Source organism: Novosphingobium ginsenosidimutans (genome assembly GCF_007954425.1).
Taxonomy (GTDB): Bacteria; Pseudomonadota; Alphaproteobacteria; order Sphingomonadales; family Sphingomonadaceae; genus Novosphingobium; species Novosphingobium ginsenosidimutans.
The window spans coordinates 111,884-168,078 of sequence record NZ_CP042345.1 but is presented as its reverse complement, the minus strand read 5'-3'; the positions used below and the strand labels follow the sequence as shown (position 1 = coordinate 168,078).

Sequence of the window (56,195 nt, the reverse complement as noted above, 5' to 3'; positions counted from 1 at the left end):
CCTGATCGTCCTGCGCCTCGCGGATCGAGCGGATCTGGTCGGTTCGCACCGTCATCGTTGGGCCGCCATCGAAGATATCGATGTAGTTTTCCCAGGCAAAGCCTTCTTCTTCCAGCATCCGCATGGCAGCCCGGCCCGATGGGTGGGGCACGCCGATCACAGCCTTCGCCGCTTCGGACAACATGGCGATGTAGACGGGGTGCTTGGGCATCAGATCGGCAATGAACTGATTGCCGAACTTGGCATTGAACTCATCCGCGTCCTGGAAATTCATTCCGAAGAACCGCCCCGCGACCCCGTCCCAGAATGGCGAACCGCCGGCCTCGTCGATGACCCCGCGCAGTTCGGCAATGCAGCGGTCAGCAAAGCGGGCGCGGTGGTTGCGGATGAACAGATAGCGGCTGCGGGCGATCAGCATGCCCAGGCCCCCGGCGCGCTCACCCGGGTGCAGGAACAAGCCGCCTACCTCACTCGCGCCTTCAAGATCAGTCGACAAGTTTAGGATATCGGCTCGAAAAGTGCGACCCAGCTCTTCGCTGTGCTGGGTCAGTGCACCGATCCGGTAGGAATAGAACGGCCACTTAAGCCCGACCGCCGAGAAGATCTGGCAGGTGCCGCGCACTTCGCCGGTAGCGGTGTTCTCCAGCACAAAGACAAACAGGTCGTCGCCCAACTCGTCGTCGGTCCGGGCAAAGGCAGCAGCCCCGCGCTCCAGCTTGGCGATCAGCGCCTTGCGATCGGGCGGCAGATTGGTGAAGCCGCCGCCGGTCCGCTTGGCCATCTCGTAAAGGTGCTGAAGGTCGTCGGCATTGGCCGAGCGGATCACGAAGGTCACAAGGTTACTCCGGTAGCAAGACGGTGCAGGACGAGGGCGGACAATTGCGCGCGCTCGGCCAGGCTGGGGACGATCAGGAATTCGTCGGGTGAGTGGATCGAACCGCCGCGAACGCCCATGGTATCAACCACGGGCACCCCGCAAGCGGCAATATTGTTGCCATCGCAGACCCCGCCCGAGCTCTGCCAACGGATCGCTTGGCCCAGCGCCGCACCGCAATCTCGCACCAGCTCGAACAGCCGTTCGGCCGGCGGGTCGAGCGGCTTGGGAGGACGGCTAATCCCGCCGTGGCGATGGATTGATACATCATGCTCGGCGGAAACTGTGGTGATCAATTCCTTGATCTGCAGCTCGAACCAATCTGCAAGCCCGGTTTCCATGGGGCGGATATTGAAGCGCAGCACGGCGTGATCAGGCACGACATTGTTGGCGCTGCCGCCATCGATTCTGGCTGGATTGATGCTCAGGCCCGGCCGCTCGAGTGCCTTGAGGCCCAAGGCCAGCGCGGCGGCGGCGACGATAGCGTTGCGACCATCCTGTGGATTGCGGCCCGCATGGGCCGACCTGCCGGTGATGATCAGGCTGTAGTTCCCGCTGCCGCCGCGGGCCCCGGCCAGGGTGCCATCGGGCAGGGCAGAAGGTTCATAGGTCAGCGCCGCAACCTTGCCCGCTGCCAGTTGGGCAATCAGCGGGGCGGAAGACAAGCTGCCGGTTTCCTCGTCCGAATTCAGCAGCACGTCATAGCCCACGCCCGAGGCCGCAGCGCTCGCCTCGAAAGCCTTGAGCGCGGCAAGGATTACCGCGATGCCGCCCTTCATGTCCGCCACGCCGGGGCCATTGAGCGTCTCGTCGTCAAGCCACCGGGTCGTCTGGAACGCATGGTCGGCGGGGAAGACCGTATCCATGTGCCCGGTCAGCAGGAAACGGCGGTTGGCACCGGGCCGGACCCGCAGCACCAGATGCTTGCCGTAAGCCGCCTCGACTTCTCGCCCGTCGGCGGCGACCACGCCGACCCTGGCCGGATCGACCAGCGCAATCTCCCCGGGAAGCGCAGCAAACTCGCCCGCCAACAGGGCGACATAGTTCGCCAGTCCGGTCAGGTTGCCCGTGCCGGTGTTGACCGCACTCCAGGCCAGGACCTGATCCAGCATCGGCGCTGCATCGACGCTGGCGATCAGCGCGGCTTCAGTGGGCGTAAGTTGTTGCATGTGTTACCACCTCTAGCCGAGGCGGAAGGGGGTTCCAACCCCCGGCACAAAAGTCCCCCTCCCGCTTGCGGGAGGGATTAGGGGGGGCAGGTTAAAGTGAGATGCGGGCCCCACCCCCAACCCCTCCCGCAAGCGGGAGGGGAGACAGTTGCCATCCCTTCGCAACTGCGGCATAGGCGCGTGACTTCCTCCCCGGGATCGTTGATGAACCAGTCGGCAGCACGTCATCGTGCTGCGCGATTCCATGCGTGCGAGGTACAATGAGCGATCGGGTTGAGAAGTCGGGCCTGCAAGTCGATGCGGCGCTCGCCGCCTTTATCGAAAATGAGGTTGTCAGCCCGCTGGGCCAGGAGTTGAACAAGTTCTGGGCCGGTTTCGCCGTCCTAGTGGAGCGCTTCGTTCCCGTGAACCGTGCACTCCTTGCCAAGCGTGAGGACCTGCAGGCGCAGATCGATGCCTGGCATGTGGCCCGCGCCGGACAACCGATCGACGGCGGTGAATACCAGGCTTTCCTGCGCGAGATTGGCTACCTGGTCCCGGAACCGGCACCGTTTCAGGTCGGTACGCAGAACGTCGATCCCGAAATTGCGACCATGGCCGGGCCGCAGCTGGTCGTGCCGGTCCTCAACGCCCGCTTCCTGCTGAACGCAGCCAATGCCCGTTGGGGCAGCCTTTATGATGCCTATTATGGCACCGACGCACTCGACGCTGCGCCGGCCCGTCCGGGTGGCTATGACGAAGTGCGCGGCGCCGCAGTGATCGCGGCAGTTCGCAAGTTCCTGAACAGCGCGATCCCCGGCTGGGAAGCAGCGCTGAGCGGCGGCGCCTGCGAATACTTGGTCGCGGCCAAGCCTGGCGGTTACCTGTTCCGCCACAATGGGCTGCACATCGAAGTGGTGGTCGATCCGGCGCACCCGGTCGGCAAGACCGATCCGCTCGGCATTGCGGATGTCCTGCTCGAATCGGCGCTCACCACGATCTGCGACCTTGAGGATTCGATCGCGGCCGTCGATGCCGAGGATAAGCTCAATGCCTATCGCAATTGGCTGGGCGTGATCCGCGGTGACCTTGCCGAAACCTTCGACAAGGGTGGGCGGCAGATGACCCGCACGCTCAATGGTGACCGCACCTGGGGCGATCTGACTCTTTCGGGCCGCAGCTTGCTGTTTGTCCGCAATGTCGGCCACCTGATGACCAACCCGGCAATCCTGCTGGCCGATGGCAGCGAGATTCCGGAAGGGATCATGGACGCCGTCGTAACCAGCGCGATCGGCGCGCATGACCGGGCCGGGCTGTGCAAGTACGGCAACGGCCGCCACGGCAGCATCTACATCGTCAAGCCCAAGCAGCACGGGCCGGAAGAGTGCGCCTTTACCAACGACCTGTTCGATGCGGTCGAAGACCTGCTCGGCCTGCCGCGCCACACCGTGAAGGTGGGCGTGATGGATGAGGAACGCCGCACCTCGGCCAACCTTGCCGCCTGCATCCATGCGGTGAAAGACCGGATCGTGTTCATCAACACCGGCTTCCTCGACCGGACCGGGGATGAGATCCACACCTCGATGAAGGCCGGCGCGATGATCCGCAAGGCTGACATGAAGGCCTCTTCTTGGATCGCGGCTTACGAGGCGCGCAATGTCCAGATCGGCCTGTCCTGCGGTCTCTCGGGCAAGGCGCAGATCGGCAAGGGCATGTGGGCTGCGCCTGACCTGATGGGCGAAATGATGGTCCAGAAGATCGGCCATCCGAAGTCTGGCGCCAATACCGCCTGGGTGCCGTCACCCACTGCCGCGACGCTCCACGCGATGCATTACCACGCGGTCGATGTTTTCGCGGTGCAGCAGGAATTGGCTGGCAAGCCCACCCCGGGCCTCGACCCGCTGCTGACCGTGCCGCTGGCGCAAGGCACCAATTGGTCGGACGAGGAAGTACGGGCCGAACTCGACAACAACGCCCAAGGGTTGCTCGGCTATGTCGTACGCTGGATCGACCAGGGTGTCGGCTGCTCCAAGGTGCCAGACATCAATGACATCGGCCTGATGGAAGACCGCGCGACGCTGCGCATTTCTTCGCAGCACATGGCCAACTGGCTGCTCCACGGCGTTTGCACGAAGGAGCAGGTTATGGACAGCCTGCGCCGCATGGCCGCCAAGGTCGACGCCCAGAACGCCGGCGATCCGCTCTACGAACCGCTGGTCGGCAATGAGGAGGCCCCGGCCTTCCGCGCGGCGCTGGACCTGGTGTTCAAGGGCGTGGAACAGCCCAGCGGTTACACCGAGCCGCTGCTGCATCAGTGGCGGCGCGTGAAGAAGGGCTAACCTGAAAATCCTCCCTGTTTTTGGCGTAGCCTCAAATGGGGAGGTGGCATTTGCGAAGCAAATGACGGAGGGGTGATGGACGCTGCGTCATTACCCCTCCGTCTCGCCTGCGGCGATCCACCTCCCCATTTGCACTGCGTGCAAACGGGGAGGATTAGGCAGTGAGCGCCCGGGCGAGGCTGACGAACTCCGCCACGCTTAGCGTCTCGGCGCGGCGGGCGGGGTCAATGCCGAGGCTCTCCAGCGCTTCCAGCGCACCAGGCAGGCCCTTCAGGCTCTGGCGCAGCATCTTGCGGCGCTGGCCGAAGGCGGCTTCGGTAACGCGCTCGAGCATTCGGGCGGAAACGCCGTCCGGCATTGCGGCCGGGGTGACGTGGACCACGGCGCTCATGACCTTGGGCGGCGGCGTGAAGGCGCTGCGGTGGACCTTCATCGCGATCTTCGCGTTGGAGCGCCATTGGGCCAGCACGGCCAGGCGGCCATAGGCATCGCTGCCCGCCTCGGCGATAATCCGCTGCGCAACTTCAAGCTGGAACATCAGCGTCAGCGAAGCCCATTGCGGCGGCCAGCCTTCGCCGCTGAGCCAGCCAACGAACAGCGCTGTGCCGACATTGTAGGGCAGGTTGGCGACAACGTGGTACGGGCCTTCAAGGCCGTGATCGACCTTGGTCGCATCGCCCTCGATTACCCGGAGCTGGCCGGGAAAAGCCTCGGCCAGTTCGGCCAGTGCGGGCAGGCAGCGCCGGTCCATCTCGATTGCAGTGACCTGCGCTCCGGCCCGCAAAAGCGCACGCGTCAAGCCGCCGGGGCCAGGGCCAACTTCGAGGACCTGCTCGCCCTTGAGCTTGCCCGGGATCGCGGCGATCCGGTCAAGCAATTGCTCATCGAACAGGAAGTTCTGGCCGAGCGCCTTGGAGGCGAACAGGCCGTGGCGGTTGATGACATCGCGTAGCGGCGGCAGGTCAGCCAAGATCCACTCCGGCGCGGCGGGCGGCAATCTCACCGGCCATGCGGATCGCGGCGATGGTTGCGCCGGGATCGGCAACGTTCTGGCCGGCGATGCCGAAGGCGGTGCCGTGGTCGGGGCTGGTGCGGACGATTGGCAGGCCCAGCGTGACGTTGACGCCTTCGTCAAAGTCCAGCGCTTTCAGCGGGACCAGCGCCTGGTCATGGTACATGCACAGCGCCGCATCGTAGGTCGCCCGGGCGCGGGGTGTGAAGAGGGCGTCGGCGGGGTGCGGGCCGGTCGCATTGATGCCTTCTGCCTGGAGCGCGGCAATCGCTGGGGCAACCACGGCGGCGTCCTCATGCCCCATCCGGCCGTCTTCCCCGGCATGCGGATTGAGCGCGGCAATGGCGAGGCGCGGGCGTTCGATGCCGAAGTCTCGTGCCAGGGCTTGTGCCACGATCCGGCCCTTGCGGACAATCAGGTCGGTCGTGACCAGTCCTGGAACAGCGGCGAGCGCGACGTGGACCGTCAGCGGCACGGTCCGCAGCGTCGGCCCGGCCAGCATCATCACGGCGTCTTCGGCCGCAATGCCGCAGGCCGCGGCGACAAATTCGGTCTGGCCGGGATGGGCGAACCCAACTTCGGCCAGTAGCGACTTGGCGATTGGCGCGGTGACCAGTCCCCAGCAATCGCCATTGCGGGTCAGCTCGGTCGCTTCGGTAAGCGAGGCGAGGGCGAGTTCCGCCCCGGCGCGGCTGGGCGCCCCCGGCGTATAGTCGCCATCGGCACCGGCCAACGCAGGCAGGACAAACTCAAAGCACTCCAGCGCCTCGGCCGGATGGAACACCTCGCGGATCGGCACCGACAGGCCGCGCGATTGGGCGGCTGCGGCCAGGACCTCGGCCCCGCCAGCCACGACGAATGGCGGCAGCATTGCGGCCTCGCGCGCGGCCCAGGCAGCCGCAATCAGTTCGGGTCCGACACCCGCCGGATCGCCCAGCGATACGACGAGTGCCCCCTCGCTCACTTCGCGATCAGTCGTAGTCGATCACGGCGTCGCGCCGCAGGTCGCGCAGATAGGCCTGGGCCCGCTTGTTGACGCGCTCGTCTTCGATCTGGCCCTGGATCTGCTCAAAATTCGGTGCGGTTGCGTCCTTGGGATCGTCGCGGCCGCATAGCATCAGCACACGCACGCCATCCTGGATCGAACCGAAGGGCGGGGTCACTTCGCCCAGCGTCATGCCCAGGACCAGATTTTGCAGCGGCCCGGGCAGGTCACGCGCCTTGATCTGGTCATTGGTAACCACTTCGGCGCCCTGCTGCTGGGCAATCGCATCTACCGTGCCGCAACCGCGCGCGGCGCGGACCGCATCAGCGAAAGCGCGGGCCTTGGCCGTAGCCTGGGCCTCGGTCGTGCCGGGCGGGAAGCTGATCGAAAGCTGCTTGAGGCTGAGCACTGCGTCGCGCGGATCGGCGGTCAGGACCTGGCGCTTGTCAATCAGCGCAACGATCGAAAAACCGCCGCGAATCTCGATCGGGCCGGCCAGCTGGCCGGTCTGCAGGCTTTGCAGCGCGGTGCCGAGTTCAGCCGGCAATTGGCCCAGGCGGACCCAGCCGAGGTCACCTCCGACCGAGGCGGTCGAGGCTTCGGAGAACTGGCGGGCATAGCCGACAAAGCTGCCGCCCTGGCGGAGCTGTTCGACGATGCGGGTCGCGTTGGCCAGCACGGCTTCGCGATTTTCGGCCGTGGCGGAGAGGAAGATTTCGCCAACGCGGTATTCTTCGGTGCCCTTGGAATCCTGCATCCGCTTCAGCACTTCGCGCACTTCATCATCGGACACGTTAACGAAGGGCTGGACGTTGCGGCGCAGCAGCCGCTGCCACGAAAGCTCGCCACGGATCTGGCGCTTGAGCGAGGCGGGCGACGAGCCGATTTTGGTAAGGTAGGCTTCCATGGCCTTCGGATCCTGGCCAAAGTTCTGGCCGGCGATCCGGGTGTAGGTCTGCTCAATCTCTTCGGGTTCGACCTCGATCTTCTGGGCGGCTGCTTCCTGGATCTGGAGCGTTTCATCCATCAGGTTGCGCAGCACCTGCAGCTTGAGCCGCTTAAGTTCCTCATCATCGATCTTGCCGCCGCTGGCAGCAACCAGCAGCGCGACGCGCTGATCGATATCGGTGCCGGTGATGATCTCACCGTTCACCACCACCGTTGCCTTGCGGTAGTTCGGATCGTTCTTGACGAAGAAGTTCGGGTTCTCGGGCAGGGAAAAGCCGCCGCCTGTGGTGGGGGCATTCTGCGCCACAGCGCCCCCGGCCAGCACCAGCGCGGCAATGGCCAGCGTATAGCGGAGCGGGCGGCGCGAAATGGAAATAGGAGTCACCGTCAGTTCAATCCCCAAAGCGGCGCGGAACAGGATTTCCGGCCGGACTTGCCAGAGCCATTGACTCCGGCTGGCTTAACCCAAGCTGATCAGGCCACCACCATTGCCGGGCCGGATAGCGCGTTTGTGCCGCCCTCGCAAATGTCCCGATCACCGGAAACCCCAACTATCGGAAGCCCAGGTTGCGCACGGCTATGCTCACCTGGAAGGTGTTGCCGCGGCGGGCATCGCCCGTGGCCACGAAATCGCGCCGCCAGGTGAGCGCGAGTTGCAGGCAGTCGTCATCGTATGCGACACCGAGCCGCGTGCGCAGCGCCTGGAACCCGTCGGTGGTCAGCGTCGGGTCTTCATTCTTGCCGGTCAGGTTGAACACGCCAGAACCAAAGACCGACCAGTACCGGGCAAAGGCAACCCGGCCCGCCACACGCAGTTCTTCACGGTCCTTAAGGTCCTCGGCAATGGCGGCGATATTGCGATTGAGCCGCAGGTAACCGATTTCGGCATAGGTCCGCTCGTTGCCGATCGCGGCATCGATTTCGTTGCGGCGGACGGCGAAGTTGTCCTTGTCAAGCCGGAAGCGGTGGGTGAGGCGGACAAAGTCCTTGAAGCGGATTTCGGTCCGCCCAACAATGTCGGAACTGCGGCTGGACAGGCCCGTCCCATCCGGCAAGAGCGTGGGCTTGCTGGTCAGGCGATAGGATTGGCCGATTGTCGTCGAAACGCGCCAGCCGGGCCGTTCCCACTGCCAATCGAACCCATAGGTAAAGCGGACCCCGTCCTCGATCCGGTCATAGCCGGGGAAGCGATTGAGCGCGAAGAGGTTAGAATCTTCGAGATCTATCGCGCGGGCATCTTCGTTCGGGATCGCCAGGTTGCGCAGGTTCGGGCTGGCGACCACCTGGAAGCGCGGGGTCAGGACCTGGGTGCCGCCCAGGAACTCGCCCAGCAGCGGCCACTTCACGTCCATCGCCGCCGTGGCGAGGCCGCGGGTCTGCCAGCCGGGGTTGCCGCGATAGACCGCAGTCGCAGTCAGGTTGTTCTCGTCCGAATTGTAGACATCGCCGCGCGCCAGGGCGGTAAAGGTCACTTCCTGGCCCAGCCCGGTGATCCGCCGCATGTCCCAGCGCGCCTGGGCAAAGGCGCGCTGCGTGTCCTGGCCGGTGGTGCGGGTGATCGCCATCGAATTGGCCTGGAGCTCGATCTTTCCACCCAGCACCGCATCGGGCAGGCGGCGGCGATAGTCGATCACCGGCAGGGCAACCGGCACCTGGCCCTGGGCATCCCCCACCCGCAGCGTCTGGGTCGCCCAGCCGGCGATCGACAGGTAGGAATTGGGATCGATCCGCTCCGCCTCGATCACCGAGCGGAGGCGATCGTCGCGGCTGATGTCATAGCGGCGCAGGAAGGTGCGGTCGGATGCGACCCGGCCCGAAGCCATGATCGACCAGTTGGGTGAAAGCTGGAACCGGCCATTGCCGGCCAGATAACCGCGGAAATCGCGCTGGCTGCCAGCCGCCGCTCCGCCAATCGGAATGCGCGAAGAGCGGGTGGCATAGCCGGTGATCTGGTAGGCGCCCATGCTGGTCAGCTGGCGGTACTGGCCCGAGATCATCGGCAGGGCCGCAGTATAGACATAGCCCGTCAATGCCAGATCACGGTTGTTGCCAAGCCGCTTGTAATAGGTCTGCGAAAATTCCACCCCGTTCGAGGCTGACAGCCGCACATCGGGGATCAGCAGGCCGGAGATCGGCCGCCCGTCGCTGGTCAGCACCAGGCCCGGCATCGGCAGCAAGCGGGCGCCGAACAGCTCGAGCCGCGCGCCCTTGAAGCGGATCAGCTTTTTCGTATCGTCATAGGTGACCCGCTCGGCGGTGATCCGCCAGCTGGGCGTTACCGGGCAACCGGCGCTGTCTTCCACCGCGCAGGCCGAATAGACCGCGTTCGACAGCACCACCGTGCCATCGGGCGCGCGGCTGCCATTGGCGGCGGCCAGACGTCCGCCTTCGCGCAGGGCGAGCAGCATGTTCTGCATGGCGCCAGCGCGCAGTTCATCGTCCAGCATCAGCGAATCGGCGAACAGCTGGTTGCCATCGGCATCGACCAGCCGGATCGAGCCGCTGGCCTCCACTTCGCCGGTCTTGCGGTTCCACACCACCTTGTCCGCGCGGACCGATTGATCGCCCCGCCGCATCACGACATTGCCAAATGCGGTTACGCTGTCCGAGGCATCATCATAACTCAGGCCATCGGCCTCGAATGCAACTGGTGCATCAGCCTCGCTTTCGCTGGCCGGCGGATTCGGCGGTACATCCTGCGCCTGGGCGCCGCTGGCAATGGCCAGCAAGGCAAGCGCCAGCGCGCCGGATTTCCAGCCGCGAAGCGCGCAACGGGGGCAGGGCGACCGCAGCCGCACGGGGAGATGCATGGCTTGCCTATCGCACCGCCCGCGCCTAACTGCAATCCACGCTAACCAAGGTCGACCCGCTATCGGTTTCGGCCCGTCGCAGGTTTTTCCCGGAGCTATCATGCAGATCGAATTCGTCGCCGGCCCGCTCGCCGCCACTGTTACGCCCGTTGCCCGTATTGTTGATCAGGATGCTCTGCCGGCCGATCTCGACCCGGTCCTGGCCGAAAGCGCGCGCGCCGCGCGGTTTACCGGCAAGGTCGGGCAGGCCCATGACGGTTTCGTAAGCCGCGACGGCGGGGTTGTCCGGATCGCCTTGGCCGGTGCGGGGGATGCCAAGGCCAAGGACCGCACCGCCGCGCTGGAACGCGCCGGGGCGGCGCTGACGGCCAAGTTCCTGACTTCGGGGGAGAGCACTCTGACGCTCGACCTCACCGGGACCAAGCTGTCGGGCGCTGACGTCGCCGCCGTTCTGCTGGGCGCTCGCTTGCGCGCCTGGCGCTATGACATCTACCGCACCAAGTTGAGCGACGAGCAGAAGCCCAGCCTCAAGACCCTACGTGTTGCTGCGGCACCGGAAGGCACCGAAGCAGCCTGGGCCGTCGAAGCTGCGCTGGCCGAAGGCGTGGAATTCACCCGCGAGTTGGTGACCGAGCCGGCGAACGTCATTTATCCTGCCAGCTTCGTCGAGCGGGCACGCAAGCGTTTCGAAGGGACCGGCGTCAACATTCGCGTTCTTGGCCGCGACGAGATGGCAGCGCTTGGCATGGGCGCGCTGTTGGGCGTGGCCCAGGGCTCGGTCCGCGAGCCTCACCTGCTGGTCATGGAATGGAACGGCGGTGCGGCAGGCGAAAAGCCGACCGCCTTCGTCGGCAAGGGCGTGACCTTCGATACCGGTGGGATCAGCCTCAAGCCGCCAGCCGGCATGGAAGACATGAAGTGGGACATGGGCGGTGCGGGTGCAGTCACCGGAGCCATGCTCGCGCTGGCCAGGCGCAAGGCCAAGGCCAATGTCGTCGGCATCTGCGGGCTGGTTGAGAACATGCCCGATGGCAATGCCCAGCGCCCGGGTGACGTGGTTACGACCATGTCAGGCCAGACGGTCGAGGTGATCAATACCGACGCCGAAGGCCGGCTGGTGCTGTGCGATGCGATCACCTGGACGCAGAAGGAATTCGCCCCCGCGGCAATTGTCGATCTCGCCACGCTGACCGGTGCGATGATCATTGCACTGGGTCACGAGTATGGCGGCCTGTTCTCGAACGACGATGGTCTTGCTGGCAAGCTGCTTGCTGCTGGCGAAGCTTCGGGCGACAAGCTGTGGCGCCAGCCGCTGGGCGCGGCCTATGACAAGCTGATCGACAGCCCGATTGCCGATATGAAGAATGTCGGCCCGCGCGAGGGCGGCTCGATCACGGCGGCGCAGTTCATCCAGCGCTATGTCGACAAAGGCACCCCGTGGGCGCACCTCGACATCGCCGGGATGGTCTGGGCGTCGAAGCCGGGCCAGACCTGGGACAAGGGCGCGACCGGCTATGGCGTGCGCGTGCTTGACCGCTTCGTGCGCGACAACCTGGAAGCCTGAGCCATGCCGCGGATGCGGCGCAAGGCGGATCTGCCCAGCAAGATCTGCGCCGCCTGCGGCCTCAGCTTTGCCTGGCGCAAGAAGTGGGAGCGCGATTGGGACAATGTGAAGTATTGTTCCGATCGCTGCCGCCGTGCGAAAGGTTCGGCATGAAGGTCGATTTCTACCAGCTCAGCCGCGATCCGGCCGAAAAGGTGGTGCCGCTGCTGGCGCGCAACACCTTGAAGGCGGGTGAGCGACTGCTGGTGGTTTCGGCGGACGATGAACTGACCGGACGGATCAGCGCGCGGCTGTGGGAAGGCGCCGAGAGCTTCCTGGCCCACGGACTGTCGGGCGGATCGCACGACGCGCGTCAGCCGATCCTGCTAGCCGATGCGCCGCAGCCAGCCAACGGCGCGCGCTTTGTCGTGCTGGCGGATGGCGTGTGGCAGGACGCAGCGCTTTCGTTTGATCGCGCATTCCTGTTGTTCGACGGCTCGACCATCGAAGCGGCCCGCGCCACCTGGCGCACGCTCGACGGCAACGATGGCGTCGAGCGGCGCTATTGGCGGCAGGAAGAGAGCGGCAAGTGGGTCCAGGCGGCCTGAGCCGCCCGCGGCCTCAATCCATCAGGACAATGTCCCAGTTGTAACGTGCCACGCCATCGGCACGGGCTACGGTGCGCACTGCATCGCCGCCCATTTCCTTATAGAGCGCGTCCTTGGCGTTGGTTGCTTCCTCATCGGGGAAATACATCTGCGTGATCAGACGATGCGTCCGCCCGCTGACGTCAAAATGGATGTGCGGGGTGCGGTGGCCGATCGGCGATTCATAACCTGCCGGCTTGATCGTGGTGATGCGCCATTCGCCCTGCTTGCCGCTGGCAATGGCGGCGAAGCCCTGGAAATCGGGATCCAGCGGGGCGGTGGCGACATCGTTCGGGTGGGCATAGCGGCCGGCAGCATTGCATTGCCACAGTTCCAGCTTGGCGCCGCTCACCGGATTGCCATAGCGATCGAGCACCCGGCCGGTCACTTCGATCACCGTGCCTTTGGCGCGGTTCTTGTGCCCCTTGATCATGGTAAGGTCGGCATCGGCCTCGGCCAGCCGCTGGATCGGATAGAACGGGCCAATGGTCTGCCCCGGCGTCATCGCCTTCATTTCGGCAGCCCTGGCTACTCCGGCTCCAAGCAAGGTTGCCGCGGCCAGCGCCGTGCCGGCAAAGGCCCGGCGGGACATCAAGTGATCGTCGTCACGCATAGTGGTTCTCCCCCATGCGACCCGACAGCGAGGCTAATCCTCCTTTGCCCCGAACCCAAGCGAAATAAGCGAGCAGCCCAGTGCCTTGCGGCGCAGCATTTTCCCGGCTAGGGGCGCGCCATCTCTCCCAAGCATAATACGCAAGGACGAACACCATGGCGGTTACCCGCACCTTTTCGATCATCAAGCCCGATGCCACCCGCCGCAACCTGACCGGCGCGGTCACCAAGATGCTGGAAGAAGCCGGCCTGCGCGTCGTTGCCTCGAAGCGCATCCACATGACCCGCGAACAGGCCGAAGGTTTCTATGCGGTCCACAAGGAACGCCCCTTCTTCGGCGAACTGTGCGAATTCATGATGAGCGAGCCGGTGGTCGTCCAGGTGCTGGAAGGCGAAGATGCCGTTACCCGCAACCGCGATATCATGGGCGCCACCAACCCGGCTGACGCCGCCGAAGGCACCATCCGCAAGACCTTTGCCCTGTCGATCGGCGAGAATACCGTCCACGGCTCGGACTCGGAAGAAAACGCGGCGATCGAGATCGCCTTTTTCTTCAAGCCCGAAGAAATCGTCGGCTAAGCTCTGCGCCTGATCGGTGAAAGGGGCCGCTGGAGCGATCCGGCGGCCCTTTTTCTTTGCCGATTTGACCGAGCGCAAGGCGGACCCGGCAGGGCTGGGCGAAGTTTCCCTCCATCACGAGAGGAGACTTCATGTCGAACACCCCGCACCAACTCGCTACCGAATTCCCGAACGATCACGCACTGCTGCACGAGTTGAAGCTGCATAACCCGCACTTCGTATCGCTGGCCGATCGCTATCACGCAGTGAACGGCGAGATTCACCGGATCGAGGCGGGGCTCGAGAACACCTCTGACGAATATGCCGAAACGCTCAAGAAGCAGCGCCTCGCCCTGATCGACGAGATTGCGGCGATGCTGGCAAAGGCCAAGGCGGCGGCCTGATTTGCACCCTCGTCATGCCCGCTTTCGCGGAGGTGACGAGGTGTGGTAGCGATCTCCAAAAGGAGACTTGCGATGAAAGGCATGGGCGGAGACGGCGGCGAGGATTGCCCGTTCCAGTTCAACTTCGATCCCGCCACCTTCAAGGTCGGCGATACGGTTAGTTACCGCGTCAGCTCGATGGAGGACTGGCCTTTCGTTGGCACCCTGCTGGAAGTGCACGAAGATCACGTGGTGATCAGCCCAGGGCCGAATGAGCCCGACGCCCGTTACAAGGGGACGCGCGAAAGCCGCCCGATGGTGGACGGCAGCGAGATTTGAGATCGTTTGACTCTTGATCTCGACAGGTAGACATTTCCCCTAGCGCAGAAGTTCTCTGCCACCGGGCAGTCGAAACCAGGCAGCCCACAAAGGCGGTGGGATTGACCATCGGAACACGGGCAACTTGGGGGAACCTGTGCGCGTGACTTGACTTGTTCCCCGGGGGGAAATTCATGATGCGCCCATTCTATATGGTGGCTGCACTTGGCTGCTACACAGCTTTCTTCGTCGCCTTCGTATATCTGGTGGGGTTTTTGGCTGGCCTGCCAATGCTTCCCACCCATGTTGACAAGGGGATCGTCTCAGATCCCGTCACCGCAACCGTCTGGAACCTTGGCCTGATCGCCCTTTTCGGTTTGCAGCACAGCGTCATGGCCCGGCCAGCCTTCAAGGCTGCCTGGACCCGGATCGTCCCGCCTGCACTTGAGCGCAGTTTCTATTGCCTCGCTTCGGCCATCGTCCTCGCGCTGCTTTACCGGTTCTGGCACCCGATTCCGGCCGTGATCTGGGACATTGGCAATCCGCTGGCCCGTAATCTGATCTGGGGCTTGTTCCTGGCCGGGTTTGGGATTGTTTTCATCAGCACCTGGCTGATCAACCACTTCGAACTGTTTGGTCTGGCGCAGGCGTGGAACGCCGGGCGGGGTAGCAATCCTGCCGCACCGACCATGCGCACGCCCTTGTTCTACAAGCTGGTGCGGCACCCGCTCTACACCGGCTTCCTGATTGCCTTCTGGGCCGCGCCAACGATGACTGCCGGGCATTTGCTGTTCGCTGCGGGGATGACCGTCTACATCTTCATCGGGATCCACCATGAAGAGCGTGACCTGATGGGAACCTTCGGCGCAGACTATGCATCCTACCGCCAGAAGGTCGGCAAGGTTATTCCGGGGGTGGGCAAAGGCTAAAACGCGTCGGCGGCGTCGATCAGGCTGGTCAGCTTCTTTGGCGCCACGCTGCGCCAGGAGCGGGCCAGCCATTCGCCGATCTCGTCCCAGTCGTTGCGGCCGAGGTCGAGCCGCATCGCGATCCAGCCGTCGCCGAAATAGGCCGGGCGGTAATAGCGCTCGGGATCGTACTCGATCAGCTGGGCTTGTTCGTCCGGCCCACTGATCTTGACCAGCAGCGCGATCTTGCCGTCGCCATGGTGGTCCATGCTGACATAGGCGAACTTCTTGCCCTTCACGATGCCGAAGCAGGGCATGCCGTGGCTGGTCACTTCATCGGCTTCGGGCAGGGCGAGGGCCCGTTCGCGCACTTGCGCGACCAGGTGCTCCGGCGAAGTCTCGCGGCTCACCAGCGCGGCGAGGCAGCGCGAATAAAGCTGATGCTCGGCGATCAGCACCCGCGCGGCGAGGCTGTCAGCCGTATCGCCGGGCAGGATTGCCACGGGCGTCTGGCCCAGCACCGGCCCGTCATCGAGTTCGGCGGTGACAAGGTGGACGGTGCAGCCGCCGTGGCTGTCACCCGCCTCGATGGCGCGCTCATGGGTGTGCAAGCCCTTGTACTTCGGCAGCAGGCTGGGGTGCACGTTGACCATCCGGCCTTCCCAGCCGCTGACGAAATCGGGCGTCAGGATCCGCATATAGCCGGCCAGCGCCACGAACTGCGCGCCGCTGGCCCGGATCGCCGCGTCCATCGCCTGATCGTGCGCCGCGCGCTCCATGCCCTTGTGGGGCAGGGCAAAGGTCGGCACGCCCTCGGCTGCGGCCAAGGTCAGACCGCCGGCCTCAGCGTTGTTCGAGGCGACCAGGACAATCTCATAGGGGCAGTCTGCGGCGCGGCTGGCATAGAGCAGCGCCGCCATATTGGTGCCGCTGCCTGAGATCAGGACGGCGACTTTGGCCCGTTCAGGCAAGGTGGACGGCTTCCCAGGAGGCACGGGCCGACCAGGCTTCCGCGCTGCCCTGCACGGTGCAGCCGCGCTCGCCCGCTTCGATTGCGCCGATCACGTGGACGGTCTCGCCAGCGGCCTGCAGATCGGCGATCAGGCCGGCGGCGTCATCCGCCGCGACCGCCAGGACCATGCCGATCCCGCAGTTGAAGGTCCGGGCCATTTCCTCAGGCTCGATATTGCCCTGGGCCTGGAGGAAGGCCATCAGCCGCGGCTGTTCCCAGGCATCGGCATCGATCCGGGCGTGCAGCCCCTTGGGCAGGACGCGCGGCACGTTCTCCAGCAAGCCGCCGCCGGTGATATGGGCCAGCGCATGGATCTTGCCGCCGCGGATCAGGGGTAGCAGGCTCTTCACGTAGATCCGGGTCGGTTCGATCAGGTGATCGATCAGCAGCCGGTCAGCGTCGAACAGGGCAGGGCGGTCCAGTTTCCAGCCCTTGTCGGCCGCAAGGCGTCGGACCAGGGAATAGCCGTTTGAGTGAACGCCCGAGGAGGGCAAACCCAGCAGCACATCGCCCTCGGCAACCTTTTCTCCGGTGAGCTGCTCGCCGCGCTCAACCGCGCCGACGCAAAAGCCGGCAAGATCATAGTCGCCTGCGGCATACATCCCGGGCATTTCCGCCGTTTCACCGCCGATGAGGGCGCAGCCGGCGATCTTGCAGCCTTCGGCAATGCCGGCAACGACGCGTTCGGCGACGCCGTTCTCCAGCTTGCCGGTCGCAAAGTAGTCGAGGAAGAACAGCGGCTCGGCGCCCTGGACGATCAGGTCGTTGACGCACATCGCGACCAGGTCCTCACCAATCCGGTCATGCCGGTCATGGTCGATCGCGAGCTTGACCTTGGTGCCTACCCCATCGTTGGCGGCGACCAGCAGCGGGTCGGTATAGCCCGCCGCCTTGGGATCGAAGAAGCCGCCGAAGCCCCCAATCTCAGCATCCGCGCCGGGCCGGGCCGTCGCCTTGACCAGCGGACCAATCGCCTTGACCAGCGCATTGCCCGCCGCGATCGAGACGCCGGCCGTTTCATAAGTGTAGGACTTTTCCGCCATGCAGGCCGCCTAACGCTTTCCGGCTTGGATTTCCATGTGCGATTGGGCAAAAGGCGCACGGTTTTCCCCGATGGCTGTCGCATCCCTTCCTTCCTTGCCGCTCCGCTGGCGTCCCGGCCCTGCCGCCACCCTGCTGGGTGGGCTCGGGGTGGCACTGATGCTGGGACTGGCGGTGATCGGGTCCGAGCGGCTGATCGCGCAGATCGAGGGGGATCGGGGGATAATCCCGGTTGCCGCTTCATCGGACATCGCGATCAGCGGGGTGCAGGTCGAAACGACCGGCGATACGCCTGAGCAGGCGCGGCTCAACGGCTGGCAGGAGGCGCAGAAGCTGGCCTGGGCCAAGGCCGGGGGCCCACCGATGGATCTGGGCGTGATCGAAAGTATGGTCTCGGCCGTGGTGGTGGAGCGCGAGCAGATCGGGCCGCGCCGCTATATCGCCACGCTGGGCGTGGTGTTCGACCGCGCCCGCGCCGGGCAGTACATTAGCGGCAAGGGCATTGCCGGGCAGCAGTCGGCCCCGCTTCTGGTGATCCCCGTGCTGCGTTCGGGCGGGGTCAGCCAGGTCTTTGAAGTGCGCGGGCAGTGGCAGGCGGCCTGGGCGGCCTTCAATGCCGGGAGCAGCCCGATCGACTATGTCCGGCCGAGCGGTGCGGGCGGCGATTCGCTGCTGCTTACCGCTGGTCAGCCGCAGCGCCGCAGCCGCGCCTGGTGGCGCAACGTGCTCGACCAGTTTGGCGCGGCCGATGTGATCATTCCCGAAGCCCGACTGGAACGGCAATGGCCTGGCGGACCGGTACGCGGCACTTTCACGGCGCGTTATGGCCCGGACAACCGCTTCCTCGAAAGCTTTACCCTGACCGCCAATGAAGAGGCCGCTGTGCCGGCCATGCTGGCAACTGCTGTGCAGCGGATCGACGCGATCTATGCCCGGGCGCTGGCGGCGGGCGCGCTGAAGCCAGATGCCACGCTCAACCATGGCGGCCAGATGGATGCCGGGCTGGCAGCCCTGGTCGAGGCCGCGCGCCGGGCCGAACAGGGGGCGGCAAGCAGTGCTGATGCGGCAGCCACGCCCACCCCAACGGCATCGGCCGCTGCACCTGCCACGCTGTCCACCTTTACCGTCCAGTTCGCTTCGCCCGATGCTTCGGCAGTCGATGCGGCCCTGGCGGCGGTGCGCGGTGCACCGGGGGTGCAGGGCGCTTCGACCACCAGTCTGGCCATGGGCGGTACTTCGGTCATGCGGGTAACCTATGCTGGCGAGCTTTCCGGCCTGGCCGATGCGCTGCGCGCGCGCGGCTGGCGCGTGACGATGGGTCCCAACGCGCTGTCGATCCGCCGCTGATGAGCCAGATTGCGCTGCCACTGCACGCCGGAGGGGCGGGACCAAGCCGCATTGTCGTTGGCAGCGCCAATGCCACCGCGCTGGAAGCCTGCGCCCTTGCCGAAACCTGGCCATTCCGCACAGCCGTGCTGGCCGGCCCGCCGCGCTCGGGCAAGTCGCTGATCGCACGCTGGTTTGCCGAAAGCGGCCTGGGCGAGGCGATCGACGATGCCGACAAGATCGACGAGACCGAGCTGTTCCACCGCTGGAACCGCGCGCAGGAAAGCGGCACGCCGCTGCTGATCGTGCGCGGTACCGTGCCCGGCGGCTGGCAAATCGGACTGCCGGACCTGCGCTCGCGCCTTGGGGCCGTGCTCCAGCTAGAGATTGGCGCGCCCGACGATGCCATGCTGGCCGAGCTGCTCGCGGTTCACGCCGAGCAGCGTCTGCTGGCGCTTGGCCCCGATGCTGTAACCTATCTTGTGCCCCGGATCGAACGTACCCACATGGGTGCAGAGCAGGTCATCGCCGCGATCGACCGGCTCAGCCTTGAACGCAAGGCGCCGCCGGGTCCAGCGATCTGGCGCGCTGCGCTTGAAGCGGTCCTGGGACCGGACGAGCCACGCTTGCTTTGAGGTTGCTCCTATGGGAGAATCCGTGGCCGATGGGGAATTCTATGCCGGGACGTTTCATTACCTATCTGGATTCGATCCAGGCCCGCGATCCGGCCGTCCGGTCGCGCTGGGAAATCCTGCTATATCCGGGTGTCTGGGCGCTGGGTTTCCACCGCGTGGCGCACCGGCTGTTTCGCGCGCGGCTCTATCTGCTGGCGCGGCTGGTCAATCATTTCAGCCGCTTCATGACCGCGATCGATATCCACCCCGGCGCAAAGATCGGGCGCAATTTCTTTATCGACCACGGCTTTGTGGTGATCGGTGAAACGGCCGAGATCGGCGATAACGTCACCATGTACCAGGGCTCGACCCTGGGCGGGACCAACCCGACCAACGGCGTCGGCGGCAAGCGCCACCCGACCATCGGCGATGGCGTGATCATCAGTCTGGGCGCGGCGATCCTGGGGCCGATTTACGTCGGCAAGGATTCGCGCATCGGGGCCAATGCCGTGGTGACCAAGGACGTGCCCGAAGGTGCAACCATGCTGGGCATCCCGGCCAAGCCGACCCCGGTTGAGGTCAAGCCGGAAACCCAGGCCTTTGTGCCCTATGGCACGCCGTGCTCCGAACGGTTCGACCCGGCGACGCAGAAGCTGGAGATCCTGCAGTGCGAGATCGATACGCTGCAAAAACGGGTCGCCCAGCTGCTTGAAGAGCGCGATGCCCAGGCGGCCAAGCAAAGCTCGGGTCGCAAGCGGGGCGGCGCTGCTTGAGCGCAGTCGTCACGCCCTTTCCGTTCCAGGCCGCGCGGATCGCGCAGGTCGGGTTTGAGCGGGACGAATTGCAACGCATCCTGGATCTCTATGGGCGGATGGTCGCTGCCGGATTGTGGCGCGACTATGCGATGGATTTCGGCAAGGAGGCCGCCAGCTTCTGCGGCTTCCGCCGCGCCGCCGAACGGCCCGAGGCGCGGATCGAAAAGCGTCCTGCCTTGCGCACCAAGCAGGGCATGTGGACGCTCTATGGTGAGGCGGGACAGGTTCTAAAGCGCGGGCACGAATTGTCCGGCGTGTTGTTCCCGCTGGAGCGGCGACTGCTCAAGGTGGTTGAGGACTAGGCGTGCGGCTGCGGCCCGCCGGACCGACAGGCTGATTGATCTGGACTGCACAAACGGACGGATGCGGCCGGTGCGAATGTACCCGTGAAGCCGATCGAGCGAGGCTTGCAGCCAATCCTTGCGAACGGCGGATGGGGTCGCTGCCAAGAACCATCCACTCGGCCCTGCGGTCAGTGGCGCTGGCGGGACGGGCTCGCTCCCCTGCCGCCTGGCGTTCAGGACCGTAAAGGTCCAGTTCCACGATCCGGGATCGGTGCCTTGTCGCACCGGCCACTGCACGGAAGCAGGCGGCACGCGTAACCCGTCCGGCATCCGTCGGGCGCACATATGAACCAAAATGGTTCGTTTGTCAAGTCAAACCTAACCACTCAACGTCATCCCCGCGAAAGCGGGGACCCATCTCCCAAGATGGCGAGTGGCGCGGCGGTGGTGATGTCAGGTGATGGGTCCCCGCTTTCGCGGGGATGACGGAAAAGGGAATATGTTGCCAAAAGCAACGGGGCGGCGAGACCAGCCCGCCGCCCCGCACTGTGGCGATTGCTGTGATTAGGCCGCAGCCGGCAGCCGTCCCCGCCATTGATCGGGCAAGGGCGATACCACAGCCCGCCGGATCGGACCCCAGAAGGCCGAGAGGCTGAGCAGGGCCGATCCGATGACTAGGCCGGTCAGCGCGACGTTCAGCTCAACCATGCCAAAGTTCTTGAACAGCAGGGTCATGGCGGTCAGCACATAGGCCAGTGCTGACACCAGCAGCGCGCGGCGGTCGACCGCCAGGGCAACCAGCCCGAGCAGGACATAGATCACGATCACGCCCAGCGCAGCCGGCGCGCCGATGTTCTGGCCCTCGGTCACGCCCAGGGCATGGAACAGGGGGTGGGCGATCATCGGTGCGGCCAGCAGGTGCAGCCAGAAGGCAACGTCGCTGCGGCGGGTTTCGCGGGCGCGGTCCGACATGTCCCAGCGCATGGCAAAGCCGAAGACGACAATCCCGGCGCCAAACAGCAGCCACAGCAGGACATTCTCCATCCCGTCGCGGCCGACCAGCGGCTGGATTGCGGCCATGATCAGCGCCACCGCTGTGGCGGCAAGCGCCGCCGTACCCGCGGCAACCGTGATCGGCACCATGAAGCGCCGCCAGTGGACCAGCGCGGCCCCGCCGGCCAGCAAGGCAATGCCCGCGCCGATCAGCGCCGTTGTCTGGTCGCTAAACTGCGGATCGGTGGAATCGATGATCTCGAGCGGAATGGCGATCACCCCGCCGACAAAGGCCAGCAGCAAGACGATCGAGGGCAGGGCCATGCGCCGCTTGCGCGTAAAGAATTCGGCCATCAGCCAGGCGGCGCCTGCCACCAGCAGACCCCCAGCGCCGGCGGATATGGCCCCGCCGATCCCGGCGCAGGCCACCAGCAGCAGCACAGCGGCAATGGTCACGAAGATATCGTTGAACCCGGTGATCAGCCGGAAATGTTCTTCATCAGCGACGGGGGCATTGCGCATCCCGTTGGCATGATCGCGCAGCGCCTGCGCCGCTTCGCGGCTTAGCGCTCCTGCGGCGACTGCGGACTGCAGTTCGGCTTCGCTATACATGGGCATCCTCCACCTGTTGTCGGAAGAGGATGCCCCATGTGTATTACTGTGTCAATACAGCATGCAGGATTGCGGCCTGCCCCGCCTGCTTGCGGCAGGCGGCATTGGATCAGCCCAAGCCGCCGATCTTGGCGAGGGCGGCCATCACGACCTGGCTCTGTTCGCCGCCCGACTGGGGGACGATCTCGCCGGTACGGTCGATGATCTGTTCCCAGGCCGCCGCGATGCCTTCTGGCGTACGTTCGTCAGCCGGCAGGGCGACGCCCGGCGTCAGAGTGACGTAAGCGGCGTGATAGGCCCCGGCGCCGGCGCCGCAGATCATGTTGGTCGGCGCGTCTTCGCTGACCAGGTACAGGGCCATCGGCGCAACGTTTTCCGGCTTCAGCGCGTTGAAAAGGGTTTCGGGCATGCCAAGGTCTTCGGTCATGCGGGTACCCGCGACCGGGGCCAGGGTGTTGATCCGCACGTTGTACTTCGCGCCTTCAAGCGCGAGGGTCTTGGTGAAGCCCGCCAGGCCCAGCTTGGCCGCGCCATAGTTGGCCTGGCCGAAGTTGCCGAACAGGCCGGTGCTGCTGGCGGTCATCAGGATGCGGCCATAGGCTTGTTCACGCATCAGGTCCCACACCGCCTTGGTGCAGTTGGCGCTGCCGTTCAGGTGAACGTCGATCACCAGCTTCCAGTCTTCCATGGTCATCTTGGCGAAGCTCTTGTCGCGCAGGATGCCGGCGTTGTTGATCAGGATGTGCACGCCGCCCCAGGCTTCCTTGGCCTTGGCGACCATCTCTTCCATCTGGGCGAGGTCGGTGACCGAGCCGCCGTTCGACATGGCTTCGCCGCCCATCGCCTTGATCTCTTCGACAACCTTCAGCGCGGCGTCGGAATGGCCCGTGCCATCGCGGCTGCCGCCCAGGTCATTGACGACAACCTTGGCGCCGCGCTTGGCCAGCTCGAGGGCATAGGAACGGCCCAGGCCGCCGCCCGCGCCGGTAACGATCGCAACACGGTCCTTGAAAGAAATGGTCATAAGCTTAGCTCCACAAAAATCTGTTGGATCCCGCTGGGGAAGCGCGGGCTGCACTGGCACGGCTTTCCTCGGCTTTCAACAGGGTAGAAAGGTGCTGGCGTTGCCGTAGCGGCAGTGGACGCGCAGTTGTCAAATAACTGTCACCTAGAAGTCCTAGATGCGTCTGCGAATCGAAACAAAACTGTCACGAGGGACTCAAGGCATGAACACCGGACTGCGCATTTCCGCCATCGCCGTTGCCGTTTCGCTGGGCTGGGCCAGTCCGGCCCTGGCCGGCGCCAAGGAAGACGCCGCCATGCGCGAGGAACTCGCCGCGATGCGCGCACAGATGCAGGCGCTTGCGGCCCGGGTCGATAGCCTTGAAGGCCAGCTCGACAGCGCCAAGGCCCGCGCCGAAAGCGCCGAGGCCCGCGCCGCCGCCGCGCTCGCCCAGGCCGAAGCGGCCAAGACCGATGCCGCCAGCGCCGCCAAGGCCGCGAAGAGCGCCGAACCGGCCTTCGCCGTCAACTGGAAGGGCGCACCGGAGCTTTCGACCAAGGACGGCTGGAGCTTCAAGCCGCGCGGGCGCCTGCATCTTGATGCCGGGACGATCTCCTCACCCGGCGCGCTGACCACCCCCAGCCTGGGCGGCAATCTGCGCGTTCGCCGCGTTCGTTTGGGGGCAGAAGGGACGATGCCGGGCGGCCTGGGCTACAAGGCCGAGTTCGACTTTGCCAACAGCAGCGTCGCCTTGGCCGATTTCCTGGTGTCCTATTCGCCAGCGAACGCTCCCATCACAGTGCGCTTCGGCAACTTCGAAACGATGGACGGGATGGAGCAAATCACCAGCTCCAACTACATTTCCTTCATGGAACGCGCTTCGTTCAACGATGCCTTCCTCAATTCGCGCCGCCTTGGCGCTGCCGTGGCCTACAAGGGCAAAAACGACGATTGGCGCGCGGAAGTCGGTCTGTTTGCGGCGCACTCGCTCGATAGCAGCCTCGATAACAACGGCTGGATCGGCGCGGCGCGGCTGACTTATATGCCGAAGGCGTTGGGCGGACAGCTCCACCTCGGCGTCAATTACCAATACCGCGATTTCGCCTCGAACATTTCGGGTGGCACCTCAACCGGAACCAACATGCCCTCAACCAACCAGCTGGCCCGTTATCGCGCCCGGCCGAACAGCCAGCTGACTGACGTACGGTTCGTCGATACCGGCAGCTTTGCGGCGAAAGGCGATTCAATTCTGGGCGTGGAAGCAGCTGGCATCTTCGGTCCGTTGCATGTCGCGGGCGAAGCCCAGTGGTTGAAGGCCCGCGGGTACAAGGCGGGTGACCTCGCGACTGGCACCGATGCCTTCTCGGGCGGCAACTCGGCGGTCGTGCCCGTTACCAATCCGGGCTTCTTCGGGGCCTATGGTGAAGTCGGCTATTTCCTGACCGGCGATACCCGAGGCTACAAGCGCGGCGACGGCACCTGGACGCGGACCAAGGTGCTGAAGCCGATCAGCAAGGGCGGGGCCGGGGCGATCCAGATTGTTGGCCGTTACGAATATCTCGACCTGTCGGATGAAGATCTGGTGAGCGGCCCGACCAACAATTTCGCCACCGGAGCAACTAGCCTCGCGGCGCTGAACGCCCGTTTGGGCCGGGGCGGTACCCAGTCGAGCTACCTCGTCGGGGTGAACTGGTACCTCAACGATTACCTGCGGCTGATGCTGAATTATGGCCGCATAGAGGTGGAGGGCGGGCCGCAGGCGGCGATCGTCGATCCGGCTTCGACCCTGCCGGTCAACCAGCGCAATTACGGCGTGAATGTGCTGCAGAGCCGCCTGCAGTTCGATTTCTAAAGCGTCGCCAGCACCGGGATCAGGGTGTCGAAGTGGTCGATCACCGCTTCGGCGCCCAGCTCGTGTGCGGGCTGGTCATTGAAGCCAAAGCTGACCGCGACGCAGGGCAGGCCGGCGGCGCGGGCCGCGCCGGTGTCGAATGTCGTGTCCCCAACATAGGCCGCCGCGCCGCCGCCTGAGCGTTCGACCATCGCGTGCAAGGCATCGGGCGCGGGCTTCAACGGAAAGCCGCCGCCGCCACCGATTACACAGGCAAAGCGGTCCAGCAGGCCCAGTTCGCCCAGCAGCTTGACCGCCAGGTGCTGCGGCTTGTTGGTGACCATCGCGATCCTGACACCGCACGCGTCCAGCGCGTCAAGCATCGCTGCCCCGCCGGGATAGAGCGCAGTGTGAACCGCGATGTTGGCTTCGTAGTGGGCGAGCAGCACCTGGCGCAGCGCATCGAAATCGATGCCGTCGTCACCCCCGGTCAGCGCCAGCGCGCGGCGCAGCATGAGCCCCGATCCGCCGCCGATCAGGTTCATCACCTGGGCATCGGGCACTGGTGGGCGGTCGATGCTGGCCAGCGCATGGTTCAGCGCCACGCCCAAGTCGCGCGAGGTGTCGAGCAGGGTCCCGTCGAGATCGAAGCCCACGGTGGCAAAGCGGATCGCAGTCATCGCCAGCCCCGTGGTGCAGCGTTCTGGAATCGGCAAGCATTTGGTGGCATGGCACGCGCATGAGCCAGTCACTTGCTGTTATCGTCCTTGCCGCGGGCAAGGGCACCCGCATGAAGAGCGACCTGCACAAGGTGCTCCACCCGATCGCCGGCCATCCGATGCTGCTGCACTTGCTTGGGTCGATCGGCGCAGTCGGTGTCGCGCGGACGGTGATCGTAGCCGGAGACCGGCGTGAGCAGATCGAGGCCGCGCTGGCCGGGACAGGTTCGGAAGTGGTCGTACAGGAACCGCAGCTTGGCACGGCCCACGCCGCGCTGCAGGCCAAGGCTGCACTGGCCGATTTTTCGGGGCTGGTGCTGGTCTGTTTCGGCGACGTACCGTTCCTGGCGGCAAGCACGGTGCGGCGGCTGTGCGATGCGCTGTCATCCGGCGCAAAGGTGGCAGTGCTGGGCTTCCGGCCAGACGATACCGCCGCCTATGGCCGGATCATCGCCGATCATGATGGCACCGTCCGCAAGATGGTCGAGCACAAGGATGCCAGCCAAGAAGAGCGCGCGGTCAATCTGTGCAATTCGGGCGTGATCGTCGCCCATAGCGATGACATGTGGCGGCTGCTGGAAGCGGTCGGCAATGACAATGCGGCGGGCGAATATTACCTCCCCGATGTTGCCACCAATGCCATCGCCGAAGGCGCGCGGGTCGTCGTGGTCGAGACCGACGAGGCCGAAGTCATGGGCATCAACAGCCGGGCCGAACTGGCCGAGGCGGAAGCCCGCTGGCAGCAGCGCCGCCGCCGCCAGGCCATGGATGACGGCGCCTCGCTGGTCGCGCCGGAAACGGTCTGGTTTGCCTGGGATACCAAGCTTGGCCGCGATGTGCTGGTTGAACCCAACGTGGTGTTCGGTCCCGGCGTTTCCGTGGCTGATGGGGTAAAGATCCGCGGCTTCTGCCATATCGAAGGCGCGCGCCTTGCCACCGGTGTTGAAGTTGGCCCCTATGCTCGCTTGCGGCCCGGTGCGGTGCTGGAGGAGAAGGCCAAGGTCGGCAACTTTGTCGAGGTCAAGAAGGCGACGATGGGCAAAGGCGCCAAGGCCAATCACCTGGCCTATATCGGCGATGCCGAAGTCGGGGCCGGGGCGAACATTGGCGCAGGCACGATTACCTGCAATTACGATGGCTATTTCAAATACAAGACGGTTATCGGCGAACGCGCCTTCATCGGCTCCAACTCCGCGCTGGTCGCCCCGGTCAAGATCGGTGCCGACGCTATCGTCGCCGCCGGCAGCGCCGTGACGCGCGACGTGATGGACGGCGAACTGCGGATCGTGCGCGGCGAGCAGCTGGTCAAGCCGGGTTGGGCGGACCGGTTCCACGACGCGATGAAGAAGAAGAAGGCCGAGAAGCAGGGTTGAACGAGAGCCGACAGGTGCCATCTGGAGACCATGCAAAGCCTGCCTCTTGATCACCTAACCATTCTGTCCCGCGACTTTGACGAGTCCGCCAGGTTTTATGGCCTGGTCCTGCCTTTGCTAGGCTTTGCGCAGAAAAGGCGAGGGATTTGGTCGAACGAACTTGGGCTGTTTCTGCAATTTCGTGAAGCCTACCCCGACACCGGAGACTATGGCCGATATGCGCCGGGGCTCAACCATCTGGGCTTCAAGGCGCCAGATTCTCAAGTGGTCGAAGCGATCAAGCAGGCTATGGATAGTGCTGGCTACGAAGCACGGTTGCAGCGCTTTGGCGAAGGCGTCGTAGCTTTATTCATTCCGGACCCCGATGGCCTGCGAGTCGAGATTTCATACTATCCACCGGGGATCGATCCGGTCGACTAGAATGGGCTTGACATGATATCATGATATGATATCAGTATATCAATGACCCGCATTCTCGCCGACCTGCCCGAAGAGGATATCAAGTGGCTCGATGCTCGCGCTGCCGAACAGGGCAAGTCGCGCGCGTCGGTGCTGCGCGATGCGGTCAGTGCCTACAAGGCGCAATCACCTGCTGACGGCAACAAGGACTGGATCACACGCGGGGCCGGCCTGTGGAAGGATCGTCAAGACATTGCTGACGGGGTCGAATATCAACGTGCCATCCGCCAGGATCGCACCCCATCCGAAGACCTTTGATCTGTGTCGGACCCGTTCTTCGATACCAACATCCTGGTCGATTGGCTCAAGGATCGCGCCCCGGCCGCGGCTGAGCTGTCGCGCTACCGCCGCCACCGCATCAGTCGGATCGTCTGGACCGAGGTGCTGGCAGGCGAAGCCCTGGAGCGCCGCGACCTTGTTCAGCAGGCCATCGCCCCGTTCGAAGTTGTCGAGATTGACGCGCGGATTGCCAGTGCGGCTGCGGACATTCGGCACCGCACGCGCATGAAACTGCTCGACGCCTTTATCCTTGCCACGGCACAGGTGAACGGCGCGATCCTGATTACCCGAAACACCAAGGATTTCCCGGCAGAAATGCCCGGCATCCGGGTTCCCTATATCCTTTAAGCGAAAGCAAGTTTCATGTGCGGCATTATCGGTATCGTCGGCAAGGAAGACGTGGCAGAGCGGCTGGTCGATGGCCTGCGGCGGATGGAGTACCGCGGCTATGACTCGTCCGGCATCTGCACCATGGCCAATGGTCAGCTGATCCGGCGCCGGGCTCCCGGCAAGCTGTTCAATCTGGTCAAGGAACTGGCGCGCGATCCGGCGCCCGGCACTGTAGGCATTGCCCACACCCGCTGGGCCACCCACGGCGCGCCGACTGCCGCCAATGCCCACCCGCACGCTACCGAGGTGCTGGCGCTGGTTCACAACGGGATCATTGAGAACTTCAAGCCCTTGCGCGAGGCGCTGACTGCGCGCGGCCGCAAGTTCGAAAGCGAGACCGATACCGAAGTCGTTGCTCACCTGCTGTCCGAAGCGGTGGAAGGTGGCGCGAGTCCCGAGGACGCGGTCAAGGCGGTCTTGCCGCAGCTGCGCGGCGCATTTGCCCTGGCGATAGCTTTCCGCGAACACCCGGACATGCTGATCGGCGCGCGGCTCGGCTCGCCGCTGGTCGTCGGCTATGGCGACGGTGAAACCTACCTTGGCTCCGATGCCCTGGCGCTTGCGCCGCTGACCCAGAAAATCGCCTACCTCGACGAAGGTGACTGGGTGGTGGTGACCCGCGACGGCGCCCAGATCTACGACAAGGACAACAACCCGGTTACCCGCGAGGTCACAACCTCGGGTGCGTCGGCCGCGGCGATCGAGAAGGGTAACTACCGCCACTTCATGCAGAAGGAGATCTTCGAGCAGCCGACCGTGGTGGCTCAGACGCTCTCCAGCTACATTCGCCAGGTCGACCAGACCGTGGCCCTGCCGCAGTTCGATTTCGATCTTTCGACTATCAACCGCGTGACGATCGTCGCTTGCGGGACCAGCTACTATGCCGGGATGGTCGCAAAGTACTGGTTCGAGCAGTTTGCCCGGCTGCCGGTCGACATCGATTTCGCCAGCGAATTCCGCTATCGTGAGCCTGTGCTCGAGCCGGGCGGATTGGCACTGTTCATCTCGCAGAGCGGAGAGACGGCCGATACGCTTGCCGCGCTGCGCCACTGCAAGCAGCATGGCCAGACCATCGCCGTGGTAGTCAACGTACCGACCAGCTCGATGGCGCGCGAAGCGGACCTGCTGCTGCCGACCCACGCCGGACCAGAAATTGGCGTTGCCAGTACCAAGGCCTTTACCTGCCAGCTTGCCGTCCTGGCCGCGCTGGCGGCGCACATGGCGGTGGCGCGCGGGCGGATGACCCGGGCCGAAGAGGCCGAAGTGGTGGTCCATCTGCTTCAGGCGCCGGCCAGCCTCAACGCGGCGCTTGCCCACGATGCAGACATTGCTGCCATGGCCCACCTGATCGCCCCCGCGCGAGATGTGCTTTATCTGGGGCGCGGGCCGGACTATCCGCTGGCTCTCGAAGGAGCATTAAAGCTGAAAGAAATCAGTTATATCCATGCAGAAGGTTATGCATCGGGTGAGATGAAGCATGGACCGATCGCGCTGATTGACGAGGCCGTGCCCGTGATCGTCCTCGCGCCATCGGGCCCGCTGTTCGAGAAGACCGTTTCGAACATGCAGGAGGTCCGCGCCCGCGGCGGCAAGATCGTGCTCGTTTCTGACCGTGCCGGGCTGGACGAGGCAGGCGAGGGCTGCCTTGCGACGATCGAGATGCCGCGCGTCCATCCGCTCATTGCGCCGCTGGTCTATGCCGTGCCGGTGCAGCTGATTGCCTACCATGTCGCTTGCGTGAAGGGGACGGATGTCGATCAGCCCCGCAACCTCGCCAAGTCGGTTACGGTCGAATAGCTGCAAACCGCCGCAAAAGGGCGGCTCGGTTTACGGGGCGCTAAGGATTCGCAGCTACTCGGGACGGGTGAACGCAACGACAGCTCCTGCCTCGGTATTGCCACGCGAACTGCCGGTCATGGCAGTGCTGGGCTTGTCGAGTCCAGATGATGCCGACTGGACCCGGCTACGGGGCCTGCAGTATTCGAACCTCTCGCGCGTCACCTTCGCGCGGATCCTGGCCCAGGCGATTGCCGGGATCGGGGTATGCTGGCTCTATGCTGGCACGGTTCATTTCGCCCTGATCGTGGCCTGGATGGGGCTGTTGATCGGGACACTGTACCACGGCGGCATGATCGACAAGACGCTGAGCGACGCTGACCGGCGCCGCATGTCGCGCGACGAGGTCGATCGCCAGTCGCGCACTTCGGTGGCCAATGCCCTGGCCTGGGTCGTGCCGATGGCGGTGTTCGCGCCGTTTGGCGATCCGGGGACACATCTGGAGCTGTGGGCGATTACGGCCATGCTGCTGACCGCCTCGGCGGTGCTGCTGCCGGCCGTGCCGCTTGCCAACCTGCTGTTCGCCGGGATCGCCGGCGGCGGGGCGATCGTCAGCCTGATGTGGGCCGGAAAGTTCGAGATGGCGATCGTCACGGTCGTTTGGCTGGCAGTGATCGTGGTCGGGTCAATCGAGAACGCCCGCTCATTCCTGATCGCGCGCATTGCCGAAGCTGGTATGGCCGAGAAGAACGAGGTGGTCTCGCTGCTGCTGCGGGAATTCGAAGAGGGCGAGGCTGATTGGCTGTGGCAGATCGATACCTCTCGCCGGGTCCGCTCGGTCAGTCCGCGCTTTGCCTTTGCGCTGGGCAAGAGCGCCGAGGAGATCGATGGCAAGCCGTTTATCCAGCTGATTGCTGGACCGGCCTGGGAAACCGGCCAGTTCCCTTCCAGCCTGCACGACCTGGCCGAACGGCTGAAGCGCCGTGAGAGTTTTTCCAACCTGATTGTTCGCGTGCACATAAATGGCGCCCAGCGCTGGTGGGAACTGTCTGGCACGCCGAAGTTCGATGACAAGGGCGGCTTTGATGGCTTCCGCGGGGTCGGTTCGGACGTCACCGCCCAGCGGGAGAGTTCCGAAAAGATCGCCCACATGGCGCGGTTCGATACGCTGACCAGTCTCCCCAACCGCATGATGGTGACCGAAGCGCTGGGTGAAGCGCTGCGCTACGCCGCGCAGTGGCGGACAAGGTGCGCCTTCATGATGATCGATCTCGACCGGTTCAAGGCGGTCAACGATACGCTGGGCCACCTTGTGGGCGACCAATTGCTGGCGCGCGTGTCCGAGCGGCTCAAGTCGATCATGACCGACAACGAGCTGTGCGGCCGCCTTGGCGGTGACGAGTTCGCGATCGTGATCCGCGATGCCTCCGATCCACGCCGCCTGGAAAAGGTTGCTGCCACCGTGATCCAATTGCTGTCGCAGCCCTATGAGGTTGATCACCATACGCTGTACATTGGCGCCAGTGTCGGTTCGGCGATCGGCCCGCGCGATGGCAACACGGTCGAAACGCTGATGCGCAACGCCGACCTTGCGCTCTACCGCTCGAAGGAAGAGGGCGGCGGCCAGCACTTCAGCTATGAACCTTCGCTCCATGCCCATGCCGAGGAACGCCGCAAGCTTGAGTTCTCGCTGCGCCGTGCGTTGGAAAAGAACGAGTTCGTGCTAGCCTATCAGCCGGTAGTCGATGCCAACCAGGAGACCATCGTCAGCTTCGAAGCGCTGCTGCGCTGGAACAGCGAGGATCATGGCTTCGTCAGCCCGGCCAAGTTCATTCCGCTGGCAGAAGACACCCGCCTGATCGTGCCGATCGGCGAATGGGTGCTGCGCGAGGCCTGCCACGAGGCGGCGCGCTGGCCCGTCGGTGTCAAGGTGGCAGTCAACGTTTCGGGCGAACAGCTGCTCGATTCCAGCTTCATTCCGACCCTGGTGACCGCGCTGTCCAGCTCGGGCCTGTCGGCTCAGCGGCTGGAGATCGAGGTGACTGAGTCGATCTTCTTGCGCGATTCAAACCTTGCCCGACAGGCGTTGGAACAGATCATGGCGCTGGGCTGCGGCATTGCGCTCGACGACTTCGGCACCGGCTATTCATCGTTGGCCTATATCCGCAACCTGCGCTTCTCGACCATCAAGGTTGATCGCAGCTTTGTGCAGGGTGCGGCTGCCGGCAATCCAGAGAGCCTTGCGATCATTCGCGCCGTCGTTGCCATGGCTGACAGCCTTGAGATGTCGACCACCGCTGAAGGCGTCGAGACCGAGCGCGAGCTGGAGATTGTCCGTAGCCTCGGCTGCCGCAAGATTCAGGGCTACTACTTTGGGCGGCCGATGCCCGCGCTCGAAGCGCGCCAGCTGTTCGGCAAAACGGACCTGCGCCAGGCCGTCTAGAAATGCGATCGAGGGGTCAGGCCCCGACCAGGCCTCGCACCGCGCTTTCGAACAGGGCGCGGCCATCAGTGCCGCCGTGGGCGGGTTCGATCACACGTTCAGGATGCGGCATCATGCCCAGCACGTTGCCGGCGGCATTGAGCACCCCGGCAATGTCGCGGGCCGAGCCGTTGACCTTCTCTGCATAACGGAACGCGACGCGGCCTTCGCCTTCAAGCCGGTCGAGGGTTTCCGCATCGGCAAAATAGTTGCCGTCGTGGTGTGCCACGGGAATGACGATTTCCTGCCCGGCGTTGTAGCCGGCGGTGAACAGGCTCTGCGTGTTCTCGACCTTCAGCTTTACTTCGCGGCAGACGAACCGAATCCCGGCATTGCGCATCAGCGCACCGGGAAGCAGGCCTGCTTCGGTCAGCACCTGGAAGCCATTGCACACGCCCAGGACCGGCACGCCCTTGCCAGCGGCCGCAATTACCGCCTGCATGATCGGGCTGCGCGCGGCCATCGCACCGGAACGCAGGTAGTCGCCATAGGAAAAGCCGCCAGGCAGGGCGATAAAGTCCAAGCCATCGGGCAGGGCTGCGTCGCCATGCCAGATGCGGTGCGGCGCGGTGCCAGAGACTTTCTCCAGCGCATCGGCCATGTCCCGGTCGCAGTTGGAACCCGGGAAGGTGATCACGGCCGAACGGAAGCTCACGGCTGCACCCGTTCGATGCGGTAGTTCTCAATGACCGTATTGGTCAGGAGCTTGCTGGCCATTTCTTCCAGCTGCGCGTCGGTGACGCTGGCATCGACTTCCAGCTCGATCATCTTGCCGGCACGCACATCCTCCACGCCGTGGATGCCCAGGCCTTCGATGGCGTGGTGGATCGCCCGTCCCTGCGGGTCGAGCACCCCGTTCTTGAGGCTGACGAATACGCGGACCTTCATCACAGGGCCTTTCGGACTGGAGGCTTCAGGAGTCGCGCGGGCCTATGCCGCCAGAACGCCGCCGGGGCAAGCTTTGTGCGCCAATCATCCCCGGTCTGGGAACAGCGCACGGGCGGTAAAGTGTGCGGTCAGCGCTCCGGCCAGCTGTGCGGCGATGAAACCGGGCGCGTCAGCGGGAGCGATACCCGCGAAGCTGTCGCTCAGACTGCGCGCGATGGTGATCGCCGGGTTGGCAAAGCTGGTGGACGAGGTGAACCAATAGCCAGCAACGATGAACAGCGCGACAGCGGTAGGTACTGCTTCGGGCTTGTGGCGCAGGCTGCCCAATATCGTCAGCACCAGGCCAAAGGTCGCCACGAACTCGCCCAGCCATTGGCCAGGGCCAGTCCGCGCCTTGGCAGATATCTGCAAAATCGGCAGGTCGAACATCGCGTGGGCCAGCCAAACGCCCAGGATCCCCGCGCCGATCTGCACCGCGACAACGGCCGCCGCATCCGTCCAGCTGCCGTCGCCGCGGAGCCGCATCACCAGCGTCACCGCCGGGTTAAACTGCGCGCCTGAAACGGGCCCGAGCATGGTGATCAGCACATAGAGGATTGCCCCAGTCGCCAGCGTGTTGCCAAGCAGCGCGACGGCAACGTTTCCGCTGGCCAGGCTCTCCGCCATGATGCCGGAGCCGACCACCGTTGCGAACAGGATCGCGCTGCCGACTCCTTCGCCCAGCAGCTTCTGTGCAAACGGGCTCACGCCGCGCCCTCCATCGCTCCGATCCGCGCCAGTTCGGCCTGGGCGGCCTTGGCGTCGAGCGCAGCAAGATCGAGCGCGAAGAAGGCCTCTACCCGTAGCGACAGCAGCCGCCAGGTTTCGGCAAAGGCGGCATCGATTGCGGCCTCGTCACCCTCGACATCGGCAGGATCGGGCAGGCCCCAGTGGGCGCGCAAGGGGCTGCCGGGAAAGACCGGGCAGGCCTCTCCGGCGGCATTGCCGCAGACCGTGATAGCCAGATCGATCTCTGGCGCATCGGGCCCGGTAAACTCGTTCCAGCTTTTGGAGCGGAAGCTGCCGGGATCGAAGCCTTCGCGCGCCAGCAGCCGCAGTGCGCCGGGGTGCGGCACACCCTTGGGCTTGCTCCCAGCCGAATAGGCTTCCAACCGGCCCGCACCATGATGCCGGAACAAGGCTTCGCCCAGGATCGAGCGGGCGGAATTGCCGGTGCACAGCACCAGCACCGAACGCACCTGAACCATCAGCAGCAGGCGGGCTTTGCAGTGGCCGCAGACGGGGCGCAGCAAGCGTCTGCAGCCGCATTGACCGAGGCGACAGCCGCCATATCGGGCCCCGCGCCATAGAAGGTCGCTTCGCCGTGGGTCAGGAAGGCTTCCCAGACGACGCCATCCGGGTCGGCGATCCAGCTCTTTTCGCTCCTGGCATAGCAGCAGTTGGTCGCGCCTTCCTCCAGCACCGGGCGGCCTGCGGCTTCAAGCCGGCCATAGACCTCGGCCAGTTCGCGCTCATCCTCAACTTGCAGGCCAAGGTGCTCAATGCCCTTGGCGGCAGTCTGCTTGTGCGAGATCGCGAAGTTGACCCGCGGATCCTCCAGCATCCACTTGGCATAGTCGGGCTTCACCACGCTCGGCTCCTGACCGAACAGGCCAGAATAGAAGGCGATCGAGGCATCCAAATTGTCGACCCCGACATGGACGTGGAAACGTTTCATGCGACATTCCTTTCGCTGGCAGTGGCCGCAGGCGCGCAGGCAGCGCCGCCGCAGCAGTTTTCGGTAAGGTAGCCCATCAGGCTGCCCATCGCGGCATAGTCGGCCGCGTAGATGATCGAACGGCTCTGGCGGCGCTGGGTGACCAGGCCGGCATGGCTGAGCTGGGCGAGGTGAAAGCTCATCGAGGAGGCGGGCAGGCCCAGCTTTTCGGCCAAGGCACCAGCGGCCATTCCATCCGGTCCAGCCTCAACCAACAGGCGGAAGGTGGCGAGGCGGTGCTCTTGGGCCAGGGCGCCAAGCGCGCGAATTACGGTTTCGGCCTGCATCTGTCGCTCCGATGATTCGATAAGTATCGAAATATCGAATCGAGCGGTGCTGTCAATGGCTGGCGTCAGTTGGTGTCGGGCAGCGAATCGAGGACGTAGCCAGCCGAGCGTACGGTACGCAGCGGATCGGGCGCTCCCTGGGCGACCAGTGCGCGCCGCAGGCGGCCAACCCAGACATCGACCGTGCGCTCATCGCTGACTTCTTCGTCCTTGCCGATCCGCTCGATCAGCGCGGTGCGCGAAAAGACCTGATCGGGATGCTCAAGGAAGTGGGCAAGCAAGCGCAGCTCATTGGGACGCAACACCAGCAGGCGGCCCTGATAGCGGACCTGATGTGCGTTTAGGTCCAGCACCAGCTCGCCGTGGGCCAGCTTGCGGCGCGGCGTTGATGGCGCGGCGGGCTTTGCCTCATAGGTTGCCAATCGTTCGAGCAGTTGTTCGGCGCTGAGCGGGCCAACCAGGTAGTCATCCGCCCCGGCCCGCAGCGCGCGGCGCTTGTCATCGGGTTCGGGGCTTTCGAGCACCATTGTGATGTGGCTGTCGCGTGTGGCCCGCGCCTCGCGCAGGGTGCGGACCATCTCCAGGCCTGAGCGATCGGGCAGCAGCCAATCGACAAAGCACCAGACCGGGCCGGGAACGGCTTCCGGGAATCCTTCTTCGAGCGGCGCAACCGTCAGGTCGGGACGACGGCGCCGGAGCCCCTGCAGCAAGGCTGGGGGCGGAGCGGTGATCAGGACGGTTGCATTTGCGGGCATGGGTTTGCGCTCTTGGCGGGACACTGTTCTCGACAAGCATGGCGCAGCTACATGACGGATTCGTGACGGCGGTCCTGGTCCGCCGGATGACTGTGCTTGTCATACAGCTGTCACAAAAATCCCCGTGAATCTGCCGCTTTTCGGGCATAGAGTGAGAGGCCGAGAGAGGATGATTTGCCATGAAGTTTCGTCTTGCCGCGTTGCTGGGTGCGCTCCTGCTGGCGAGCCCGCTGCAGGCCGAGCGACTGAAGTTCGACCACCGCCTTTCGCCTGAGCTCAAGGCGGTATTCGATGCCAATGATCCGGGCATGATCGACTTCAACGACAAGAACCCGCGCTATGTGACGGACTTGATCGCGATCGAAGGGAAGTCTGCCAAGGACTGGACCGAGGCATTGCTGATCGTCGCGCGCACGCCCGACAAGAAGGTGCGCAGCGTGGCCGAGTGGGTGGCCGAATTGCAGGCTGAAGGACAGCGCCGCTGCGCCAGCACTTTCCGAACCGTGGCAGCGGATGAAAGCTCGACCACCTTTGAACGGCGCTCGACCGGGTGCCAGACCGGCTATCCTCCGGTTGCGCTGTATCGAGTCGTCGCCGGCAAGCGCTCGCTGTTCCTGCTCGGCTTTCTGCACAAGGGCGAACCGGCCGAAAAGACGCGGCAGCAGTGGCAGGCGGTGCTGGCTTCCGCGGCTATCGAATAGCGTTACCCGCACAATACCGCGCGTTCCGACGCACTGTCAGATAGCTGTCGCATTAGCGTCAGCCAACCTACGCACAAGCGACACATGCAATCCCTAGTGGCGGCTTTGAGGTCGGCACGGGGGCGATTCGCATGTCGCAATCAGCCCTGAGCCCGGCATCGCAACGATTGCTGAAATAAACTCTCAGGGAAGACACCCAATGAACCGCTATAACGCACGCCCCGCTGCATCGCTTCTGGCCCTGGCGACCGCGCTGGGTCTGGCCGGCACCGCCAATGCTGCTGTCACCGTGACCGCTGATGCCGTCTTCGTCGATGCCGCCGCGCCCGAGGGTAGCGCGGTCGAAGCGCCCGCCACCGCCGCCGATCCGCAGCAGGATGCTGCTGCCGCTCCCGCCGAAGGTGAGCAGACCGACGGCCTGACCGACATCGTCGTGACTGCCACCAAGCGCGAGACCAACCTCCAGCGCACCCCGATCTCGATCTCGGTGATGGGTGCTGAAACGATCCGCGAGCGCAAGGTGCAGAGCCTGCTCGACCTGACCGACGGCGGCATCCCATCCCTGCGGGTCGCCACCTTCGAAGCCCGCCAGTCGGCGCTGACGATCGGCATTCGCGGCATCGTGCCGCTCGATGCCAACCAGCCGGCCCGCGAGCAGGGCGTCGGCGTCTATATCGACGGCGTCTATCTTGGTCGCCAGCATGGCCTCAACGCTGCACTGTTCGATATTGAGCGCGTCGAAGTGCTCAAGGGCCCGCAGGGAACCCTGTTTGGCCGCAATACCGAAGGCGGCGCGTTGTCGATGATCTCGAAAGCGCCGACCGGTGAATTCGGTGGCCGTATCGAAGGCGGCGTCGGCAACATCGGTTCGCGCAATGCCTCGATCCACCTCAACCTGCCCGAAGTGGCCGGCTTTTCGGTCAAACTCGATGGTGTTTACCAGCATCAGGATGCGGTGACCAAGAACCCGCTGCCCGGCCAGACCGGCTGGGGCTTCTTCAACCGCAAGGGCCTGCGCGCGGCCGTCCGTTGGCAGCCGGTTGAAGGCATCACCAACGATTTCGCCTATGATGTGGCTAAGGACGAGAACTCGCCCTTCTATAGCCAACTCCTCAACTACAATCCGAATGGCTGTCTTTCGGGCGGCACGAACCTGGCGCCCCTGGCCATTCCTGCCGGCAGTGCCTGTGTGACGCCAGGTACGTCGTTCACCGGTTCGCAGGGGACGATCCGCTCGCTGCTTCCTGGGGTTGTCGTCAATGGCGAAACGCTGATGCGAACGGCCGATATCGGCGTGCCGCAGCGCCCCAGCGTCGATGACACGCATGGGTTCACCAATACCTTCAAGTGGAAGATCGCCCCCGAACTGGAACTGCGTTCGATCACCGCCTGGCGCGGGGTTGACGTGGAACAGTGGGATAACTCGGGCGGTGCGCACCGCGTCCCGGTCGTCAACCTGACCGCAGCCTGCGCCGGCGCAAACTGCGCCTTCAGCCGCTATAGTCTGGCCGATCTGCGCCAGCGCCAGTTCAGCCAGGAAATCCAGGCGGTGGGCACGATCGGTTCGGTCGATTACGTGGCAGGCTTCTACTACTTCAACGAACGCGTCAGCGACGATGCCGCCACGCCCAACTCGATGGGCGCCACGGCCATTGTCAGCGGCGGCGTGGTGACCGGCGCGACCTATGCCCCGATCCCGTTCTGCACCGGTGCCGCCAACCCGCTGGTGGGTGCCGCCGTGCAGGGCTGCTCGATCGACCGCGCTTCGAACGTTCGTTCCAAGAGCTATGCCGTTTACGGCCAGGCCACCTGGAATGCGACCGAGCAGCTGCACATCACTGTTGGCGGACGCTATACCAAGGACAAGAAGCAGGGCGAGCTGACCTTCTCGCGCGGGGTCAACTATGTCACCAACCCCACTGTCGCCGCTGCCAACGGATATGTGCCGCTGGACAAGGAGTGGAGCCGCTTCAATCCCATGGCGACCGTTGCCTATGACTTCAGCGATGGCGTTCACGGTTATGTCAAGTATGCCACCGGCTACCGCGCAGGCGGGGCCAGCTCGCGCACCTCGGACTATCGCGCTTTCGATCCGGAAGACGTGAAGAGCTATGAAGTGGGCCTCAAGGCCGACCTGTTCGACCGCCGCGCGCGGATCAACATTGCCGCCTACATGATGGACCGCAAGGGCAGCCAGGTCGACCTGTCGACCATCCAGCCCACCGCGACCGGCAACTTCAACAACCTGGTCACCTTCAACGCGCCTGGCACCACCAAGATCCGTGGGATCGAAGCCGACCTGACCGTCAAGCCGACCGAGCGCCTGAAGTTCGACCTGTCCTATGCCTATACCTATACCAACATTCCCGAGGTGCCGGTGACCTATCGTGAGTTCACCTCGGCCGGCGTGCCGACGGGCAACTTCACCACCGTTCCGCAGAAGTTCTATGTCGTCTTCACGCCGCGCAATGCCGCCAGCGCCTCGGTCGACTACGAGGTGCCGATCGGCGGCAGCGACACCCGCATCAAGTTCCACCTCGATGCCAACTATTCACAGGCGACGCAGAGCTTCGACCAGTTCGCAACGAAGAACGATGAGTCCTTCGTGGTGAATGGCCGGATCTCGGTGCTCGACATCGGCTTCGGCGGTGGCGATCAGAAGCTGACCATGGGCTTCTGGGCGCGCAACCTGTTCAACACGCAGTATGTCTATCGCCGCGATCCGTCGAACAGCATCCCTTCGGTGCAGTCGAATGCCGTGGCCGGCGTGCCTAACATCACCCGGATCGCCAACAACGGCGGCATCCTGGGTGATTACGGGAACTTCAACATGCCGCGCACCTTTGGCGTGGATGCCTCGATCAAGTTCTAAGCGGGTACCTTCCTACCCAGGCCTTAGGGGGCGGGCAGCTTCGGCTTCCTGCCCCCTTTTTTGCCTGCCTTGAAAATAACTGACTGGTCAGTTATAAACGAGTCGTGGCCCGCCCCTCCGCCCCGATCGACCGTGACCAATTGCTCGCCATGGCGCGGGCGGAATTCAATGCGCGTGGCTTCGCAGCGGCGCGAATGGAGGACATTGCCCGGGCCGGCCGGATTTCGAAGGCGGCGCTGTACCTCCGGTTCCCTTCCAAGGAAGCGATCTTTGTCGAGGCGGTGCGCGACCTGATCGAGCGAACTTTGCCCGAACTGTTGCCGGCCGAATTTGGGGATGTGCCGGCAGAGGCGCTGTTGCGCCAGTTCCTGCCATTGGCCTTCATGCGCCTGACCGAACCGGAATTCGCCTTTGTCCCGCGGGTGATCATTGGTGAGGGGGCCAATTTCCCTGAGCTCGCCCGGTTCTATCACGACGAGGTCATCCAGCGGGTTCTGGACATGATGGCCGGGCTGATCCGGCATGGCGTGGCGCGCGGCGAATTCGCCTGTGCCAATCCGGAGCTCGCCTGTCGCACAATCGCCGGCGGGGCGATTTTTGCCGCGCTGTGGCGGGTGGTGTTCGAACCGGTCGGGGCGGAACCGATCGATCCGCTGCAGCTGGCGCAGGCCCATGCCGACACCGTGCTGGCGGGCTTGCTGGCCCGAGGGGAGCCGAACTGATGGTAGCGATTCCCAAATCGGCGATTGGGGCCGTGGTGCTGGCCGTGCTGGGCGGCCTTGCCTGGTACAACTGGCCAGAGCCCGAGGGCGAAAAGTGGCTCGGCTATGTCGAGGCGGAAACGATCTATGTCGCGGCTCCGATCGCTGGGCGCCTGGCCACGCGTCCGGTGGAGCGCGGGGCGAGCGTCACGGCCGGAACCACCTTGTTTGCGCTCGATCCTGAAACGACCGATGCAGATGCGGCGCGCGCTGCGGCCCAGGTTGCTGCCGCCGCAGCCCAGGCGGCGGACCTGTCCGATCCGCGCCAGCGGGCGCCGGAACTGGCAGCATCGCGTGCCGGTCAGGCCGGAGCGGCTGCGCGCCTGGCCAAGGCCGCGAACGACTTTGACCGGATCGCGGCGCTGGCCCGCCAGGGTTTTGCCAGCAAGGCCCAGCTCGACGCCGCGCGCGCCGCGCGCGACGCCGCCGCCGCCGAAGTCGCGGCCGCCCGAGCGCAGATCGCGGCCGGCGAGATGACCGCAGGCCGGGCCGCCCAGCAGCAAGCTGCTCGCGCTGAAGTGGCCGGCGCAGAGGCAGGCCTGCGCGCGCAGCGCCAACGCCAGCGCGAGATCGCGCCGGTAGCGCCCGAGGCGGGCGTGGTTGAGCAAACCTATTACAACCCTGGTGAGTGGGTCCCGGCCAACTCGCCGGTCGTTGCCGTGCTGCCCGATGCACGGCGCAAGCTGCGGTTCTATGTGCCGCAGGAACGGATCGCGGGCCTCAAAGTTGGCGCGTCTATCCGCTATGGCTGCGATGGTTGCGCGGGCGGATCTACCGCGCGGATCAGCTTCATCGCCCCGCGCGCCGAGTTTACCCCGCCGGTGATCTATTCCGAAAGCGCGCGGGCCAAGCTGGTCTTCCTGGTCGAGGCAATTTTGCCTGCCAGCGACAAGCCTTTGCCGCCCGGCCTGCCGGTTGCGGTCACGCCGCAGTGAGTGAGGCCCCTGCCATTGCAGTACGCGGCCTGACCAAGCGGTTCGGGCAGCGGACGGTGGTGGACGGGGTCGACCTGACAGTCATGCCGGGGCGGATCTGCGGATTCCTGGGGCCAAACGGCTCTGGCAAGACGACAACGCTGCGGATGATTTGCGGCCTGCTGATCCCCGATGCGGGGGAGGGCGAGGTGCTGGGGCTGGACCTTGCGACCAAGCGCCGCGCGATCAAGCACCAGATCGGCTACATGACGCAAAAGTTCGGGCTGTTTTCCGACCTCTCGATTGCCGAGAACCTGGAATTCATCGCGCGAGTTTACCGCCTCGACCAGCGCCGGGAGCGCGTCGCGGCAACGCTCGACAAGCTGGGCCTGGCGAGCCGGGCCGACCAGCTTGCCGGCAAGCTTTCAGGTGGGTGGAAGCAGCGCCTGGCCCTGGCCGCGGCCGTGATGCACGAGCCGAAGATCCTGCTGCTCGATGAACCCACGGCCGGCGTCGATCCGCAGGCGCGGCGTGAGTTCTGGGACCAGATCCATGCGCTCGCCGCTGAAGGCATGACCGTGCTGGTCTCCACGCACTACATGGACGAAGCGGAACGCTGCCACGAGATCGCCTATATCGCCTATGGCGTGATGCTGGCGCGCGGCACGATTGGCGAGGTGATTGCCGCATCCGGGCTTCACGCCTTGCAGGGCGAGGGGCCGGGGGCTGACCGCCTGGCTGCAGAAATCGAACAGCGCCCGGGCGTTGCCATGGCTGCGCCCTTCGGTACGTCGCTCCACGTCTGCGGGCTCGACCCGGCGGCACTGCAGAAGGCAGTGGAGCCGTGGACGGACCGCATTGCCTTCACCCCCGCCGAACCAAGCCTTGAGGACGTCTTCATCCACCTAATGCGCGGCGCGACCGACAATTCGGTGGAGGCGCGCTGAAATGTGGGAGCGGATCGGGGCGATGGTGTTCAAGGAAGTGCGCCAGATGGCGCGTGATCCTTCGACTATCGCGATGATGTTCTTCTTTCCGATCATCCAACTCGCGATCTTCGGCTATGCGATCAACAGCGACCCGCGCCATCTGCCGCTGGTGGTTGAGGCCAATGACAATTCGGCCTTCTCACGATCGATTGTCAGCGCGCTGCGCACGACCGGCTATTTCGATGTGACCGAGGTTGCGGGCTTCTATGGCCGCGCCAATCAGGCGATCGCGCGCGGCGAGGCGCAGTTCGCGCTGACCATCCCGACCGACTTTGCCCGCCGGCTGGTGCGCGGCGATCGCCCGCAAGTGCTGTTGACGGTCGATGCGACCGATCCCGCCTCGACTGGCCCTGCCGTCGCCGCCGTGAACGAAGCCGTGGCTCGCGCCCTGGCGCGCGACCTGATCGGGCCGCTCGCGGGCCGGCAACAAGGCCCTCCGCCGGTCGATGTGGTGCTACACCGCTCGTACAACCCGGAAGGGATCACCAGTCACAATACGGTGCCGGGGTTGCTAGCAATCATCCTGTCCATGACGATGGTGGCGCTGACCTCGATGTCCGTCACGCGCGAGACCGAGCAGGGGACGATGGAAAACCTCCTCGCCACGCCATTGCGCCCGGTCGAGGTGATGGTCGGCAAGATCGTGCCCTACTTCCTGCTCGGCTTCGTGCAGGTCTGCGTGGTGCTGGCCTTTGCAATCGTGGTGTTCAAAGTGCCCTTCGTCGGCTCGCTAGGGTTGCTGCTGGCCGCCACGCTGCTGTTCACCCTGGTCAGCCTGGCACTGGGCTTCACGATTTCGACTTTGGTTGAAAGCCAGGTCCAGTCGATGATGGCCTCGATGCTCTATCTCATGCCCTCGATCCTGCTTTCGGGCTTTGCTTTCCCCTATCGCGGCATGCCGGTCTGGGCGCAGTGGCTGGCTGAACTGCTGCCGCCAACGCACTACATCCGGCTGGTGCGCGGGATCATGCTGAAGGGCTGGGAATGGCACCAGGCGCTGGTCGAAAGCGGCTGGCTGGTCGTGATGCTGCTGGTGCTCGGCACAGTGGCCGTGCGGCGCTATCGCGATACGGTGGCCTAGGTGATGCCGCGCAGGATGACATAGCTGCCAATCGCGATGACCAGCGCGGCAAAGCCCTGCTCCATCCCCCGCTTGCGGCTGGCAAGGCGCTTGCCAAGTGGAATGCCGATCCCCGCGCCGATCAGCCCACCGATCACCATCAGACCGACCAACACCCAGTCGACATAGCCGGACAGGGCGTATGAAGTTGCCGTGGTGAGCCCGAGTGCCGTGACCACCACCAGCGATGTTCCGACTGCCACTCGCAGCGGCATCCGCGTTGCCATGACGAGGCCGGGGACGATCAGAAAACCGCCGCCGATCCCGAAGAACCCGGCGAGCAGGCCGACGCCGAACCCGGTCGGGATCAGGCGGGGCAAAAGGACTGAAGCTGTGCTGCGTTCCAGCCGTACGTCGGGATTGTCCGCCGTTTTGCGCGGGCGCAGCATCGACAGGCCGACCAGCACCATCAACGCGCCGAACAGCGCGAGCAGCTTCCGTCCGTCCATCGCCTTGCCCGCTTCGGCGCCCAGCGCGGCACCGAGCACACCGGCCAGCGCGAATGTCACGGCGCAGGGCCACTTCACATTGCCGCTGCGGGCATGGCCGGCGAGGCTGCTGGCGGCATTGAGCGCGACTGCCACCGCCGCCGTGCCGATTGCTGCGTGGGGCGATGCTACGCCTACCACATAGACCAGCAAGGGTACGGCCAGGATCGATCCGCCGCCGCCGACCAGCGCCAGCACCAGGCCGATGGCGGACCCGGCGGCAATAGCGGCGAGGATCGTTTCCAGGCCCACTGCTTCAGGCGGCCGCGCGCCGGTTCCAGGGCATCAGCGCCAGCAGCTTGGCCATGCCGCACCAGCCGGTGAGGCCGGCAAAGGTCAGTCCGGCACCGACAAATGCGCTGAGGCCGATCAGCCACGGCGTCACGGTCAGTGCGCCGATCACCCCGAGCAGGACCAGCAGGCCGGCGGTGATCTGAACCTGGCGCATGATTTCCAGCGGGGCCTTGGCATCGGTGATTACCGGCAGGCCGGCCTGGCGCCAGGCTTCGATTCCGCCTTCGAGCAGATAGGCCTCGCACGGGCTGGCGGCGGCAAGCTGCGCAGCATTGGCATCAGTACGCATGCCGGAACGGCAGTGATAGATCACCGCCGGGGCATCGCCCAGGTTGAACGCAGTGCCCAAGGGTGCGTTGAGTGCACCCGGGATGTGGCTGCGGGCATGTTCGTCGGCCGCGCGAATATCGACCAGGGCCGCGCCTTCGGCAATTCGGGCACGGGCTTCGGCTGGGGTGATCTTGGTCAGGGTCATGGTGTCAATCCATCTGGCAGTAGAGTTGGTGGAGCGTTACGAGCAGCTGCTCACAGCGCGGATCGGCGATGCGGTACCAGGCGACCTGCGCCTCGCGCCGGAAGGCCAGCAGGCCTTCCTCGCGCAGCACCGCGAGGTGCTGCGAAAGTGCCGATTGCGACAGGCCGACCGCTTGGGCGAGGTCGCCCACCCGCATCTCGCCATGTTCGGCCAGCTGGCACAGCACCATCAGCCGGCGCTGGTTGCCCATGGCCTTGAGCATGGCCGAGACTTCCGCCGCATTGGCGGCGAAGCGCTCGAGATCGGTGGTCAGGCTGTTCATCGCGACTCCATTCATTAGCACTTGCTAAATAAGAAGATGCTAATATATGTCAAGCATCAAGGAGTCGTTGCATGACCAACCCCGCACATATTCAGGCTTTTTTCGATGAACCGACCTTCACCGTGTCCTATCTGGTCGGCGATCCGGTGACGCGTCAGGCCGTGGTGATCGACTCGGTGCTCGATTTTGATCCGGCTTCAGGCAAGGTCTCAACCGGCTCAGCCGATGCCGTCCTGGCGGCAGCCGAGCAGGGCGGCTGGACCATCACCCGCGTGCTCGAAACCCACGCCCATGCCGACCATCTCTCCGCCGCCCCGCTGATCAAGGCGCGGACCGGGGCGCGGGTGGGCATCGGCGCGCACATCGATGCCGTGCAGCAGGTCTTCGCCGGTGTGTTCAATGCGCCCGACGTTTCCGGCACCGGGGCCGAGTTTGACGACCTGTTCACCGATGGCGAGACCTTTGCCGTGGGCGATCTGGTGTTCGAGGTGCTGCATACTCCGGGCCACACTGCGGCCTGTGTCTCCTACAAGGTTGGCGATGCGATCTTCGTCGGGGATACGCTGTTCATGCCGGACTATGGCACGGCGCGGACCGACTTCCCGGGCGGTAACGCAGCCGAACTCTATCACTCGATCCGCCGGATGCTGGCCTATCCGCCCGAAACGCGGCTATTCATGTGTCATGACTACAAGGCACCCGGCCGGGATGACTATGCCTGGGAGACCACCGTCGCCGAGCAGCGCGCCAGAAACATTCATATCCATGACGGGGTAAGCGAGGCGGACTTTGTCGCAATGCGGCAGGGCAGGGATGCGGGCCTAGCTGCGCCGCGCCTGCTGCTGCCCTCGGTCCAGGTCAATATCCGTGCCGGGCACTTGCCCCCGGCCGAAGGCAACGGCGCGCATTACCTAAAGCTGCCGCTGCGCCTGCCCGATGGGGCAGACTGGGCCTAGGGCTCGACGCCTTCGGGCAACACAAGGATCTCCAGCCCCTGGTCCGGATCGAGATAGCGCCGGGCCAGGGCGAGGAGGTCTGCAGCGGTCAACGCCGTGATGATCGCGCGCGAATTGGCGAAGCGGTCCAGCCCATCGGGCTTTGACTGCACCCGGTCGGCAAGGCTCATCCAGCCGGCGTTCGTCTTGAGCACCGCGTCAAGATTCTCCAGTAGCGGTGCCCGGGCCCGCTGGACCACGTCGGCGCTGACCGGGGCCTTGCGCAGTTCTTCCAGCAGGCTGCGCATGGCCGCGCGGGTCGTTGCCACTTCCTTGACATCGACCGAAGCGCGCAGCGCAAAAGTGCCATAGCCACGCCAGACCCGTGGGCTGTTGGCGCTGACGCCCGGCGAATAGGCCTTGCCCAGCGCCTCGCGCAGTGTGTCAGTCAGTTCGACCTGCACGACACGTTCCAGCAGATCGAGGGCAATGGCTTGCTTCAGGTCTTCGCCGTCACGGGTTGGCCAGTGGAGCGTTAGCAGGGCCTGGTCCTTGGCGCCCTTGTGGCGCAGCACCCGGCGCGAACGGTCATTCGTGAAGCTTCGCTCGCGCTGTTCGGCATAGGGCTGGAAGGTTGCCTCGCGCGGCGGCAGGGCGCCCAGCGTCTTGGCAACCAGGGCGATTGCCCTCGCCTCATCGAAGTCACCGACGAGTGCCAGCTCGATGGCACCTTTGGCCAGTCGATCGCTTACCGAGTCCTTCAGTTGGGCGAAGGTCAGCTTGCGATAGTCCTCGACCTTGCCGAGCGAAAACCGCGGATCATTGTCCGACAGGATTCCACCCAGAGCCCCGCTAAGCGCTGAGTCCGGCGTCGCTCCCAAGGCGGCAAACAAGTTGTTGATGCTCTGGCGGTAGAGCACCTCACCCTCCGGCCGGTAGCCTGGATCGGTCAGCTGCGCAGCAAGGACCTGGAGTTGAAGCTCCAGATCGGCTGGGGTGGTGGTGGCCCCGGCGGCAAAGGTTTCCGCTGCGCCGCCCAAACCGACGCCGACCGTCCGGCCGGCCAGCAGGCTGTCGAGTTCGTCCCGCGAATGCTTGCCGAGACCGCCTTGGCCGAACACGGCCATCATCTGCACCGCGAGTGGCTTGTCACGCGTCGCCAGCATGCTTCCGCCGTCGAGCGACAGGCGAACCAGGACTCGATCCTTGGTCAGGTCAGTACGCTTGAGGTTGAGCATGACCCCGTTGGCAAAGCGGAGCTGGCGGATGCCATAGCGCGGCTCGGTCACGTCGCTGACCACCTGCCCGGCTGGACCGAAATCGGTGTAGGCAAAGGCTCCGCCGGCCTTGCTTTCAGGCTTGCTCACCTTGGCCTTGAATGCCGCATCCCATGCCTCACGCAGCGCCTCGGTGCCGCCAATCGGTTCGCGCCGCCCCTGGAAGCGGATCAAGGGCTGCTCGAGCGGAACCAACTCGCGCTTCAATGCCGCCAATACCTTGTCCGGCGTGATCTCCGGGATGAAGGCTTCCAGCCGTTCAAGCGACCGGCTGGGCTTGTCAGGAACGATATCGTCAGTCACCAATGCCAGCACCGCGCCGAGCAGCGTTCCATGACTGCGCGTGCTCTCGCTTGCCGCAGCGTTGCGCGCGGAGGTGCGAGCATTGGCGATCTGCTCGGCGACTTCCGCTTGGGTAAAGCCGTATTCCAGCGCACGGCGATATTCTTCGGTCGCTGCCTGTAATCCGCGCTTCCAGCCGCCGTCCACGGTTTCGACAATCATATTGGTGGCGCGGCCTTCGCGGAAGCTATCCGAGGTTCCCACCCCGGCGCCGCGGAACGGCGCATTCGCCTCGCGCGTGCGGCGCAGCAGGCGGCGATTGACGATGCCATAGCCGATCTGCCGCAACAGGTTTTCGCGGCGCTGGGCCAATGTATCGGGCTCGTCGAGCCAGGGGCCGTCACGGCTGACAGTCACCCGCTCGGACAGCGCCTGGTCAAGGAAGATATCTTCGCGCGGCCCGGCCTTGGGATCGAACGGGCCGGCCAAGGGCTGCGGCTCAGCCGGGGCGGGGCGCCAGTCGGCAAAGCGGGCCTTGATCGCTGCTTCAACCGCTTCAACCGGAAAGTCTCCCACAACCAGCAGCGTGGTCTGCGCGGGGACATATTCGCGCCGCCAGAAGGCGCGCAACCGCTCGGCCGTGGCGGCGTTGAGCGTTTCCTCGGTCCCGATTGGCAGACGGCTGGCATAACGCGCCTGCGGGTGGAGGAACTGCATTTGGTCCTCGAAATTACGCAGGGCAAAGGTGTTGCGATCGCGCTTTTCGGAGAGGATTACGCCGCGTTCGCGCGCAACTGCGGCTTCGCTGATGGTCAGTTCGCTGGCAGTCTCGCGCATCAGCATCAGCGCAGTGTCGAGCAGGGCAGGATCGTTGCGCGGCAGGTCGAGCTTGTATTCGGTCCGTTCAAAGCCGGTCGAAGCATTGGTATCGGCGCCAAAGGCCAGGCCCTGCCGCTCAAGCAATTTGATCATCTCGCCTTCGGGCACATTGGTGCTGCCGTTGAAGGCCATATGCTCCACATAGTGGGCATAGCCGCGCTCGTCGTCGGCCTCGTCGAGCGAGCCGACATTGACCACCATTCGTACCAGCGCCTGGCCCTGCGGCATCGCATTGCTGCGAATGACATACCGCAGGCCGTTGTCGAGCTTGCCAAACTTGTAGTCCTCCTCAACCGGAACGTCGCTCGCCTCAAACGCCCAAGTCGGCTTGGCCGTCTGCGCGGCGCTAACCAGCCGCGCCTGCTGCGGGGCGCAGGCGGCGAGCGCAGTGGTGGAAAGAATCAAGACGAACAGAAACTTACGCGACATCATCGGCCCTTTGTTGCCGAGATGCCGGTTACCCGCAAGCCCCTGTCGGCGAGCGACTACTTCCCGCGCAGCTTGCGGTGGGCCGACAGGTCTAGCACTTCGCTTGGCCCATTGTCGCTGTCGAGCAGGCCAAGCCGGCGTGCGACTTCCTGATAGGCCTCTTCCTCACCGCCCAGATCGCGGCGGAAGCGGTCCTTGTCGAGCTTTTCGCCGGTGGTCATGTCCCACAGGCGGCAGCCATCGGGGCTGATCTCGTCGGCGAGGATCACGCGGCTATAGTCGCCTTCCCAGATCCGCCCAAACTCCAGCTTGAAGTCCACCAGGCGGATATTGATCGCGGCGAACATGCCGCACATGAAATCGTTCACGCGGATCGCCATCGACGAGATGTCCTGCATCTCTTCGTTGCTGGCCCAGCCGAAGCAGGCAATTTCCTCTTCGGAGACCAACGGATCGCCCAGCGCATCGTCCTTGAGGCAGTACTGGATCAGGGTGTGGGGCAGCGGCTCACCCTCAGGGATGCCCAGGCGCTTGGAGATCGAGCCAGCAGCGACATTGCGCACCAGAACTTCGATCGGAATGATTTCCACCTGCCGCACCAGCTGCTCGCGCATGTTGAGCCGCTTGATGAAGTGGGTCGGGATGCCGATGTGGCTCAGCCGGGTGAAGACATGCTCGCTGATGCGGTTGTTGATAACGCCCTTGCCGTTGATCGTGCCCTTTTTCTGGGCGTTGAAGGCTGTGGCATCGTCCTTGAAATACTGGATCAGAGTGCCCGGTTCCGGACCTTCGTAGAGGATCTTGGCCTTGCCTTCGTAGATCTGGCGGCGACGGGACATGAGCGGCTACCCTGCAAGCAAAATGACAAGCCCCGGCTGAGACGAGTCGTGAAGACCGCTCTTCCGGGGCTCCATGCCTATAGGGAAACGCGTGCGAAAGGCAAAGCCTTAACCGGATCGCCGGACAGCTGGCAGCAACGGTTTGACTGTAGAGCGATAATACGTAAGCTTGCCTCCAGACGCCGCACAAAGCGGCGCAAGTGGGTGAGCCTCTCCAGCGGGCCTCGGCCCGATGGCGGCAAGCCCGTCATGGAGGAGAGGTTATGTCTGCGCGCCAACATCGCATTGGTTCCACTTCGCTTATCGCCCTTAGCATCGCTGCCCTGTCCAGTCCGGCATTTGCCCAGGACCAGGCCGATGATGCGGCGGCCGAAAATCCGAAGGAAATCGTCGTCACCGGGTCGCTGATCCGCGGCTCGCGTGAAGACGCGCCCGCGCCGATCGACGTGATCGGGGCAGAGGAGCTGTCCAAGCAAGGCAGTCCTTCGGCGATCGATCTGCTCAAGAACCTGCCGAATTCGGCCGGGATCATCGGCGATGCCAACCAGTTCGATGCCCGCGCGCAAGGGAACGAAGGCGTCGCATCGGTCAACCTGCGCGGTCTGGGGCCGCAGCGCACGCTTGTGCTGCTTAACGGCAAGCGCATCGTACAGTCAGGCGGCAGCGGGATTCCGATCGTTGACGTCAACCTGATCCCGTCAGGCGCGATCGGGCGGATCGAGGTGCTGAAGGACGGCGCCGCTGCCACCTATGGTTCCGACGCGATTGCCGGGGTGGTCAACTTCATCACCCGCACCAATCAAGAAGGCTTCCGCGCCTCGGCCGATTATCGCTATATCTCTGGTTCGAAGGGTGATTATGGCGGGGCAATCAGCTTCGGCCATTCGGGCGATGGCGGCAGGATTTTCGTTTCCGCCGGTTACCAGCGCCGGTCAGAACTGCAGACAATCGACCGGGATTTCACGATCCAGCCCTATCCCAACAACCCGCAGGGCGGGTGGACCGGCGGCGGCAACCCCGGCAACTTCGATTTCAACGCGACAGTCGGCGGGCTGAGCTTCACCACCGATCTTGGCTGTACCGCGCTTGGCGGTTTCCGCAGCTTGCCAGGCTCCACGACGGACCGCTGCTTTAACCAGTATGGCCTGTTCGGTAACCTGGTTGAGCCCGAACAGCGCTTCCAGGTGTTCCTTGATGCCGAGGTCGACATCAGCGAAAGCACCAACTTGCGGGTCAACGCGCTGTGGGGCCATTCCGAAACCCGCATCACGACTTCGCCCAGCTACCTGCCGACGCTGCCGCCGTCGGCCAATGCCGCTGGCGGCGGGGGCGGGGTGTTCCAGATCCCGACCTGGGCCCCGGCGCTGCGCGATTATTGCCGTGTCTATGGCGCTGCAGCAGGCTGCTTGACCGATGCTGGCGGCACGCCGCTGGCCCCGGCGCTGGCCTTCCCGGTGCTGTTCCGTCCGGTCCTGCTGGGCGGCAATCCGCTCTTCCCGGGCCGCGGCTCGGCTACTTCGCCGCGCATCTCGGACCAGATGATGGTTTCGGCCGAGCTGAACACGAGCCTGTCGGACAAGCTCAACTTCACCACCAGCCTGACCTACAGCCGCTATGAACGCGCGTTCGAAGGCACGGACACCTTCGGCGATCTGTTCCAGAACGCGCTGGCCGGTTTCGGCGGGCCGAACTGCGCCTATTCGTCGACCGCGTCGCGCGCCGGCCTGAGCTCGGCCCAGCTGGCTGCACTGGCGGGCACCAACGGCTGTACCTACTGGAACCCGTTCTCGACCGCCGTCCAGTCCAACCCGGTGACCGGCAACGTCAACCCGAACTATGCCGGCTCGCGCAGCACCAACGGGCTGTCGACCGCACCTGGGGCGGGCCTGATCAATGATCTCGCTACATTCGACTGGATGTTCCAGACGCCGCGGACCCAGGCCTTCACCACCCAGCTCGTGGCAGATGCGGTGATTTCGGGCCAGACCGGGCTGACCCTGCCGGGCGGGGACGTTGGCTTCGCGCTGGGCGTTCAGTATCGCCGCAATACCTACAGCCGGCGCTACAATGACGTCTCGAACCTCGATCTCACGCCGTGCCCCGGCACGCCGCTGAACCCGGCCGCGACTTGTAGCCCGCAAACCGGTGCACTCGGCTTCCTTGGCACCAACCGCAATGGTGACAGCGAAGGCGATGTCTATGCCGCCTTTGCCGAATTGCAGCTGCCGGTAACCGATGCCTTTAACATCCAGCTTTCGGCCCGCTACGAAGACTATGGCGGCAATGTCGGCTCGACCTTCGATCCGCAGGCCCGCGCCAAGTTCCAGCTGACCGACTGGCTGGCCATCCGCGGCGGACTTGGCACTACCTTCCGTGGGCCCCCGTCGCAGAGCCTGGCTGGCAACCTGACCTCGCTGCAAATCATCGGCAGCTCGTTCCGGGCGATCGATATCAACGGCAATCCGAACCTCGCACCGGAAAGCGCAACGACCTACAACGCCGGCTTGCTGATCAACACTGGCGGGTTCCGGGCGAGCGTCGATTACTTCAAGTATGACTTCTCCGGCCCGATCGAGGGCGAGCCGGTGGCCGGGATCGTGGCGGCGATGTTCGGCGCATCGGGTACGGCCAACTGCGGCAACCCGACTTACGCCGCTCTGCAATCGCGCTTTACCTTTACCGGTGCGGGCTGCGGGATCGGCAATGTCCAGCGGCTGCGCACGCAGTACGTGAACTCGGCCGATGTCAGCACCTCGGGGATCGACTTCTCGGCCAGTTACGAGCTGCCGATCGGCACCGGTTCGGTCACCGCCGGTTTCGCCGGTACCTATGTGATCGACTACAAGACCTCTGACGTCACAGTGGAAGGCGTGGTGGTTCAGCCGGCCTTCGACGGGGTTGGCCTGCTCAACTATCAGACCACTGCCTATCCGCTGCCGCAGTGGAAGGGTAACGCCTACCTCGAAGGCAACTTCGGCAATCACTCGCTGCGCCTGCAGGTGAACTACCTCGATGGCTATACCGACCAGCGCGGTGCGGCGATCTTTGGCCCGAACGCCGGGGCACTGGCCGGCGCTTCGGTCACCACGGGCAAGAACATCGAAAGCTTCACCACCTTCGATGCCACCTATCGCCTGAAGCTGAAGACCGGCACGACGATTGCCTTGTCGGCGCTGAACATCTTCGACAAGGATCCGCCGTTCGCGCGGCTCGATCAGAACTACGATCCGTTCACGGCCAGCCCGCTGGGCTTCACCGCCAAGATCTCGATCACGCAGGACTTCTGATCGATCTGGGTTGAAGGGGGCAGGGGCGCGGAAGGTTTTGGCCTTCCGCGCCCCTTTGCTTGTCAGCTCAAATCCTGGGCAAAGGCCAGACGCTCGGCCAGCCACTGAGTCGCCGGACCAAGATGCCGATCGGTGCGGCGGATTGCGAACAGCGGGTAACGTCCGCCGGGCGCCTCTGGCAGGGTCAGCTCGACCAGGCGCCCGTCGGCCAGATCATCTGCCACCATCCAGCGGGGCATATTGCCCCAACCCAAGGACTGGCGCAGCAGCTCGTGCTTGGCGCCCAGATCGCCCAGTCGCCAGGTGCGCGGGCTGATAACCGAAAACTCCTTGCCTTCGGATAGTGTCGAGCGGTCCGACAGCACCAGCTGCACCTGATCGCGGATTGCAGCGCCATGCGCCAATGGATGATCGGGGGCGGCGACCGGGATTAGCTCAACTTCGCCAAGCGATTGCCGTTCGACCCCGGCCTGTTCGGCCGCCAGCGGGCCGGCAACACCAAGCGCCGCTTCGCCCTTGAGCACAAGATCGGCAACCGCCCCCAACGCCTCGACCCGCAAAGCCAGCGACACGGCCGGGAACTGCGCTGCGAAATCGCGTAGCGCGGCGGCCAGGCAGGCGGAAGGAAACATCACGTCAACCACCACGGCCACGCGCGGTTCGAGACCGGCATTGAGCGCCTCCACCCGTGCGCCAAGGCCAGCCAGCGCCGCCTCGATCTGCCGCAATTCCTCGACCACGGCAGCACCCTGCGCGGTGAGTTGCGGCTTGCGGGTGCCTTCGCGTTCGAACAGCCTGACGCCAAGCTGCGCCTCGATGTTGGCGATCGCGTAGCTGACCACCGATGTGGCCCGGCGCAGATGGCGCCCGGCGGCGGCAAAGCTGCCTTCTTCGACCACGGCGAGGACCGTGCGGATCTGTTCGATTGAGGGCGTGCCGGGGCGCAACTGTTCAATCCTATAGAATAGTTTGTGCTAGATTATCCGACTTTCCGGAAAAGCGCAAAAGCCCCAGTTAGCAGTTATCCCATTCCGCCCACACAGGAGCATCCGATGAGCAAGGTCCTTGTCCTCTACTATTCCAGCTACGGCCACCTTGAGACCATGGCGAACGCGATTGCCGAAGGTGCCCGCGGCGCCGGAGCCGCGGTCGATGTAAAGCGCGTCCCCGAAACAGTACCCGAAGAGATCGCCAAGGGCGCGCACTTCAAGCTTGACCAGGCGGCCCCGGTCGCGGCTGTTGCAGAGCTCGAGCTCTACGACGCGATCATCGTTGGCACCGGCACCCGCTTTGGCCGGATTTCCAGCCAGATGGCCGCCTTCCTTGATCAGGCCGGCGGCCTCTGGGCCCGAGGCGCGCTGAACGGCAAGGTTGGAGCCGCTTTCACTTCAACCGCTACCCAGCACGGCGGGCAGGAAACGACGCTGTTCTCGATCATCACCAACCTGCTGCACTTTGGCATGACCGTCGTGGGCCTCGACTATGGCTTCCAGGGGCAAATGCGGAATGATGAAGTGGTGGGTGGTGCACCTTATGGTGCCACCACCATCGCCGGCGGTGACGGCAGCCGCCAGCCGAGCGAAACCGAACTCGAAGGCGCGCGCTACCTTGGCAAGCGCGTCGCGGAAACGGCGAACAAGCTGTTTGGCTGAAACGAAGCGGGGCGGATCCAAACGATCCGCCCCGCCAACCTTTTCCCTATCACACTTCGTCACCCCGGCCTCCGAGCCGGGGTCCCGCTTGTTGCTTTGGAACAAGAAGCGGGACCCCGGATCAAGTCCGGGGTGACGGGCTGAGGATATCTCGACCTAATTCAGCAGGTGCTGCTGCCAGAACTGCAGTTCGGTCCAGAACTGGTAGTCCTGGTTTTCCTTCTTCCCAAACCCGTGGCCTTCGTTGAGGCCAACCAGGTGCCAGGCGGTGCGGCCTTTGGCCCGGACCGCAGCGACCATTTGGTCGGCCTCGCTCTTGGGCACGCGCGGGTCGTTGCCGCCGGTTACCACCAGCAGCGGGATCGACAGCTTGTCGACACTGGTCAGCGGAGAGATCTCCAGCAGCTTGGCCCGCTGATTGGGATCGCGCTCGTCACCATATTCCACCCGGCGCAGGTCGCGGCGATAGGACTGGGTGTTTTCCAGGAACGTCACGAAGTTGCTGATCGCGACGATGCAGTCGGCCGCCTTGAAGCGGTCGCCATAGCGGATCGCGCTGGCATAGCACATATAGCCGCCATAGGACCCGCCCTGGACCGCCATCCGGCCCGCGTCGATGGCCGGATCGGCCTGGAGCCGGTCAAGGAAAGCGCCGATATCCTTGACCGAGTTTTCGCGCAGGAACGGCCCGTTATCGAGGCTGACGAAGCGCTTGCCATAACCGGTCGATCCGCGAACGTTGGGATAGAATACGGCGATGCCCTGTTCGTTGAGCAGGTAGTTGGTCCGCCCGCGGAAGCCCGGAGTGGACTGGCCTTCCGGCCCGCCGTGAATGTTGACGATCAGCGGCCGCTTGCCCGGGAACTTGGCCGGATCGGGGCGATAGAGGAAGCCCGAAACCATCTCGCCATCAAAGCTTTTCACTTCGACCAGTTCGGGCTCGACATTGCGGGCCGGATCAAGCCCGCCGGTCTCGCTTTCGGTCCAACGCTTCACGGTAAGCGTCTTGGGATCGACCGAGAAGGCATCGGTCGGCACCTTGGCGGAAGAGACGGTCAGACCGATCTCGCCCCACGGCGCAATATCAAGGCCGCCGATCCCGCCAACCGGTAGCCCGGTGACTTCGCGCGACTGGCCGGTCTTGGGATCGAGCAGGCGGAGCTTCGAGATTCCGGCTTCGTTGACGGTGTAGGCGATGAAGCTGCCGTCCGGCGCAATATCGAAACCTTCGACATCCCACTTCGTTTCCGGGCTGCGCGGGGTGAACTTGCCAGTCTTGGGATCAAGCGTGCCGAGCCGCTGGAAGTCCGATCCTTCATCGCTCGTCACCCACAGTGCGCCATCGGGGGCATACTTCGCCCCGCCATAGGAAATCGCCTTCTTGTGATCGCCGATCGGGGTCAGCTTGCTGGTGGCAAGATCGAGCAGATAGAGGTCGCTCTTCTGGACCGACTGGTAATTGCCGACCACGGCAGTCGCGTTACCAGGGGCAAAATCGGCAATGCCCCAGCCGCCGCCCTTGACCTGCAGGACCAGCTTGTTGCTGGCGGGATCGCGCGGGTCGATCACATAGAGGTCCGAATCCGCGCCGTTGCGGCGGGTGGATGAATAGCCGAGCAGCTTGCCGTCAGCCGAGACGGCGTTGATCTCGTTGCGGCTCTTGCCATCGGTGAGCAGGTTCAGCCGGCCGTCTTTCAAGGTATAAAGCTGCCAGAACTCGTTTCCGCCCACATCCTTGCGTACCACCAAGGTGCCGTCATTGGGCATATAGACCCCGCCCAGTGGTTCGGCTTCGAAGCTGATCTGCCGGCGGGCCATGCCGGGCGCGGCGACGGTGTGAAGCTGGGCGACATTGCCGAAGCGGGTCGAAATCAGCATGGCCTTGGTCTTCGGGTCCCA

The 56,195-nt window shown here is 64.6% G+C and carries 54 protein-coding genes (2 of these 54 running past the window's edge); 28 read left to right on the top strand and 26 right to left on the bottom strand.

Annotated features, from left to right (window positions below; translation table 11 throughout):
• Both FRF71_RS00780 and FRF71_RS00775 read right to left on the bottom strand, forming a co-directional pair.
• Positions 1-835 carry the 5' portion of an arginine N-succinyltransferase gene (locus tag FRF71_RS00780; protein ID WP_147088758.1) on the bottom strand. It extends 197 nt beyond the left edge of the window, so the window shows 835 of its 1,032 coding nt (coding positions 1-835); it begins with the start codon at positions 833-835; its stop codon lies beyond the left edge, outside the window.
• On the bottom strand, positions 832-2,043 hold the full coding sequence (locus FRF71_RS00775; RefSeq protein ID WP_147088757.1) for a hydrolase: 1,212 nt from the start codon (positions 2,041-2,043) through the stop codon (positions 832-834). The genes FRF71_RS00780 and FRF71_RS00775 overlap by 4 nt, the downstream gene beginning before the upstream one ends.
• Before the next feature lie 260 nt (positions 2,044-2,303).
• On the opposite strand from FRF71_RS00775, the gene FRF71_RS00770 reads away from it, so the two are divergent.
• The gene (locus FRF71_RS00770) at positions 2,304-4,361 is read left to right on the top strand and encodes a malate synthase G (RefSeq protein WP_147088756.1); all 2,058 of its coding nucleotides are present in this window, start codon (positions 2,304-2,306) and stop codon (positions 4,359-4,361) included.
• A gap of 154 nt (positions 4,362-4,515) precedes the next feature.
• Here the strand turns inward: FRF71_RS00770 and rsmA are convergent, their stop codons facing one another.
• The 4 genes from rsmA to FRF71_RS00750 form a co-directional block, all read right to left on the bottom strand.
• Entirely contained in the window at positions 4,516-5,331 is an 816-nt protein-coding gene (rsmA, locus tag FRF71_RS00765) for a 16S rRNA (adenine(1518)-N(6)/adenine(1519)-N(6))-dimethyltransferase RsmA (RefSeq protein WP_147088755.1), read from the bottom strand.
• Entirely contained in the window at positions 5,324-6,337 is a 1,014-nt protein-coding gene (gene pdxA, locus FRF71_RS00760) for a 4-hydroxythreonine-4-phosphate dehydrogenase PdxA (protein ID WP_147088754.1), read from the bottom strand. The genes rsmA and pdxA overlap by 8 nt, the downstream gene beginning before the upstream one ends.
• Before the next feature lie 7 nt (positions 6,338-6,344).
• A complete protein-coding gene (locus tag FRF71_RS00755; protein WP_420359388.1) occupies positions 6,345-7,691 on the bottom strand; it encodes a peptidylprolyl isomerase in 1,347 nt (448 codons plus the stop codon).
• Positions 7,692-7,857: 166 nt separating this feature from the next.
• On the bottom strand, positions 7,858-10,116 hold the full coding sequence (locus FRF71_RS00750) for an LPS-assembly protein LptD (protein ID WP_147088753.1): 2,259 nt from the start codon (positions 10,114-10,116) through the stop codon (positions 7,858-7,860).
• Positions 10,117-10,216: 100 nt separating this feature from the next.
• Here FRF71_RS00750 and FRF71_RS00745 point away from each other — a divergent pair, with 100 nt between their 5' ends.
• The 3 genes from FRF71_RS00745 to FRF71_RS00735 are packed head-to-tail and all read left to right on the top strand — an operon-like array spanning position 10,217 to position 12,267.
• The gene (locus tag FRF71_RS00745; RefSeq protein WP_147088752.1) at positions 10,217-11,680 is read left to right on the top strand and encodes a leucyl aminopeptidase; all 1,464 of its coding nucleotides are present in this window, start codon (positions 10,217-10,219) and stop codon (positions 11,678-11,680) included.
• 3 nt (positions 11,681-11,683) lie between these two features.
• Entirely contained in the window at positions 11,684-11,833 is a 150-nt protein-coding gene (locus FRF71_RS00740) for a DUF2256 domain-containing protein (protein WP_147088751.1), read from the top strand.
• Entirely contained in the window at positions 11,830-12,267 is a 438-nt protein-coding gene (locus FRF71_RS00735) for a DNA polymerase III subunit chi (RefSeq protein WP_147088750.1), read from the top strand. Before FRF71_RS00740 ends, FRF71_RS00735 begins: the two co-directional genes overlap by 4 nt.
• Positions 12,268-12,280: 13 nt before the next feature.
• Here the strand turns inward: FRF71_RS00735 and FRF71_RS00730 are convergent, their stop codons facing one another.
• On the bottom strand, positions 12,281-12,919 hold the full coding sequence (locus FRF71_RS00730) for a dioxygenase family protein (protein ID WP_147088749.1): 639 nt from the start codon (positions 12,917-12,919) through the stop codon (positions 12,281-12,283).
• Positions 12,920-13,074: 155 nt separating this feature from the next.
• Here FRF71_RS00730 and ndk point away from each other — a divergent pair, with 155 nt between their 5' ends.
• The 4 genes from ndk (at position 13,075) to mddA (ending at position 15,106) form a co-directional block, all read left to right on the top strand.
• On the top strand, positions 13,075-13,497 hold the full coding sequence (ndk, locus tag FRF71_RS00725) for a nucleoside-diphosphate kinase (RefSeq protein ID WP_147088748.1): 423 nt from the start codon (positions 13,075-13,077) through the stop codon (positions 13,495-13,497).
• 131 nt (positions 13,498-13,628) lie between these two features.
• Positions 13,629-13,880, top strand: a complete 252-nt coding sequence (locus FRF71_RS00720) for an HP1242/YdcH family protein (protein ID WP_147088747.1) — start codon at positions 13,629-13,631, stop codon at positions 13,878-13,880.
• A 72-nt stretch (positions 13,881-13,952) separates the two neighbouring features.
• The gene (locus FRF71_RS00715) at positions 13,953-14,198 is read left to right on the top strand and encodes a hypothetical protein (RefSeq protein WP_147088746.1); all 246 of its coding nucleotides are present in this window, start codon (positions 13,953-13,955) and stop codon (positions 14,196-14,198) included.
• Positions 14,199-14,371: 173 nt separating this feature from the next.
• A complete protein-coding gene (gene mddA, locus FRF71_RS00710) occupies positions 14,372-15,106 on the top strand; it encodes a methanethiol S-methyltransferase (protein WP_238339319.1) in 735 nt (244 codons plus the stop codon).
• Here the strand turns inward: mddA and purN are convergent.
• Together purN and purM are read right to left on the bottom strand one after the other, a co-directional pair.
• Positions 15,103-16,056, bottom strand: a complete 954-nt coding sequence (gene purN, locus FRF71_RS00705; RefSeq protein WP_147088745.1) for a phosphoribosylglycinamide formyltransferase — start codon at positions 16,054-16,056, stop codon at positions 15,103-15,105. The genes mddA and purN overlap by 4 nt on opposite strands.
• A complete protein-coding gene (gene purM, locus FRF71_RS00700) occupies positions 16,049-17,140 on the bottom strand; it encodes a phosphoribosylformylglycinamidine cyclo-ligase (RefSeq protein WP_147088744.1) in 1,092 nt (363 codons plus the stop codon). The genes purN and purM overlap by 8 nt, the downstream gene beginning before the upstream one ends.
• A 70-nt stretch (positions 17,141-17,210) precedes the next feature.
• On the opposite strand from purM, the gene FRF71_RS00695 reads away from it, so the two are divergent.
• From FRF71_RS00695 to FRF71_RS00680, 4 genes are read left to right on the top strand one after another with little or no spacing between them, the layout of a single operon-like run.
• Positions 17,211-18,485 carry a heavy-metal-associated domain-containing protein gene (locus tag FRF71_RS00695; RefSeq protein WP_238339317.1) on the top strand — a complete coding sequence of 425 codons (1,275 nt, stop codon included), beginning with the start codon at positions 17,211-17,213 and terminating at the stop codon, positions 18,483-18,485.
• Entirely contained in the window at positions 18,485-19,099 is a 615-nt protein-coding gene (locus tag FRF71_RS00690) for a P-loop NTPase family protein (RefSeq protein WP_147088743.1), read from the top strand. Before FRF71_RS00695 ends, FRF71_RS00690 begins: the two co-directional genes overlap by 1 nt.
• Positions 19,100-19,140: 41 nt before the next feature.
• Positions 19,141-19,851: a serine O-acetyltransferase EpsC gene (gene epsC / locus FRF71_RS00685; RefSeq protein WP_147088742.1), complete on the top strand. Its 711-nt coding sequence runs from the start codon at positions 19,141-19,143 to the stop codon at positions 19,849-19,851.
• Positions 19,848-20,195, top strand: a complete 348-nt coding sequence (locus tag FRF71_RS00680) for a DUF2794 domain-containing protein (RefSeq protein ID WP_147088741.1) — start codon at positions 19,848-19,850, stop codon at positions 20,193-20,195. The genes epsC and FRF71_RS00680 overlap by 4 nt, the downstream gene beginning before the upstream one ends.
• Before the next feature lie 546 nt (positions 20,196-20,741).
• Here FRF71_RS00680 and FRF71_RS00675 read toward each other — a convergent pair.
• Together FRF71_RS00675 and FRF71_RS00670 are read right to left on the bottom strand one after the other, a co-directional pair.
• Positions 20,742-21,782, bottom strand: a complete 1,041-nt coding sequence (locus tag FRF71_RS00675) for a hypothetical protein (RefSeq protein ID WP_147088740.1) — start codon at positions 21,780-21,782, stop codon at positions 20,742-20,744.
• Positions 21,783-21,891: 109 nt separating this feature from the next.
• Positions 21,892-22,806 (bottom strand): SDR family oxidoreductase, encoded by a 915-nt coding sequence (locus FRF71_RS00670; protein WP_147088739.1) that lies wholly within the window; start codon positions 22,804-22,806, stop codon positions 21,892-21,894.
• A gap of 202 nt (positions 22,807-23,008) precedes the next feature.
• Here FRF71_RS00670 and FRF71_RS00665 point away from each other — a divergent pair, with 202 nt between their 5' ends.
• Positions 23,009-24,637 (top strand): OprO/OprP family phosphate-selective porin, encoded by a 1,629-nt coding sequence (locus FRF71_RS00665; protein ID WP_147088738.1) that lies wholly within the window; start codon positions 23,009-23,011, stop codon positions 24,635-24,637.
• Here the strand turns inward: FRF71_RS00665 and FRF71_RS00660 are convergent.
• Positions 24,634-25,296 (bottom strand): HAD-IA family hydrolase, encoded by a 663-nt coding sequence (locus FRF71_RS00660; RefSeq protein ID WP_147088737.1) that lies wholly within the window; start codon positions 25,294-25,296, stop codon positions 24,634-24,636. The two genes, FRF71_RS00665 and FRF71_RS00660, sit on opposite strands and share 4 nt — an antisense overlap.
• A gap of 59 nt (positions 25,297-25,355) precedes the next feature.
• Between FRF71_RS00660 and glmU the strand changes: the two genes are divergently transcribed.
• The 6 genes from glmU (at position 25,356) to FRF71_RS00630 (ending at position 32,055) form a co-directional block, all read left to right on the top strand.
• Entirely contained in the window at positions 25,356-26,708 is a 1,353-nt protein-coding gene (gene glmU / locus FRF71_RS00655; protein WP_147088736.1) for a bifunctional UDP-N-acetylglucosamine diphosphorylase/glucosamine-1-phosphate N-acetyltransferase GlmU, read from the top strand.
• A gap of 30 nt (positions 26,709-26,738) precedes the next feature.
• Entirely contained in the window at positions 26,739-27,128 is a 390-nt protein-coding gene (locus FRF71_RS00650; RefSeq protein ID WP_202878090.1) for a VOC family protein, read from the top strand.
• A gap of 42 nt (positions 27,129-27,170) precedes the next feature.
• On the top strand, positions 27,171-27,425 hold the full coding sequence (locus FRF71_RS00645) for a ribbon-helix-helix protein, CopG family (RefSeq protein ID WP_147088735.1): 255 nt from the start codon (positions 27,171-27,173) through the stop codon (positions 27,423-27,425).
• A gap of 3 nt (positions 27,426-27,428) precedes the next feature.
• Complete coding sequence (locus FRF71_RS00640) at positions 27,429-27,794, top strand: type II toxin-antitoxin system VapC family toxin (RefSeq protein ID WP_147088734.1); 366 nt, start codon at positions 27,429-27,431, stop codon at positions 27,792-27,794.
• A gap of 15 nt (positions 27,795-27,809) precedes the next feature.
• Positions 27,810-29,633 carry a glutamine--fructose-6-phosphate transaminase (isomerizing) gene (gene glmS / locus FRF71_RS00635; RefSeq protein WP_147088733.1) on the top strand — a complete coding sequence of 608 codons (1,824 nt, stop codon included), beginning with the start codon at positions 27,810-27,812 and terminating at the stop codon, positions 29,631-29,633.
• Between the two features lie 118 nt (positions 29,634-29,751).
• On the top strand, positions 29,752-32,055 hold the full coding sequence (locus tag FRF71_RS00630) for a putative bifunctional diguanylate cyclase/phosphodiesterase (RefSeq protein ID WP_147088732.1): 2,304 nt from the start codon (positions 29,752-29,754) through the stop codon (positions 32,053-32,055).
• Between the two features lie 16 nt (positions 32,056-32,071).
• Here the strand turns inward: FRF71_RS00630 and purQ are convergent, their stop codons facing one another.
• The 7 genes from purQ to FRF71_RS00595 form a co-directional block, all read right to left on the bottom strand.
• Complete coding sequence (gene purQ, locus FRF71_RS00625) at positions 32,072-32,749, bottom strand: phosphoribosylformylglycinamidine synthase subunit PurQ (protein ID WP_147088731.1); 678 nt, start codon at positions 32,747-32,749, stop codon at positions 32,072-32,074.
• The gene (gene purS / locus FRF71_RS00620; protein WP_147088730.1) at positions 32,746-32,982 is read right to left on the bottom strand and encodes a phosphoribosylformylglycinamidine synthase subunit PurS; all 237 of its coding nucleotides are present in this window, start codon (positions 32,980-32,982) and stop codon (positions 32,746-32,748) included. The genes purQ and purS overlap by 4 nt, the downstream gene beginning before the upstream one ends.
• Positions 32,983-33,066: 84 nt before the next feature.
• The gene (locus FRF71_RS00615; RefSeq protein ID WP_147088729.1) at positions 33,067-33,729 is read right to left on the bottom strand and encodes an aquaporin; all 663 of its coding nucleotides are present in this window, start codon (positions 33,727-33,729) and stop codon (positions 33,067-33,069) included.
• A complete protein-coding gene (locus FRF71_RS00610; RefSeq protein WP_147091472.1) occupies positions 33,726-34,229 on the bottom strand; it encodes an arsenate reductase ArsC in 504 nt (167 codons plus the stop codon). The genes FRF71_RS00615 and FRF71_RS00610 overlap by 4 nt, the downstream gene beginning before the upstream one ends.
• Complete coding sequence (locus tag FRF71_RS00605; protein ID WP_147088728.1) at positions 34,229-34,699, bottom strand: ArsI/CadI family heavy metal resistance metalloenzyme; 471 nt, start codon at positions 34,697-34,699, stop codon at positions 34,229-34,231. The genes FRF71_RS00610 and FRF71_RS00605 overlap by 1 nt, the downstream gene beginning before the upstream one ends.
• Positions 34,696-35,025, bottom strand: coding sequence for an ArsR/SmtB family transcription factor (locus tag FRF71_RS00600; RefSeq protein WP_147088727.1), 330 nt, complete (start codon positions 35,023-35,025; stop codon positions 34,696-34,698). Before FRF71_RS00600 ends, FRF71_RS00605 begins: the two co-directional genes overlap by 4 nt.
• Before the next feature lie 65 nt (positions 35,026-35,090).
• Positions 35,091-35,780, bottom strand: a complete 690-nt coding sequence (locus FRF71_RS00595; RefSeq protein ID WP_147088726.1) for a response regulator transcription factor — start codon at positions 35,778-35,780, stop codon at positions 35,091-35,093.
• Positions 35,781-35,959: 179 nt separating this feature from the next.
• Between FRF71_RS00595 and FRF71_RS00590 the strand changes: the two genes are divergently transcribed.
• From FRF71_RS00590 to FRF71_RS00565, 6 genes are all read left to right on the top strand, one after another.
• Positions 35,960-36,481 carry a hypothetical protein gene (locus tag FRF71_RS00590; protein WP_147088725.1) on the top strand — a complete coding sequence of 174 codons (522 nt, stop codon included), beginning with the start codon at positions 35,960-35,962 and terminating at the stop codon, positions 36,479-36,481.
• A 199-nt stretch (positions 36,482-36,680) separates the two neighbouring features.
• Entirely contained in the window at positions 36,681-39,353 is a 2,673-nt protein-coding gene (locus FRF71_RS00585; protein WP_147088724.1) for a TonB-dependent receptor, read from the top strand.
• A gap of 104 nt (positions 39,354-39,457) precedes the next feature.
• Positions 39,458-40,075 (top strand): TetR/AcrR family transcriptional regulator, encoded by a 618-nt coding sequence (locus FRF71_RS00580; RefSeq protein ID WP_147088723.1) that lies wholly within the window; start codon positions 39,458-39,460, stop codon positions 40,073-40,075.
• Positions 40,075-41,049 (top strand): HlyD family secretion protein, encoded by a 975-nt coding sequence (locus tag FRF71_RS00575; RefSeq protein WP_147088722.1) that lies wholly within the window; start codon positions 40,075-40,077, stop codon positions 41,047-41,049. Before FRF71_RS00580 ends, FRF71_RS00575 begins: the two co-directional genes overlap by 1 nt.
• A complete protein-coding gene (locus FRF71_RS00570) occupies positions 41,046-41,975 on the top strand; it encodes an ABC transporter ATP-binding protein (RefSeq protein WP_147088721.1) in 930 nt (309 codons plus the stop codon). The genes FRF71_RS00575 and FRF71_RS00570 overlap by 4 nt, the downstream gene beginning before the upstream one ends.
• Before the next feature lies 1 nt (position 41,976).
• Positions 41,977-43,098, top strand: a complete 1,122-nt coding sequence (locus tag FRF71_RS00565; RefSeq protein ID WP_192900020.1) for an ABC transporter permease — start codon at positions 41,977-41,979, stop codon at positions 43,096-43,098.
• Here FRF71_RS00565 and FRF71_RS00560 read toward each other — a convergent pair.
• Genes FRF71_RS00560 through FRF71_RS00550 form a run of 3 tightly spaced genes read right to left on the bottom strand, consistent with a single transcriptional unit; the run spans position 43,095 to position 44,716 of the window.
• Positions 43,095-43,877, bottom strand: coding sequence for a sulfite exporter TauE/SafE family protein (locus tag FRF71_RS00560; RefSeq protein WP_147088719.1), 783 nt, complete (start codon positions 43,875-43,877; stop codon positions 43,095-43,097). The two genes, FRF71_RS00565 and FRF71_RS00560, sit on opposite strands and share 4 nt — an antisense overlap.
• Positions 43,878-43,881: 4 nt before the next feature.
• The gene (locus FRF71_RS00555) at positions 43,882-44,394 is read right to left on the bottom strand and encodes a rhodanese family protein (protein ID WP_147088718.1); all 513 of its coding nucleotides are present in this window, start codon (positions 44,392-44,394) and stop codon (positions 43,882-43,884) included.
• A 4-nt stretch (positions 44,395-44,398) separates the two neighbouring features.
• Positions 44,399-44,716, bottom strand: a complete 318-nt coding sequence (locus FRF71_RS00550; protein WP_147088717.1) for an ArsR/SmtB family transcription factor — start codon at positions 44,714-44,716, stop codon at positions 44,399-44,401.
• Between the two features lie 71 nt (positions 44,717-44,787).
• Between FRF71_RS00550 and FRF71_RS00545 the strand changes: the two genes are divergently transcribed.
• Complete coding sequence (locus tag FRF71_RS00545) at positions 44,788-45,672, top strand: MBL fold metallo-hydrolase (protein WP_147088716.1); 885 nt, start codon at positions 44,788-44,790, stop codon at positions 45,670-45,672.
• On the opposite strand, the gene FRF71_RS00540 is transcribed toward FRF71_RS00545, so the two are convergent.
• Positions 45,669-48,518, bottom strand: coding sequence for a M16 family metallopeptidase (locus tag FRF71_RS00540; protein WP_238339314.1), 2,850 nt, complete (start codon positions 48,516-48,518; stop codon positions 45,669-45,671). The genes FRF71_RS00545 and FRF71_RS00540 overlap by 4 nt on opposite strands.
• 56 nt (positions 48,519-48,574) lie before the next feature.
• Positions 48,575-49,357: a phosphoribosylaminoimidazolesuccinocarboxamide synthase gene (gene purC, locus FRF71_RS00535; protein WP_147088714.1), complete on the bottom strand. Its 783-nt coding sequence runs from the start codon at positions 49,355-49,357 to the stop codon at positions 48,575-48,577.
• A gap of 263 nt (positions 49,358-49,620) precedes the next feature.
• Between purC and FRF71_RS00530 the strand changes: the two genes are divergently transcribed.
• Positions 49,621-52,644: a TonB-dependent receptor plug domain-containing protein gene (locus FRF71_RS00530; RefSeq protein WP_147088713.1), complete on the top strand. Its 3,024-nt coding sequence runs from the start codon at positions 49,621-49,623 to the stop codon at positions 52,642-52,644.
• A gap of 62 nt (positions 52,645-52,706) precedes the next feature.
• Here FRF71_RS00530 and FRF71_RS00525 read toward each other — a convergent pair whose 3' ends face one another.
• Positions 52,707-53,591, bottom strand: a complete 885-nt coding sequence (locus tag FRF71_RS00525; RefSeq protein ID WP_147088712.1) for a LysR family transcriptional regulator — start codon at positions 53,589-53,591, stop codon at positions 52,707-52,709.
• Positions 53,592-53,696: 105 nt separating this feature from the next.
• On the opposite strand from FRF71_RS00525, the gene wrbA reads away from it, so the two are divergent.
• The gene (gene wrbA, locus FRF71_RS00520; protein WP_147088711.1) at positions 53,697-54,296 is read left to right on the top strand and encodes an NAD(P)H:quinone oxidoreductase; all 600 of its coding nucleotides are present in this window, start codon (positions 53,697-53,699) and stop codon (positions 54,294-54,296) included.
• A 156-nt stretch (positions 54,297-54,452) separates the two neighbouring features.
• Here the strand turns inward: wrbA and FRF71_RS00515 are convergent, their stop codons facing one another.
• Positions 54,453-56,195 carry the 3' portion of a S9 family peptidase gene (locus FRF71_RS00515; RefSeq protein WP_147088710.1) on the bottom strand. The gene runs 186 nt beyond the window's last position, so the window shows 1,743 of its 1,929 coding nt (coding positions 187-1,929); its start codon lies beyond the right edge, outside the window — the gene reads right to left on this strand; its stop codon occupies positions 54,453-54,455.

Coding starts and splice junctions, on each gene's coding strand:
- FRF71_RS00775 (WP_147088757.1), bottom strand. CDS start 2,043: ATGCAACAACTTACGCCCACTGAAGCCGCGCTGATCGCCAGCGTCGAT.
- FRF71_RS00770 (WP_147088756.1), top strand. CDS start 2,304: ATGAGCGATCGGGTTGAGAAGTCGGGCCTGCAAGTCGATGCGGCGCTC.
- FRF71_RS00750 (WP_147088753.1), bottom strand. CDS start 10,116: ATGCATCTCCCCGTGCGGCTGCGGTCGCCCTGCCCCCGTTGCGCGCTT.
- FRF71_RS00745 (WP_147088752.1), top strand. CDS start 10,217: ATGCAGATCGAATTCGTCGCCGGCCCGCTCGCCGCCACTGTTACGCCC.
- FRF71_RS00740 (WP_147088751.1), top strand. CDS start 11,684: ATGCCGCGGATGCGGCGCAAGGCGGATCTGCCCAGCAAGATCTGCGCC.
- FRF71_RS00735 (WP_147088750.1), top strand. CDS start 11,830: ATGAAGGTCGATTTCTACCAGCTCAGCCGCGATCCGGCCGAAAAGGTG.
- FRF71_RS00730 (WP_147088749.1), bottom strand. CDS start 12,919: ATGCGTGACGACGATCACTTGATGTCCCGCCGGGCCTTTGCCGGCACG.
- ndk (WP_147088748.1), top strand. CDS start 13,075: ATGGCGGTTACCCGCACCTTTTCGATCATCAAGCCCGATGCCACCCGC.
- FRF71_RS00720 (WP_147088747.1), top strand. CDS start 13,629: ATGTCGAACACCCCGCACCAACTCGCTACCGAATTCCCGAACGATCAC.
- FRF71_RS00715 (WP_147088746.1), top strand. CDS start 13,953: ATGAAAGGCATGGGCGGAGACGGCGGCGAGGATTGCCCGTTCCAGTTC.
- mddA (WP_238339319.1), top strand. CDS start 14,372: ATGATGCGCCCATTCTATATGGTGGCTGCACTTGGCTGCTACACAGCT.
- purM (WP_147088744.1), bottom strand. CDS start 17,140: ATGGCGGAAAAGTCCTACACTTATGAAACGGCCGGCGTCTCGATCGCG.
- FRF71_RS00695 (WP_238339317.1), top strand. CDS start 17,211: ATGGCTGTCGCATCCCTTCCTTCCTTGCCGCTCCGCTGGCGTCCCGGC.
- FRF71_RS00690 (WP_147088743.1), top strand. CDS start 18,485: ATGAGCCAGATTGCGCTGCCACTGCACGCCGGAGGGGCGGGACCAAGC.
- epsC (WP_147088742.1), top strand. CDS start 19,141: ATGCCGGGACGTTTCATTACCTATCTGGATTCGATCCAGGCCCGCGAT.
- FRF71_RS00675 (WP_147088740.1), bottom strand. CDS start 21,782: ATGTATAGCGAAGCCGAACTGCAGTCCGCAGTCGCCGCAGGAGCGCTA.
- FRF71_RS00670 (WP_147088739.1), bottom strand. CDS start 22,806: ATGACCATTTCTTTCAAGGACCGTGTTGCGATCGTTACCGGCGCGGGC.
- FRF71_RS00665 (WP_147088738.1), top strand. CDS start 23,009: ATGAACACCGGACTGCGCATTTCCGCCATCGCCGTTGCCGTTTCGCTG.
- FRF71_RS00660 (WP_147088737.1), bottom strand. CDS start 25,296: ATGACTGCGATCCGCTTTGCCACCGTGGGCTTCGATCTCGACGGGACC.
- glmU (WP_147088736.1), top strand. CDS start 25,356: ATGAGCCAGTCACTTGCTGTTATCGTCCTTGCCGCGGGCAAGGGCACC.
- FRF71_RS00650 (WP_202878090.1), top strand. CDS start 26,739: ATGCAAAGCCTGCCTCTTGATCACCTAACCATTCTGTCCCGCGACTTT.
- FRF71_RS00645 (WP_147088735.1), top strand. CDS start 27,171: ATGACCCGCATTCTCGCCGACCTGCCCGAAGAGGATATCAAGTGGCTC.
- glmS (WP_147088733.1), top strand. CDS start 27,810: ATGTGCGGCATTATCGGTATCGTCGGCAAGGAAGACGTGGCAGAGCGG.
- FRF71_RS00630 (WP_147088732.1), top strand. CDS start 29,752: ATGGCAGTGCTGGGCTTGTCGAGTCCAGATGATGCCGACTGGACCCGG.
- purS (WP_147088730.1), bottom strand. CDS start 32,982: ATGAAGGTCCGCGTATTCGTCAGCCTCAAGAACGGGGTGCTCGACCCG.
- FRF71_RS00610 (WP_147091472.1), bottom strand. CDS start 34,229: ATGGTTCAGGTGCGTTCGGTGCTGGTGCTGTGCACCGGCAATTCCGCC.
- FRF71_RS00605 (WP_147088728.1), bottom strand. CDS start 34,699: ATGAAACGTTTCCACGTCCATGTCGGGGTCGACAATTTGGATGCCTCG.
- FRF71_RS00600 (WP_147088727.1), bottom strand. CDS start 35,025: ATGCAGGCCGAAACCGTAATTCGCGCGCTTGGCGCCCTGGCCCAAGAG.
- FRF71_RS00595 (WP_147088726.1), bottom strand. CDS start 35,780: ATGCCCGCAAATGCAACCGTCCTGATCACCGCTCCGCCCCCAGCCTTG.
- FRF71_RS00590 (WP_147088725.1), top strand. CDS start 35,960: ATGAAGTTTCGTCTTGCCGCGTTGCTGGGTGCGCTCCTGCTGGCGAGC.
- FRF71_RS00585 (WP_147088724.1), top strand. CDS start 36,681: ATGAACCGCTATAACGCACGCCCCGCTGCATCGCTTCTGGCCCTGGCG.
- FRF71_RS00575 (WP_147088722.1), top strand. CDS start 40,075: ATGGTAGCGATTCCCAAATCGGCGATTGGGGCCGTGGTGCTGGCCGTG.
- FRF71_RS00565 (WP_192900020.1), top strand. CDS start 41,977: ATGTGGGAGCGGATCGGGGCGATGGTGTTCAAGGAAGTGCGCCAGATG.
- FRF71_RS00555 (WP_147088718.1), bottom strand. CDS start 44,394: ATGACCCTGACCAAGATCACCCCAGCCGAAGCCCGTGCCCGAATTGCC.
- FRF71_RS00550 (WP_147088717.1), bottom strand. CDS start 44,716: ATGAACAGCCTGACCACCGATCTCGAGCGCTTCGCCGCCAATGCGGCG.
- FRF71_RS00545 (WP_147088716.1), top strand. CDS start 44,788: ATGACCAACCCCGCACATATTCAGGCTTTTTTCGATGAACCGACCTTC.
- FRF71_RS00540 (WP_238339314.1), bottom strand. CDS start 48,518: ATGTCGCGTAAGTTTCTGTTCGTCTTGATTCTTTCCACCACTGCGCTC.
- purC (WP_147088714.1), bottom strand. CDS start 49,357: ATGTCCCGTCGCCGCCAGATCTACGAAGGCAAGGCCAAGATCCTCTAC.
- FRF71_RS00530 (WP_147088713.1), top strand. CDS start 49,621: ATGTCTGCGCGCCAACATCGCATTGGTTCCACTTCGCTTATCGCCCTT.
- wrbA (WP_147088711.1), top strand. CDS start 53,697: ATGAGCAAGGTCCTTGTCCTCTACTATTCCAGCTACGGCCACCTTGAG.